The following is a 56,658-nucleotide window of genomic DNA, read 5'->3' as shown; positions in this document are numbered from 1 at the left end:
TAAAGACCGGACAGGGATTTCCCATTCCCGATAGGGATTGAGCATGCGAACGCGGATCGAGGCTGCGCTGCTCCGATTTCCGGGGAGCGTCATGCCTAAAGGCAGCCCGCGGACCAGCCGCTTGATAAGAATCTGATGCTCGCCGGGTGGCGCGACCGAACCTGTCTGGGCTGCCCTGCGTGCTGCCTACAAGATTCCCGAGGACCTCGCGGGCCTTTTGTCTGAACACCGCTGGTGGATGGAACTCATGCGGGACCGGCTGATTGTTGATCCGTCCTACGACCCGTCGCCAGACGTAATGGTCCGTCTTGTCGCGCTGCGGCACTTGCTCAACACGAGGCAGGAGCCGACGGCGGCGGGCCTTCGGGTTCGTTTGGCCTGGCTTAAGTCCGCCATCGCAGAGGTTCCGGCGGAGCAAGCGAGCGACCTGAAGGTCCTTGTGGCAACGCTCACACGAGACTTCGAAGAGCTCGCCGCCGACATATCTCACCTGCGCGCTGGACGACCCTCAAAGCAAAGGGGTTCTGCCCATGCCGCTGCCCCGATTCACCGGACGACTGCGGACAAGCAGAGGGACGTTCTGTCCATTCTGGACGCGACGCCGGACCTGTCGGATCGCGAAATCGCCAAGCGGGTCGGGGTCAGTCCCAGCACGGTAGGCAAATGGCGGCGGTTCAAAGGATCCGCGCGCTAAAACGAACAGTTCCGCCGGGCTTGGGTACGGCGGTCGAGACGGACGGGAATAGGCTGGCCAGCCGAAAAGCCGGGGCGCACCACCTGGTTTTCCCGTCCGCATCATGGTGCGTCGCGGGGTGCGACGTTGGTTGTCAGGTTGGGATTGCCCGAAGGAAGGGTTGTTCGACTCCAGGAGGCTCTTACGTGGGCCTTCACGGGGTGGAGTTGGTCAAATGCGACTGCGACCTTGAAGGAAGTCAGCGATGTCTCGCAGCGGGAACGGTATAGGGAAATACCCGTCATCAAGCGTCACCCGTCACCCTTTATGGCGAGAATGCGGCGCTCGCTAGCGCCAAGGGCATGGCGGAGACGAAGCAACCTTACCGATATGCGGAATTAGCAGGAGGTGAGTGTGGTCGAATCCAACGTTCTCCAATTCCCGCGCAGTCGTATCATCCGGATTGCCCCTGCGTGTCACATCGAGGTTGTCAGCCGTCACGACGTCATCGCGGAGATCGAGGACGTGCGCGCGATGCTGGGACTGATGTGGGACGCCGATGTCCTGTCCTCGATCGATCGCGTTGAGTGCAACAGCAAGACTGCGCCGGCTTTCAGTGCCCGCATGTGCCCCACGGCGCCGAGCGAACTGACGTCAGTGGCATGGAGCGTTGCCAAGGCCGCGCGCCTGGTCTTTGGCGGGCACAACGGAATTACGGTCGCGACGGCCGAGGGCACATCCCTCTTTATCGAGCCAGAGTGGCCGCAGCCGGCAGCGTGAGGGATCCAGCATGACGATCGAACCGGACTATAAGAACCCGAACCGTGAGCCTGTAATCTCCCTCATGGCTTTGGCTCGACTGGATGACGAGGAGATGCAGGAAGGCTATCGCGACGGCTTCGATGGTCAGCCCTGCGGCGATAACCGGTCGCGCTCGTACTGGCATGGTTGGCGGAGCGGTACGCTCGACGCGAAGCGCCGAATGGGGGACATCTGGGACAGCATGCTCGCCAAGCTCGCGCTCTCATTTGGCAACCTCGCCGAGTTCCGACGTCGTGTCGACGAGTGTCGGAGTATGCTGCGCGCCAGTGCGCTATTGCCGTGAGCGCTTGTCGATTTCCCGAGCGAGGGCCTCGGTTTTTTCACGAGCTACGCGTGAGGCCTTTAGTGCGCTTGCTGCCACGTTGAGTGAAGCCTCTTTTGTCTTATGAGCAAAGCCTCGGACCGTTCCTCTCCGTGCGAATATGAACAAAGTCGCAGCGGCAGCGCCCACTCCGCAGGTGAGCAACCATGCCCATAGCGGTGGTGAAAAACCTCTGCTTAGGTCGTCATGAATTGCGTACACGAGGAACAGGGCAAAAGCCCCGGCCGCACCCGCTAATCCATACAGTGCCAACTTCACTCCAGCCCCTCATTCTTTGCTTCAAGAGGCACTCTATCCGAGCTGGGCCTCCAAAGCAGGAGGGGAGCCTTGGCTGGAAGGAGATGTCCGCGACCTCCAGCAAACAGGCAGCTGCGGTCTTTGACTGCTTTGATTTCCGCTGATTGTTTTTCAAAAATTGACGGCGGCTAGCGAACCAGGTTGATCACCAGGAGAGCGACGATCAACCAGGCCGCTATGCGCAACTGATTCAGGGCGCCCGCGAGATTGCTCTGAGCCGGTGCAAGCGAGGGAGTTGGCGCCGGAGCTGCGACCGGCCGATAATTCGGCTCGTCGGCAAGCTCATCGTTTCGACCCTCATCCTCGCTGTCCTCCTTTTTCAGCTGGTGGGCCGAACTCAGCACGAGGTGGAATTCTCTGGCCCGGCCGAGCCGGGGTGGATCGATTTCGCTGCCTGCGGGAATCTCGACTTTGTGGTCGCGCAGCGAAGAGAGGATTTTGACGCGATTGGTTACGACGGTCGGAGACCAGTCCGAATAGAACCCGGGCACGCCTCCCACACCGAAAGCTGCGCCCGTCACAGCCGAAAGGGATATCTGAGTGGCGAACCGCGCGAACGTCTCGGGCTTCACGTACAGGTGGAAACCCAGATAGTCCTCATGCGTCTCTTGCCGGAAATCTGGACCCTCAGCGGAATAGCTAGGTGAGCCCCATACCTCGCATCGCTCCTTGTCCTCGCCGATCGGCAACTCCTCGACCCTCAAGTCGATGTTGGAGAGATAGCGGTCGGTCCCGAAGAACGAGTATCGGCACACCTCCCATGCCGCGCGTCGCCCTCTGCTCGGCTGTAGCTTTGCGGTAATCGACCGTCGATGGCTGACTGAGCCAGAATCGTCTGACGGCTCCTCAAGAAAGCCAGTCCGCCTTTCGAGCGTGTCATAGAGCGTGATGTCGGAAGCGTTGAACCATAGCGTCCAAACCCATGGAACCTGCTTCCGAGCTCCGTACTGCCCGTCGGGCACGACCTCCGAAATTGACCACGGATAGAGCGACGTAAGCTCGCCCTCGGTGGACAGGATGACCCGTCGATCGATTTGATACTGCAAGCGCGCCTCCCCCCGGAGCACAGAACAAGCCACGTTTTGCATGCGAGAGAAAGTTGAAGCACGGAGCCTGCTTCAGAGCGGACTTCGTGCGCCGGTCTCCCCCGCACAAAGCTTACCGCCTTGGACGCAGAGGTCGTTTCCGATTGGTGTTGCTGAAGCTCTGTTCGCTAACCCGTCCGCTCGGGCGGTTTTAACGAGCCCCACGCCTTCGCGAGAAAATCCGTCTCGCGGGCGAGTGCCTTCTGCAAACAATCCGCCCGGCCTGTTTGGCCTCGGCCGCTTGGCGGTGGATGTTTTTTAGATCGACATCATAGCTGCTTGTGCCGGGTTGGAATTTTTTCGACTTCATCGGAGCCTCCATCCTAGTCCGGCAAAAGGCTGGCAGACTGGGCGCAGGGGCGCACCGCACAGGAGGGCATGGGCCTGCTGCCCTCGAACGTGGGCTATTTGGAGCCCGTTCCGAGATGTGGCATTCTCCGGCAATGCAGGCGCTCTACTCGGCAGCATTGGGACTTTTCTTCGTCCTCACCGTCGCCGGATTCGCGCTCTGGATCTCAGCCAGAGACGACCGGCGCTATCGCGTCACGAGCACTCGTGCAGCCTCAGGCGACTATTCCTCCGATTCTGGATCTTGGTCGACGAGCTCCGACCCCTCGAGTTGTTCGGACAGCAGTTCGTCATCCTGCCACTAAAGCTCGAAAGGGAATTCGAGGAGGCTATGGCGGAGGCACGAATCGATCTCGCTATCGAGGCCGGGGCAAAGGCTCTCCACGAAAGCGCTCGTGAGAGGCGTCAGTTCACCTGGGAGCAATCATCGGAGGAGTGGCGGCGCGATCTGCGCGCCTTCGTCCGTCCCATCGTCGAGGCTGCGCTAGAATCCTCGGACGAGTTTCTGGCGGCTGCCACCCGAGAGAAGCCTACGCAGGAAGGCAGATAGCCCCGCCGTGACTCAGGCGTGGCCGCTGGCTAGCTTCGTGGTGGCGCCTGCTACCCACCCCAGTCAGGAGCATAGGTTACTGCTGCACGACTCTCTAATGGCTCCGGCGCCTCGCCAGTCTCGTGGAAGCCAATAGAACTATGCACCGAGATCAGGCTGCGGCGCGCAATGCCGGGCGCACCCGCGCGAATATGAAAGCGCGCGGTCGGTCGCGTCTACCCGATCTCGTAGCCGCGCAAAGCGTTGCCGAAATTCCTCATTCTTATCTCTCATCGCAGCACCGCGATGCACCGTGCGGGCATGGGGAAGCGGGGCGGTGCTTCCCCACTTGTCGCCTGGCCGGGCTATCCCCATGCGTCTCAATGGCTATTCAGCTTTCGCGCGAATAGGCGTCACGTTGTCGCCTTTGTCTTGGGTGAGCCAGCAAAACGGCTCCAGGCCTCCATCAGCTTTCGTCGCTTCTCCAACGCATCGCCGCGGCGATATGCGCGTTCGGTCTCGTCGCCAACGACGTGGGCAAGAGCGGCTTCCGCAACCTCGCGAGGGAACGACGTACATTCCCCTGCCCAATCTCGGAATGAGCTGCGAAAGCCGTGGACCGTCAGCCCCTCATGTTTCATGCGCTTCTTCAGGAGGTTGGCCATAGCCATATTGGACAGAGGCTTCCCCTTGCGAGCGCCAGGGAAGACATACTCGTTCTGTTTTACCTTTTCGGCGGCGTCTAGAATCGCCAAGGCACGGTCGGTCAGCGGCACACGGTGTTCTAGGCCGGCCTTCATGCGTTTGCCGGGGATCGTCCAAACCTTCGCCTTGCGATCGAACTCGCCCCAGGTCGCGCCGAGCACTTCACCTGATCGGCTGGCACAAAGGATTGTAAGTTCGAGAGCGAGCGCGGCGGTGGCATCTCGTTTCCGGAGGTCCGTCACAAAATCAGGAACATCGGCATAGGGCATTGCGGGATGGTGGCCTCGCTGCAGCTTCTGGCGCCTGGGCAAAAGGTGGTCGAGATGCCCGCGCCATCGCGCCGGATTATCGCCTGTTCGAAGCCCCTTCGCTTTCGCGGCATCCAGCACTCGCTCGATGCGACCGCGGAGGCGTGAGGCCGTTTCCTGTTTGGTGGACCAGAGAGGCTTGAGCACGTCCAGGACATGCTCTGTCGCGACGGCGTCGATCGGAACGGGGCGCAGCGAGCTCGCATAGGTCTTGAGCGTATGCGACCACTGCCACTTGTGCTTCTCGTTCCGGAAGCCGTGTTTGATGTCCTCTACTAGATCGTCGGCAAACTGGCCGAACGTCTTACCGGCCTCCGCGGCCGCTTCTGCTTCGCGTTTCGCCTCGATCGGGTTGATCCCGGCCTTCACCTTCTTGCGGGCATCGGCTGCTTTGTCTCGGGCGTCGGCGAGCGAAACCGTGGACACGCCTCCGAGGCCCATCTCTTTAAGTTTGCCCTGCCAGCGGAACAGGAACAGCCACCGCCGCGCGCCGCTCGGATCAACAACCAGATACAGCCCATCGCCGTCGCCGTGACGTCCCGGTTTCGTCAGCGTCGAGACCGTCCTGGCCGATAGCTTCTTGACTGCACGGGCCATTCCACACCCCAACTTTTACCCCAACAGTTGGCGCGGATCGTATCAAGCTGGAATGGACTGGAACAGTCAGGATGCCCCGCATACCTTTGGAAAAACTGCATTCGAGCGAGCTGAGTCGGACTAGATCGGACTTCGGTTGTGCGGAGCCTGGCTCCACCAAATCACTATTCATCAGCATTGGTAGATGACCGAAGCCAGCCCTTATCCGGCTGGCTTTTGCGTTCTTGAGGCCGCGGCCATGTCGCAGTCCTGTCCGAAGCCGACCTTATCCAGAGAGCGGCAAACGTGGCACGACGGTCACACCAGCCGTGATCCGGTCGTCGCTCCTCGAAAGCCGTCTCGTGATCGCCGCGATGCTCGCCGCGTCCGCCTTCGCTCAGGCAGGTGCCGCCCGACGCAGGAAACGCGATCCAATCTGATGCAGCCGGGCAGCCGGACCGATTCGCCGATCCCTTGATCGCCCTTCTCGCCATGTCGGTCTTCGCGATGGCGATGACCGTACTCTTCGCCCTCCTGCCGAGATTGGAACCGCGTGCCAGCAATCTCGCTCGCTCCGCCTCGGCCCATGCGGCGACATGGCGGGCGGCAGAATCCGGTGCACTGAAGCGGGCTTCGGGTTGGTTAGGCAACCCTATCGAAGCACCACCACTTTCGTGCCGAGCCGGACGCGGTCGTAGAGGTCCATGACGTCGCGGTTGGTCATGCGGATGCAGCCGGAGGAGACCGCCGCGCCGATCGTGTCGGGCTCGTTGGAGCCGTGGATGCGGTAGAGGCTCGATCCGAGATAGATCGCGCGCGCGCCAAGCGGATTATCCATGCCGCCGGCCATATGGCGCGGCAGATCCGGGCGGCGCTTGAGCATCTGCGCCGGCGGCTGCCAATCCGGCCATTCGCGCTTCATCGAGACCGTCTTGGTGCCGGCCCAGCTGAAACCCTGCCGCCCGACGCCGACGCCGTAGCGCAGCGCCTGGCCTCTGCCGAGGACGTAGTAGAGACGCCGCTGGCTCGTCGAGATCACTACCGTACCGGGAGGCTGCTGGCCGCTCCACGGCACGACCTGGCGCGGAATCGGCTGTTCGCTGAAGATGTTGAGGAAATCCGCGAGGCCGCGGCTGAGTGCATTGCTATAGGCATGAGCCGGCCCTGAAAGAGCGAGAAGCCCGGCAGCGAGAATGATGGCGCGTAGCATGGTGATCCCTGCGGCGCCCCCCGCTTCGGATTTAAAGAGAAGACGGAAAACGAGGTCAAGGCTGACCGGCGGCCGGTCGGCCAGGATCACGTGTCGCGGTCTTCCCGTGCTGCGGCTGCCGCTGTTTCAGTGGATCAGCTCGATCATGCCGACGACGACGGGCCCCATCAGCGGCAGCAGCACGTTCGAGATCGCATAGGTCACGGTGTAGCCGATCACAGGCGTCGAATTGCCTGCAAGAGAGACCAGCGCGCTGATCGAAGGCGTGCTGCAATGCTGGCCGGCGATCGCCCCGAGCAGGATCGGTGCCTCGATCTTCAGGAGATGGTGGCCGATATAGAGAGAGATCAGGCCCGGTACGGCCGAAACCAGGATCGACAGCACCGGCAGCATCAGCCCGTATTGCTTGAGCAGCGCGAGGGCGTCCGGGCCGACGGAGAGGCCGATGGCCGCGATGAAGGTCGCCAGGCCGAAATCCTTCATGAACTCGGCCGCTGCGGGCGGAATGGCGCCGAGGAGTGGGCGGTGCATGTGCACCCAGCCGAAGACGAGCCCCGAGATCAGGGCGCCACCGCCTGTGCCGAGCGTCAGATTGAGCGGACCGACCTGAATCGCGAGTTCGCCCAGCAGGAGGCCGGCGACGACGCCGAGACCGAGCATGACGAAATCCGTCGCCGACGTTGTCGGCAGCATATGACCCAGTTCGGTCGCCGCGCGCGTGATCGCATCCTCGGATCCATAGAGCGTCAGGATATCGCCCTGCTCCAGCACGGTGCCGGGCAGGGCCGGGATGCTCTGGCCGAGGCGCCGCACGCGGGAAATGAAGACCCCCCGCCGCTGCTCGTCGCTGGCGAGCCGGCGCAGGTCGCGGATGCGCAGGCCGGTCACCTCGCGGCGCACAAGCACGACCTGACGCTCGACCAGGGGGACATTGTCGCCGGCCGGCATCGGCACCTCGGCGCCGAAGCGCTCGCTGACCGCGATGACCGAGCGACGACGGCCGATGATCAGAACGACGTCATCGGGCTCGATCTGGGTTTCCGGCGTCGCCTTGATGAACCCCGAGCTGCGCCCGACCTGTTCGATCGTGACGACGCCATTGACGCTGCTTTCGAAGGCGCCGACCGTGCTGCCGCTGACGGGGCCGGCACGGAAGGCACGCGAGACGATCTCGGGGACGCCGTTCTCCGTGCCGTTGTCGCCCTCCGCCCCAAGCTGCTGCGCCAGCGCCGTGGCCTCCTTGCGCAGATCGATCCCGAGCAGAAGCGGGGCGATCTGCGTCGTAAAGACCACGATGGCGACGAGCCCGAACAGATAGGTGACGCTGTAGGCGGTGGCCATATTGGCCTGCAGCCGGGAAATCTCGGCCGCTGGCAGGGCCAGGCGCGAGATTGCGTCGGAAGCCGTGCCGAGCACTGCCGATTCCGTCGCCGCGCCCGCGAACAGGCCCGAAGCCGTGCCCGCATCCAGATTGAACAGCAGCACGGCGACCGCGACCAGGGCCAGCACCGTCGCGACCTCGACGAAGGAGAGGACGCCGTAGCGCAGTCCGCCGCGGATATTGTTGAAGAACTGCGGCCCGGCGGTGAAGCCGAGCGCATAGATGAAGAGCGCGAAGGCGACGTTCTTCAGATCCGGGCTGATCGTCACCCCGAATTGCCCGAGGGCGAGGGCAACGAACAAGGTCCCGCAGACGCCGCCGACCTGGACGGGCCCCACCCTGATCTTGCCGATGAGATAGCCGAGAGCCAGCGAAATGAAGAGGGCGACGACGGGCTGTGTAACAAATGACACGGCGACACCCGGCTCGGAGGACGGAGGTTCCCAGATTATTAGCGTCGTTTGAATTCGCAAGCGGTCGCGTTGGAATGCGCGCGCCCCACTGGCGTCCGGCATCAGAGTGTGAATCATTTGGGCGCGGCGGCGCAAAATTTCTGCCGGGCACACCCTTGCAGATATTTTAAGCTTGAAACATTATGCTCCGGCGCGAGCCATAGAAGTCCAAGGGAACCCGGCCGCGCCCCCTTTTCGCTCGTTCGTCCCGGGAGGGTATCGATGACGACACTCAAATTCGCACTCGCGCTGGGTTGCGGGGCGCTGGCATTCTCTATTGCATCCGCACACGCGCAGGAGCCGATGAAGATCGGTGTGGTCAGCGTGTTGACCGGCCCCGGGGCGGCGCTCGGCCAGCAGGTCCGCGACGGCTTCCAGCTCGCGGTCGACAAGAACGGCGGCAAGCTCGGCGGCGTGCCGGTCAAGATCACGGTGATCGATGACGAGCTGAAGCCCGACGTCGCGGTCGACCGGGTGCGCAGCTATGTCGAAAGCGAGAAGCCGGCCTTCGTCGTCGGCCCGGTCTTCTCGAACATCCTTGGCGCCATCGCCAAGCCCGTGCTCGATTCCGGTGCCTTCCTGATCAGCCCGAATGCCGGCCCCTCCACCATGGCCGGCAAGGCCTGCAACAAGAATTTCTTCGTCACCTCCTACCAGAACGATCAGGTGCACGAGGTCCTCGGCAAATACGCGCAGGACCAGAAATACAAGACCGCCTACATCATCGCGCCGAACTACCAGGCCGGTAAAGACTCGCTCGCCGGCTTCAAACGCTATTTCAAGGGCGAGATCGTCGACGAGGTCTATGCGCCGCTGAACGCGCTGGATTTCTCGGCTGACCTCGCCAAGATCGCCTCGACGAAGCCCGACGTCGTCTTCGCCTTCCTCCCCGGCGGCCTCGGCGTCAACTTCGTCAAGCAGTGGTCGCAGGCCGGGCTGCAGGGCAAGATCCCCTTCCTCTCCGCCTTCACGGTCGATGAATCGACCCTGCCGGCGCAGCAGGATGCGGCGGTCGGGCTCTATGGCGGCATGACCTGGGCGCCCAATATGGACAACCCGCAGACCAAGGCGTTCGTCCAGGCCTATGAAGCCGCCTATAAGATCGTGCCGGGTTCCTACGCCCAGCAGGCCTATGATGCGGCGATGCTGATCGATTCGGCCGTGAAGGCGGCCGGCGGCACCGGAAATCCCGACAAGCTGCGCGACGCCATCAAGAAGGCTGACTTCACCTCGCTGCGCGGCAAGTTCAAGTTCAACACCAACGGCTATCCGATCCAGGACTTCTACCTCGTCAAGGTCGCCAAGCGCGCCGACGGTAAGTTCCAGACCGAGATCGCGGAAAAGGTGTTTGCCGACTATGCCGATCCGCACGCCAAGGATTGCGCGCTGAAGTGACGCGAAGCGTCATCCTCGGGCGAAGCGAAGCTTCGACCCGGGGATCTCTTCGTCACGAGATGCTCGGGTCAGGCCCGAGCATGACGTCTCATGACCGGCCCTGACGTAGGACCGCGCGATGACCACGAGCCTCCTGATCGTCCAGCTCCTGAACGGCCTCCAGTTCGGCATCCTGTTGTTCCTGGTCGCCGCCGGCCTGACGCTGGTCTTCGGCGTGATGGACTTCATCAACCTCGCCCATGGCGTCCAGTATATGCTGGGCGCCTATCTCGCCGTCACCTTCGTCGGTCTGACCGGCTCCTTCATGCTCGGGCTCGTGCTGGCGCTCGCGGCGGCGCTGCTACTAGCGTTGGCCTTCGAGTTCCTGGTCTTCCGCCACCTCTATGAACGGGACCATCTCGATCAGGTGCTGGCGACCTTCGGGCTGATCCTGCTGCTGAACCAGGCGGTGAAGATGATCTGGGGCGCGGCGCCGCTCTCGGTGCCGGTGCCGGAATTCCTCTCAGGCAACGTCCGGCTGCTCGGCGACGTCCTCTATCCCGTCTACCGCTTCGCCCTGATCGCGGCTGGCTTGGGCGTCGGCGCATTGCTCTGGTTCGTCGTCGAGAAGACCCGGACCGGCATGCTGCTGAGGGCAGGGGCCTCGAACGCGCCGATGGTCTCCGCGCTCGGCGTCGACATCCGCAAGCTGTTCATGATCGTCTTCGCCTTCGGCACAATGCTCGCCGGTTTTGCCGGGGTGATGGCGGCGCCGATCCTCTCCGTCGAGCCCGGCATGGGCGACACCGTGCTGATCCTTGCCTTCGTAGTCATCGTCGTCGGCGGCATCGGCTCGATCCGCGGTGCGTTCGTCGGGGCGCTGATCGTGGGCCTCGTCGACACGCTCGGCCGCTCCTTCATGAACGATTTGCTGCGGTTGTTCATGGCGCCGGCCTCGGCGCGGGCGACCGGGGCGGCCCTCTCCTCGATGCTGATCTATCTGGTGATGGCGGCCGTGCTGTTCGTGCGGCCGGAGGGGCTGCTGCCGGCCAAGGGGCGCTCATGAGCGCGGTTACGACGCCTTCGGCCATCGGGCGCCCGGCGCTTCCCACCGCCCGCCGGCTGGCGCCGCTCGTCATCCTCGGCCTACTGGCGCTATTGCCGATCGCGACCGCGCTCGGCCTGCCCTCGCATTGGCTGACGCTGGTGACGCGGGCGATGATCTTCGCGATCGCGGCGCTTTCGCTTGATCTCATTCTCGGCGTCGGCGGTCTCGTCTCCTTCGGCCACGCGGCCTTCATTGGCATCGGGGCCTATGGCGCGGGCATCCTAATCACCGAAGGCCAGACCGAACTGCTGGTCGCGTTGCCGCTGATCCTCATCGTCTGCGGCATCTTCGCGGCCGTCACCGGCTATGTCTCGCTGCGCACGCGCGGCGTCGCCTTCATCATGATCACGCTCGCCTTCGGTCAGATGGCCTTCTATTTCGCCCAGGCGCTTTCGGCCTATGGCGGCGATGACGGGCTGACGCTCTACGAGAAGAGCACGTTCCTGGGGCGGGAGATCTTCGCCAACCGCACCGACTTCTACTACATCGCGCTCGGCACGCTGGCGGTCTGCTACTGGCTGGCGCGCCGGCTGGTCGCCTCGCGCTTCGGCCGCGTGCTCAGGGCGTCTCGAGAGAACGCCGTGCGCGTCACGGTGACCGGCTATGATGTCGGTCATGTCCGGCTCGCCGCCTATGTGATCAGCGGCATGATGGCGGGGGTCTCCGGCTTCCTGCTCGCCAACCAGACCGATTTCGTCAGCCCGGCCTTCATGTCCTGGCAGCGCTCGGGCGAATTGATCTTCATGGTCGTGCTCGGCGGCGTCGGCTCGCTCTATGGCGCGATCGTCGGCGCCATCGCCCTTCTGGCCGTGGAGGATGTGCTGTCATCGCTGACCCAGAACTGGAAGGCGATCTACGGCCCGCTGATCGTGCTTTTCGTGCTGTTCACCCGTGGGGGCATCGCCGGCCTCATCGCCAAGCGCAAAGGGCCCGGCAATGGCTGAACCGGCGCTCGCACTGAAGGGGCTCGCCAAATCCTTCGGCGCGCTCAAGGTCACCAACGGGGTCGACCTCACCATCGCGCCGGGCGAGCTCCATGCGTTGATCGGCCCCAACGGCGCCGGCAAGACGACGCTCGTCCATCAGATCTCCGGCACGCTGCGGCCGGACAGCGGCGCTATCCTGTTCGGCGGCACGGACATCACCCGCCTGCCGCCGCAAAAGCGGGCGCAAGCGGGGCTCGCCCGCACTTTCCAGATCACCTCGACCATCGCCTCGCTCTCGGCGCTGGAGAATGTCGCGCTCGGCGTGCAAGCGCGCAGCGCTCATCCGCTCTCGCTGTTCCGCGACGCGGCGCGTGACGAGGCGCTCAACGCACCCGCCTGGGAGGCTCTGGAGGCGGTCGGTCTCGCGGGTCGCGCCCATGCGCCCGCCGGCAGCCTGTCCCATGGCGAGAAGCGCGCGCTGGAGATCGCGATGGCGCTGACGCTGGAACCGAAGCTCATCCTGCTCGACGAACCCCTGGCCGGCGTCGGCCATGAGGAGGGCGAGCGGCTGATCGCTCTTTTGAAGAGCCTCAAGGGTCGCTTCGCCATGCTGCTGGTCGAGCACGACATGAGCGCCGTCTTCGCGCTCGCCGACCGCGTCACCGTGCTGGTCTATGGCGGCGTGATCGCCTCGGGCGAGCCGGCGGCGGTCAGGGCCGACCCTGCCGTGCGGCAGGCCTATCTCGGCGAGGAGGGCTAGCGATGCTCAGCGTCGAAGGGCTCGATGCCGGCTATGGCGAAGCGCAGATCCTGTTCGGCGTCTATCTCGCTGTCGGCGAAGGCGAGGTGGTGACGCTGCTCGGCCGCAACGGCATGGGCAAGACCACGACGGTGCGCGCCATCATGGGGCTGTTGCCGGCGCGGGCCGGGCGCATCGCCTTCGGCGGCCGCGATCTGACTGGCGCCGCGCCCTTCCGCATTGCGCAGGCCGGCATCGGGCTCGTGCCAGAGGGGCGCCAGATCTTCCCGACGCTCTCGGTCGAAGAGAATTTGATTGCCACTGCGGCCGATCGCTCAGGCAAGAAGCGCTGGGATCTGGAGCGGATCTACGCCTTCTTCCCGCGCCTCAGGGAAAGGCGGGAGAACCGCGGCAATCAGCTCTCCGGCGGCGAGCAGCAAATGCTGGCGATCGGCCGCGCCCTGATGACCAACCCGAAGCTGACCATCCTCGATGAGGCGACGGAGGGGCTCGCACCCCTGATCCGCGAGGAGATCTGGAACTGCCTGACGGCGCTGAAGGCTGAAGGAGAATCGATCCTCGTCATCGACAAGAACGTCGATGCTCTCGTCCGGATCGCCGACCGCCATGTCGTCTTGGAGAAGGGGCGCGTCGTCTGGCGCGGCACCAGCGCGGAGCTACGCAGCGACAGTGCCGTGAAGGATCGCTTCCTGCATTTCTGAGGGCAGAGGACAATCGAGTTTTCGCGTCTCCGGACATCTCACTCACCCGCGCCGTCATCCCGGCCAAGCGGCGTAAGCCGCGCCGAGCCGGGATCCATCGAAGGACGCCGGCGCTCGACGATGGATCCCGGATCTCCGCTTCGCTGCGTCCGGGATGACCATGTGTTCTACGATCAACCGATCTTCAACAGAGAGGAAACACCCATGAAACCGCTGACCGCCGGCGTGACGCGCGCCAATGAGGGCCTCGACGGAATCTCCTGGAACATCCTCGGCCAGACCTATGTGCCGAAAACGCTGTCGGAGGACAGCTTCTCCTGGCACGCCACCTTCCCGCCCGGCACCTTCGTGCCGCCGCATATCCACACGACGCAGGACGAGTTCGTCTACATGCTGGAGGGCCGGCTCGATCTCGTGCTCGATGGGCAGGAGAGCTTCGCCACTGCCGGCGACCTGATCCGCCTGCCGCGCAATGTGCCGCACGGCCTGTTCAACAAGAGCGATGCGACGGTGAAGTGCCTGTTCTGGGTTTCGCCGACCGGTCGGCTCTACGATCTGTTCTGGGGCATCCATTCCATGGCCGAGCAGAAGCCGGCCGATGTCGTCGCGCTTTCGGCGAGGCACGAGGTCGACTTCCTGCCGCCCCCACCCGACGGGGCATGAGCGGGCGGCCGCGCGCGGGCGGCATCCATTCGCCACCGGCCGCTTCAGCCCCGACCGGCGCTGCCGTTAAGGATAATCCATCGTTGAGCGTGTAAAGGCGCGCAGCCTCTGCTTAATGTTTTGCAATCTAAGGTTGTGAAGCCGGGGAGGGGCAGTCACCATGGATGCCGAACGTCGCCGAGCACCGCGCCAGCGCACCCTGCTGAGCGGAGTGGCCGCCTTCAACGGCGGGCGCTCCACCCTGGATTGCACGATCCGCAATCTGTCGGAGGCCGGCGCCCTGATGGTTCTGTCGGATGCGGTCGCCTTGCCGCAGGCCTTCGAGATCGAAATCCCGTCGCGGCAGCGTCAATATTCGGCCCGCGCGGTCTGGCGTAGCGGCGAACGGATCGGCATTGTCTTCACCGAGCCGGCCGCGGCGGTGCCGCTCGACCTGATGCGCCGTCTCAAGGCTTGCGAGACGGCCAATGTCGGCCTGAAGGCTCGCATCCGCCAGTTGACCGAAGCCGGCTGATCAGCCCTTGCGGACTGCGAGTTGCTCGGCCGAAAACCCTGCTTTGCCGGCATAGGACTTCACGATCTGCTCGCGCTTGGCATAGCCCAGCACGCGCTCGACATCGTCGAAGCCGTTCGGCGCCAGCGCTTCCACCGCGTCGATGACCCGCTCCGGCCCGCCGACCCGGTTCATCGCCACCACCTCGGCCGTTGCCGGCAGGCGCTGTGCCTCATAAGCCGCGAGCGCCTGGCGCGGATGCTCGGCCTTCACCAGCCAGTCGGCGAGGCAGCGCGCATCGAGGATCGCCTGCGAGGCGCCGTTCGAGCCGACCGGATACATCGGGTGGGCGGCGTCGCCAAGCAATGTGACGCGGCCATGGGTCCAGCGGGGCAGGGGGTCGCGGTCGCACATCGGATATTCCCAGAAGGTCGAGGTCGCGCGGATCAGCCCGAGAATATCCATGTCCGGCACGCTGAAGCGGCGCGCGAAAGGCAGCACGTCCTCGAGCCGGCCGGGCTTGGACCAGGCCTCCTTCGGTGGCGGGCGTTCGGGGTCGCCGTTGCGGATATTGACGACCCAGTTGGTGAGCCGCGTGGTCGTGCTCGCTCCCTTGCCGATCGGATAGAGCACCAGCTTGCCGGCCATGCCGCCAGCGATGATCATGCTCTCGCCGTCGAGGAAGACCGGCCAATCGCAGGCGCCGCGCCACATCTGGACGCCCTGCCAGCACGGCGGTCCCTGGTTCGGGAAGTAGCAGGCCCGTACGGCAGAGTGGATGCCGTCGGCGCCGATCAGGACGTCGCCGCGGGCGGTCTCGCCGGCCTCGCCGAAGCGCGCGTCGCTGAAATGGGCGGTGACGCCGCCCTCGTCCTGGATAAAGCCGAGCAGGCGACGGCCGGTGAGGATCGCGTCGCCACCCAGACGCTCGGCGACGGCGTCGCGGATGACGCGCTGCAGCCTGCCGCGATGGATCGAGAACTGCGGCACTGGCGCCCCCGCATGCAGGCCCCGCGGCTCGCGCCAGACCGCCTGCCCGAAGCGATTCATGTAGACGAGCTCGCGCGTGCGGATGCCGGCCTCGTCGAGCGCCGGCAGCAGGCCGAGATCGGCGAGCTCCCGGATCGCATGCGGCAGGGTGTTGATGCCGACGCCGACCTCACGGATCTCGCTGGCCTGCTCGTAGACCGTCGCTGCGACCCCGCGCGCGTGAAGCATCAGCGCCAGCGTCAATCCGCCGATGCCGCCACCTACGATGATCACCCGCATATGCCCGTTCCCCTGGGTCTAATATTTTAAGTTTGAAATATAGGCGTTTGCGTTGTCAATCGCCGATGCTGGCGCCGTCTCGCCAGCCCGGCGCCAGCGCCACGCGCGATCGAAAGGTCGGGTCTTCGATCTCGAAGACGGGCCGGCCCCGGCGAGGTCTAACGCCGTGCGATCTGCCGGAAGGATTGCCGGAAAACCGCGGCTCCCCAGCGCATATGCTTACCCAAAGGGAACTTGTGCAGCGTGGTCCGCGTTATTCCGTTGCGCGGCGTATAAGCCTAGCACCGCGCCACCTGAAGGGAGCCGGCCTTAATGTTCCGGCCCCCTTCTTTTGTTTTGATTTCCCGCAAGCAATGGGTCGCCGCCAGAATATCGGCAGCGAGTACCGCTTGAAAAGCGCTGGGCGAGATCACGCCTTAAGCCAACGAGCCGGTCCCGCCGAAGCGAGGCCTGCCATTTCGCTGCCGGGAGATCGCTCGATCACTTGAACGATCTTGCGCGCCTGCCACCGAAGCACGCGGATGACGGTCTAGCCGTTGCGGCCAGCGGGTTGGCAGTCTCGGCTATCATTCCTGCCCGGCAATATCGGAGACGCCCTCTTCTGGTTGTTCGGAGGCTTTCCGCCCAACGCCGCGCATCATCGCGATCGAATCTTCATAGACCTTGATCGCATGGGAGAGCGCTTCAAACTCTTGCTCTTGTTCGCTTCCCGCTGTGGCGCCGCTCAAAGCCTGGGCGCGTTTTACCGCGGCAACGCATTCCTCCGGGTTGCGGATGATCAGCTTCGTCATGGCGATTCACCTTTCGGAGTTGGGTTCGTTCCCCTTTTCGCCGCACCGACGCGCTCATCGTGCTGAGCACATCGCCCGGCGCTGTCAGGTTCATGGAACCGCGGAGAGCACCGATATCCAAAGCAATATCGGCAGTGGCCAGATCTTCCGCCAGACCCTCCGCAGGAATGACGGCGTGGCGAACGCAGTTGTTGCACCGGGTCCCCGCTCGCCGGAATCCCATGCTCGTGCCGGGCCGACCGTCGCGGCCGGACCATCGGCCCATCCGGATCATCGGGCGCGATCGCGCTCCAATGAGAACGATACGCCCAGATTCCGCGGCGCGTAGGCCGGCCGCAAGCCCTGCCTCATCGCGTCCCAGTTCCGTCGCGGTCGGGCATTCCACGGGCGACCGGTGGTATCGGGCGCAAGCACGACGAAAACGTGCCGATCATTGCATCCGATTCCAATTCGCGGGTGCTCGTGATTACGGGAATTGGCCGAGTTGAGCGCGCAGCGCGACCGCATTCACGCCAAAGGCTGCCTCGAACTGAGCATTGAAGCGGGTGAAATTGGAGAAGCGCCAGCGGCGGGCAATTTCTCCGACGGATTCACCGGAATTGCCTTCGATCTCGCGTCGGACGCCCTCCAGCCGCACCGACCGTTCGTACTCCGAGATCGATACCCTCAGAAACTTCTGAAAGCCGTACTGCAGAGCCCGCAAGCTGACGCCTGCGACCGCAGCGAGTTCCTCGGGRGKGATCGGCCKGCGGGCATTCTCCCGGATGAATTCGATSGTCCGCTTGACGTGCTTTGGCGCGATGACATGGGAACTCCGTTCCAGCGCCTTGGTATGGTTATGGGGCAGCACCTCGAGAATGAGATCCGCCAGCAGAGCGCTCAAACGTCTCGCGCCATGCCGGGAATCCTGCAGCAATTCCACCAGCATCGACAGATCGAGCCCCATCAGGAAGCATCGCAGGGCGCCGACCGAAGGCTGCTCGAGGTCGAGCTCGGCCTCGAATCTGAGCTTGTGCATGACCGGCGCCCCTGTCAGTTCGAACAGGCGGTTGGTCAGCAGGTTTCTGTCGAGGAGGACGGAATAGTTTTCGGAGTGAGCCGAGCGATGCAGCGCCTTGGTCTCGCCGACGTCGAAAATCGCCGCCTGCAGCCTTTCGCAGCGAATGACGCGATCCTCAAGTTCGATGTTTGTCGCCCCCTTGAGCGCCAGCAGAAGCTCGTATCCACATGGGCTCTGCCGCGGCTGGATCTCGACCGGATCCTCGAAGCTCGTCCGGGTGAAGACAATGCCATCCGACGCATGATTGAGCGTGCTGATCTCAATGCGTCCCGAGGGCCTGTTCGGCTGCGAGATCGCGATGCTCGCTCCGAATGCTGCAAAGTGCTCCATCGCTTCGTTGGGGTCGTGGGTGACGAAGTGATGCAGTGCCTGCCGCCGCGCCGGTGCGCGGTGATAGTGTCGTGTCATCACGCCACTCTCGATCTCGGCGCGCGGCCCGGACAATTAACGGCGGCAAGCTTGCTGCCGCGCGCTTGGCCGCATGGCGGCGCCGGATATCCCAGGTGTCGACCCATCCAGAAATTCCTAGGCCAGGCGGATCGCCTGAATCCGCCGTCGTTTTTTTTGCGGTAGGCGTAGCAAGGAGACAGATTGCGCAACTTGGATTCGCCGGGCGCAACCGCCTGACAAACAGCGCAACATCTGATTCGCGATTAATATATTGATCAGAATTGAACGTAAAGCTGGGCTTGTTCAAACGTTTCAGGTCTAAACTATCTCAATTGTTCGCGTGTAATTCTGCCAACTAATGGCTGAATTCCACATTAGATCGCAGATGAGATCTCGGTGACCGGAAGGAACGTGCGCCCAAGCATAAAAGGTTCGATTCGTGCTGACGTTAATGCTTCCGCGGGATTGCTCGCTCCGAACGGTGCGCCACCTGTTCGATGAGATCAGCTCTGCTGTCCAGGCGGAGGCGGAGGTCGAAATCGATTGTTCGGCCCTCAGCATGATCGACCTCGCCGGGCTTCAGCTCCTGGTTTCGGCCGGCCGCACCGCACGTGCCGCGGGCAAGCGCATCAGTCTGCGGGGGCCGTCCGAAATCTTGAACGCCGCGCTGGCGCGCGCAGGGATCTCGCCCGCGCAGCTCGGTGACTGCAATCTCACCAACAAGGCTTGAGTGGCATGGCGTCAATTCTGACTGTCGACGATTCCCCGAGCGTGCGGCAGATGATCAAGCTCGTGCTGGCGCCCTCCGGCCATAGGGTGGTGGAGGCGGGCGATGGTTCCGAAGGCTTGGCCAAGGCGAAGGCGGAGCGCTTCGAACTCGTCATCACCGATCTGAACATGCCTGTGATGAACGGCCTCGAGATGATCCGCAGCTTGCGTGCGCTCCCGTCCTTCACGGGAGTGCCGATCGTCTTCCTCACAACCGAGTCCGATGACGGGATCAAGCAGCAGGCAAAGGCCGCGGGTGCGACCGGGTGGATCACCAAGCCTTTCAAGCCGGAGCAACTGCTTGCGGTCGTCGCCAAGCTGGTGCGGACATGATGGAGCTGGACCCGGCTGAAACATTCCGGCAGGAGGCCAGCGACCTGCTGGACAGTTTGGAAGCGGCGCTGCTCGATCTCGGTCAGACGCCGCAGGACAGCGATCTGATCGATGCGGCTTTCAGGGCGCTGCACACGATCAAGGGGTCGGGGGCGATGTTCGGCTTCGACCGGGTCGCCGCCTTCACCCATGATTTCGAAACCGCCTTCGATATGATCCGCAAGGGCAAGATCTCGGCGGAGCGTGACATCATCACCGTCTCTTTGGCCGCTAAGGACTATATTCGCGCGCTGATCGACGATCCCGACTCGACCGATCCGATCATTGGCGAGGCGATCGTCGAAGAACTCCAGGCCCTGATCGCCTCGGGCACGGCAGGAGCCGTAGCATCCCCCGCCAGCGTTGCTGCCGACGAGACTCCTGCCGCGCCTGCCGCATCTGGCACGGGCTGGCTGATCGAGATCGCTTTCGAGCCGGATATCCTGCGCAACGGCACCAATCCGCTGGTGCTGCTGGACGATCTCCGTGCGCTCGGCTCATGCACGGTTGCCGCGCATCTCGACGCCCTGCCGGACCTCGGCACGCTCGATCCGGAGACGTGCATGATCGCATGGTCGGTCGAGCTCGAAAGCGGCTGCTCGCGTGAGGACATCGAGGATGTCTTCATGTTCGTCCGCGACGAGATGAAGCTTGGCATCGCGCCGCGCGGCCCGGCCGCGAGCGCGGATGCGCAGCAGCTCACGAGGATAGAGGACGAGGAGGTGGTTGCCGCCGCGGCCCCCGCTGTCGCCATTGCGAAAGAGTCGCAACCCGCGCCGGTGGAGCGTGCAACGGGTGAGCGGAGCGACGCCGTCCGCCGTGGCGAGGACAAGACCTCGACCGTCCGCGTCCAGGCCGAGCGTCTCGATGAGTTGATGGACCGCGTTGGCGAACTCGTCATTGCGCAGGCGCGGCTCAGCCAGCTCGCTCATTCCGGAACCGACCTCGCGATCAAATCGATCGCCGAGGAAATCGAGCGCTTGGCGTCGGGACTGCGCGATTCGACGATGGGGGTGCGCATGGTGCCGATGGGCTCGCTCTTCGGCCGCTTCCGCCGTCTCGTCCACGACCTCTCGCGCGATCTCGGTAAGCCCGTCGATTTCATCACCGTCGGCGAGGATACCGAACTCGACAAGACCATGATCGAGCGTCTTGCCGACCCGTTGGTCCATCTCATCCGAAACGCGATCGACCACGGCATCGAAGCGCCCGAGACACGCGCCGGCTCCACCAAATCGGCGACGGGGCGCATCGAACTCGCCGCGCGCTATGTCGGCGCTCAAGTGCTTGTCACCGTGCAGGATGACGGCGCCGGGCTCGACACAGCCCGCATCCGCGCCAAAGCCGAGGAGCAGGGGCTGATCGCGGCTGGAGCGCCCTTGAGCGAGCACGAGATCCATCAGTTCCTGTTCCATCCCGGCTTCTCCACCGCTCGGACGATCTCCGCGCTGTCAGGCCGCGGTGTCGGCATGGACGTGGTGAAGCGCACGATCGAAGCCATGCGCGGCACGATCGATCTCGCGACCGTGCCTGGCTATGGAAGCACGGTGACGCTGCGGCTGCCGCTGACGCTTGCCATCATCGAGGGGTTGCTGATCCGCGTCGGCGAGGGGCGCTACATCATTCCGCTCTCGGCGATCGAGGAATGCGTCGAACTGACCGCGGCCGACGACGCCCGGGCGCGCGGGCGCAACTTCCTGAACGTCCGCGGCGACCTCGTGCCCTTCCTGAGGCTGCGCGATCTCTTCGAGGCTGATGGCGAGGCCGACCCGCACCAGAAGGTCATCATCACCACGACGGGGGACACGCGCGCCGGCCTCGTCGTCGACCAGATCATCGGCAGCCATCAGACCGTGATCAAGTCGCTCTCCAAGCTCCATTCCGATGTCACGATGTTCTCGGGCGCGACGATCCTCGGCGACGGTTCCGCTGCGCTCATTCTTGACGTCGCTCAACTCATTTCGCTCGGCCAGAGCCGCGCCGAAACCGAAAAGACTCCTGAGGCGGCATGATGCGGATTCAGATACAGGGCAGCGCCAGCCATGGCGCGCAGCCTGCCGGGGAGATGCAGCTTCAGGTCCTGATGATTGGCCTCGGTGGCGAGATCTTCGCGATCGAAGCCGAGGCGGTGCGCGAGATCATCGACCCGGTCCCTGCGACGCGGGTTGCAGGGGCGCGCGCCTTTCTGCCGGCGCTGATCAATGTGCGCGGCAATGTCATCCCCTTGGCGGATCTGCGYCTGCGCTTCGGCATGGGACGGCAAGCCGACACGGCGGACACGCGCATCGTTGTCGTCGAGATCGAGATCGACGGTGATCCCGTCGCGCTCGGGATCATGGCGGACAAGGTCTACGAGGTGACCGAAATCTCGACGGCCCAGATTCAGCAGACGCCGCGCCTGGGAATGCACTGGCGGCCTGAATTCATCCGTTTCATCACCAAGTGGAACGACGAATTCGTGATCGTTCCCGATCTCGAGAAGATTCTGAGCTGAAGCGCTGCCAATCCAGCGCATGAAATCCTTACGTTGCTTATCGGGGACTGAGTATGAGATTGACGATCAAGACCAAACTGGCCGGTGCCTTCGGCATCGTCATCGCCTTGTCCATGGTGGCAGGCGGGCTTTCCTATCAAAAGCTGTCCGACATGTCCGAGACGCAGGGCGTGCTGATCAACTGGACCAACCGGCTGGATCAGATCAGCGACGTGCGCAGCATGATGAACAGATCGGTGCGTTCTGAAAAGAATGCCGTCATGGCGGCAACCGACAAGGAGATACTCGCTCAAGCCGCGAGTGCGGTTCAGAATCGCCTCGACGCCATGAAGCTCAAGGAGCAAATCCAGGCCCAGGCCGGCGAGGCCGGCAAACGCCGCTGGGAGGCTCTGACGCCCAAGATCAACCGCTTCTTCGCAGCGCAGGACGAGGTTATCCGCAACGCCAAGCTGAATTCGAACAACCGTGCCGCGGAACTCTGGGGCAGCGAGATGACGCCGCTCATCCAAGGCGTCACGGTCGCCTCCACGGCGGTCCTGAACGAGCTCACCAAGCCTTCCGCTTCGCCGGAGGCGCTGCGGTTGGCTCTCGATTTCCAGTCGGTGCGGCTGGAATGGCTGCGCTTGACGCGGTCGATCGGGCAGTTGTTCGGCGCGACGAGCGTGGCCGAGGTCGAGAAGCTGCAGAAATCGGCCGAGGCGCAGGCCCGCGACGTCCGCGCCGCGCTCGCCAAGGCGGCCGCCCCCTTTGCGGAGCAGGGGGTGTCGCCGGCAAACATGCTCGCTGCCTTCGACAAGGGGATCGATGCTGCCCTCCGGATCGCAGCCGTTGCGGGCGAGGCGGGGAACATCAAGGCCAGCACGGTTTCGATGGGCGAGGGCGGCGAGGCCGTCACCGACATGATGGCAGGCCTTGATGAGTATACCGACTTCATCAAGCAGTCGGCTGCCGCCGCCGCCAAGGAAGCAAGCGAACAGGCGGCCTTCGCGAAGACGCTCCTCATCGGCATCGTCCTGGGCTCGCTGTTGATCGCCATCATCGCGGCCACCTGGATTGCTCTTTCGATCAGCCGCGGCCTGTCGAGCGCGGTCGGACTGGCCAACGCGGTTGCGATCGGCGACCTCGGACAGTCGATCTCCGTGAAGAGCAAGGACGAGATCGGCGATCTGGTCACCGCGCTGAACGCGATGACGGCGAATCTCAGCGATACCGCCGCTGTCGCCAATGCGATCTCCAATGGCGACCTGACCGTCGAGGCGAAGAGGATGTCGGAGAAGGACACCCTCGGCATCGCTCTCGAGAACATGGTCGAGAAGCTGCGCGATGTCGTCGGCCAGGTGACCAGCGCCGCCGAGAACATGTCGGCGGGCAGCCAGGAGCTGTCGGCCAGCGCCGAACAGCTCTCGCAAGGCTCCACCGAGCAGGCCTCTTCGACGGAGGAAGCCTCCTCGTCGATGGAGGAGATGGCGGCCAATGTGAAGCAGAACGCCGAGAACGCCAGCCAGACGGAGAAGATGGCCACGCAGTCCGCGAAGGATGCCGAGGCGAGCGGTGTTGCGGTGGGCAAGGCGGTCGATGCGATGCAGACGATCGCCGCCAAGATCAACATCGTCCAGGAGATCGCCCGCCAGACCGATCTGCTGGCGCTGAACGCGGCGGTCGAGGCGGCCCGTGCCGGCGAGCATGGCAAGGGCTTCGCGGTGGTCGCCTCGGAAGTGCGCAAGCTCGCCGAGCGCAGCCAGGCGGCTGCAGCCGAGATCGGGACCTTGTCGTCCGATACCGTCAAGGTCGCGCAGGAGGCCGGCTCGATGCTGGCCAGGCTGGTGCCCGACATCAAGAAGACCGCCGAGCTTGTCGAGGAGATCACCTCCGCCAGCCGCGAACAGGATGTCGGCGCCGCCCAGATCAATCAGGCGATCCAGCAGCTCGACAAGGTGACGCAGCAGAACGCGGCAGCCTCCGAACAGGTCTCCGCAACCTCCGAGGAACTCTCGGCTCAGGCCGAGACGCTACAGGCCACGATTGCCTTCTTCCGGCTCGGCGAAGGCGGCGCGCGCAAGGACGGGCCGCGCCCGGCTGGGGTCGACAGGGCCGTCACCATGCTGCGCGGCAAGGCCACGGCCATGGCGAGCGCGCTGCAGCCGAAGCGGGCGCCTGCCTCCAGCACACGTCCGGCCAAGAAGGTCGTCAATGGCGGCTTCGCCTTTGACATGGATGACGGCGAGGACCAGCACGACGCCGCTTTCCACCGCGCCTGAGCGCATGCCGGCCCCGCCCAGGCGGCGGGGCCGGCCTCTCCGCGCCTCAATCCGCCTGGCTCCCCAGCCGCATCGCGAGTCTCCCATGGCCGACACCGCACAATACCTGACCCTTGGCATCGATCATGAGCTCTTCGGCATCGATATCCGCAATGTCCGCGAGATCCTCGACATGCGTCCGATCTCGAAGCTGCCGCATGCGCCGGCCTTCCTGCTCGGCATGATCGATGTTCGCGGTGCCGGCTATCCGATCGTGGATCTGCGCACGAAGCTCGGCCTGCCGCGCGCCGAGCCAACCGAGGCGACGCGCATCATCATCCTGGACGTGCCGGTCAAGGGCCGCACCCGGGGCGTCGGCTTCGTCGCCGATCGCGTCTTCGAGGTCACCGGCCTCGATGCCGACCAGACCGAGGCCGCCCCCGATGTCGGCGGCCGCTGGCAATCGAACTACATCGCCGGGATCGGCCGCAAGGGCGAAGCCTTCATCGTCATCTTCGATCTCGAGCGCCTGATGGAAGCCGATGGTCTTCCTCTGGCCGATCTCGCTGCCGGCAAGGCAGCTTGACGCCGATGAGGCCAACCATGTCGGACACCTCGGATTATCTGGCTGATAAGCATTTTTCGGCCATCGCTGCGATCATCGAGAGTCGGGTTGGCATCAAGCTGCCACCCACCAAACGCACCATGGTCGAGGGGCGGCTGCGAAAGCGCGCCCGTGCGCTTGGCCTGGCAGGGGTGTCCGGCTATGGCGCCCATCTGTTCGAACGCGGCGGGCTCGACGACGAGCTTGTACACCTGATCGATTGCGTGACCACCAACAAGACCGATTTCTTTCGCGAGCCGAGCCATTTCGAGTTTCTGCGCAATGTCGCCGTGCCGCAGTTGCTGCAGCGGCATGACTCGCTCCCGGCCGGCCTGAAGGTCTGGAGCGCCGCCTGCTCGACGGGGGCGGAAGCCTACACGGTCGCCATGGTGCTGCAGGATTTGGTGAATGCCGCCAAGCCGATCCGCTTCTCGATCCTGGGCACGGATATCTCGACGGAGGTCCTGCGCGAGGCGAGAGCGGCCATCTATCCGCGCGCCTTCGTTGCGCCGGTGCCGTCGGCCATGCAGCAGCGCTACCTCATGCGATCGAAGGATCCGCGGCAAGAAGTCGTCAGGGTCGCGCCGGAACTGCGCAGAAAAGTCCATTTCGAGCGGCTGAACCTGATGGACGAAAGCTATCCATTCGACCGGGACGTGGACGTCATCTTCTGCCGCAACGTGCTGATCTATTTCGACGGGCCGACTCAGARGGCYGTCATCGAACGCCTGGTGTCGCATCTTCGACCCGGCGGATACCTGATGCTCGGCCATTCGGAATCGATGGCGGGCAGCGGCATCGCCGGAGTGCAGCAGATCGTCCCGACCGTCTATCAGGCCGCTCCCGCCGCGCTCAGGAGGGCAGCAGAATGACCCGTCAACCGATCCGCGTGCTCATCGTCGACGACTCAGCCTCGGTGCGCCAGGTGCTCAGCTCGATCCTGAGTGCCGATCCGGGCATCGAGGTCATGGGAACGGCAGCCGATGCCTTTGCCGCGGTGCGCCGTCTGCAGAGCGAATTGCCGGACGTCATGATCCTCGACATCGAGATGCCGGGGATGGACGGGCTCACCTTCCTGCGCAAGATCATGGCGCAGCGGCCCATTCCGGTGATCATCTGCTCGACCTTGACCGAGGCGGGGTCGCGGGCGCTGTTCGATGCGCTGGAAGCCGGGGCGGTCGACGTGCTGCCGAAGCCGCGCATCGACACGCGCAACGCGCTGATCGAGACGGCGGATCGGCTGAGGCACTCCGTCAGGGCGGCCGCTCAGGCGCGGCTGCGCCCTAGGGCGGCGCGTTCGCCGGTCGAAAAGAAGCTGACCGCGGATGTCATCATGCCGCCACCGGTTCCCGTCCGCGTCCGCAGCGAGACGGATCGTATCGTCTGCATCGGCATTTCGACCGGTGGGACCGAGACCCTTCGGGAGGTCCTGACGGCTCTGCCGGTCACATGTCCCGGCATTGCGGTGGTGCAGCACATGCCTGAGAAGTTCACGGCCGCCTTTGCCCGCCGGCTGAACGGCATTTGCGCGGTCGAGATCAAGGAAGCGGAGGACGGCGACGAGCTTCGGGCCGGCCGCGTCCTGATTGCGCCGGGAAATCGTCACATGCTTCTGCAGCGCGCCGGGACGCAGTATCGCGTTGCGATCAAGGACGGCCCGCATGTCTCGCGCCACCGTCCGTCCGTGGACGTGCTGTTCCGCTCGGCTGCCCAATATGCCGGCGCCAACGCACTCGGCCTGATCATGACTGGCATGGGCGATGACGGCGCTCGCGGGCTGCTCGAAATGCGCAAGGCAGGCGCGCACACGCTGGCGCAGGACGAGGAGAGTTGCGTCGTCTTCGGCATGCCTAAGGAGGCGATCGAGCTTGGTGCCGCCCAGCGCGTGATCGGCCTCGCGCGCGTGCCCCAAGAGATCATGGCCTGGCCGCATCACGGGCGCGGCGGGGCAGGCGAGATCGCACAAACCGCCTGAGGATGAGTAGCATTGCGTCGGGGGCAGAATGTTTCGGGATAACGAAGGACTATCGAGGCTGATCCTGTCGCTGGATGCGAATGCGCGCGCGATTGATGTGACCTTCGCCACCGCCGGGCAGCAGCTCGGCGACGGTCTGGAACTGTTTCAGGCGCTGAATGAGCGGCTTGGAGCCTTGTCGCGCGAACTGGCAGGCACCGAGATCGAACAGGCCCGCACGGCGCTGCATCGTCTCGCCGGCGAATTGCGTGTGCTGAACCACGCCCTTGCCTCCGAAACCTGCGCGCTTCAGGACCTGTCGATCCACAGCCACATCGCCTCTCAGGCTCTCGAACGGCTGCTCGAGCAGATGCGCCTCATCACCATCCTCGCACGCGGCGCACGGATCGAGGCCATATCCATTCCGATGGTGGGGAGTGATTTCGGCGACTTTGCCGGCGAGATCGGCACGCTGACCGCAGAAGCCCAGCGCACGATCACACGCTGCGCGCGCGATCAGGCGCGGCTCTGTAGCCTCCTCGATTCCGCGCTGAAGGCACAGCGAGAATTCGAAGGGCGGTACGGAAAGTCGCTGGCGGCGCTGGCAGGCAAGCTCGACCAGACGCTGGCGGAGGTCGCCGAGCGTCAGCGCCGCAGCGTCGCGCTGACCGCCGAGGCGGCCGCGATCTCGGGCCGAATCACATTGGCCACCGGTGGCGCCATTATCGCTCTCCAGGCCGGCGACAGCATACGCCAGAGGCTTGAACACGCCATTTCCGGGCTGCGTCTGGGCGAGGTGCCGGGGGGCGCGGCCGATCTGGACGGCGCGGTGCGCCTCGCCTGCGGCGATATGCTGTTGCGGCTGCAATCGGCGCAGCTCGAAGGCGCAGCCGGCGCTCTCGGTCCCGATGTCGAAGAGATCAACAGCGCGCTCGTCCTGCTTGACCGCGAGACCACGCAACTGATCGATCTCGTCAGGTCGCTCTATCGCGGTGGCGGCACCGCATCGTTCCTGGTAGAGCTGGAGGCCGATCTGGCAGAGGCTTCTGAGCTCCTCGGCCGTTGCGACATCGCCCGCGCCGGCGTCGACCGCGTCACCAAAGCTGTCGCGAGCGTTCTCGATGATTGCCAGGGCACGGTCGAGGCGCTTGCTGCGACCGCCACGAACATCGTCCTGATCGGGATGAATGCGGGACTGCGCGCGGCGCGGATCGGCACCGGCGGGCGCAGTCTCGTGGTGATCGCCCAGGAGCTGAAATTCGCGGCCGACCAGGTGGCCACCGATTCGCGGAAGCTGACTCCAGCGTTCACGCAGATGCAGGCCGCCTCGTCGGTGCTGAAGCGCGAAGGGAAGCTGGACGCTACCTATTTCGCCGCGTGCGACGAGATGATGCGCAACTCGCTCGCCATCATGCGCCACAGCGGCGATCGGCTCGGTGCGAGCCTGGACGAGTTGCTGCGGCAGGGCGAGAGGTTCGGCGCCGTGATCGAGCAGGCCGGGCTATCCTTCTCGAGCACCGGAGCTATGCGCGATCTCATCATGGGGGCGGCCCGTGAGCTGTTGCTCGCGGCCGGAGCGCAACTCCCGGAGACGCATCTGCTCGCGCAGGCGGGGGATTTCATCGCGCGAGTGATCTGGCCGAGCTACACCATGGCGGCAGAACGCCAGATCCACAATGCTGTGCTCGAACGATGCGGATTGGCGCAGGAGGCGCGTACGCCGGTTACCGTCGCGGCGGAAGCCGAGGTCGACGAGTTTCTGTTCTAGTTGGACGAAATCGCCCGGGGGACCGTCGCGACCTGCCTGATCGCGTTGATTGGGGCCATCGGGGTTCCGTGCTTGGCCACCGTCCTCGACACGCATGGCGATGCCCAGAAGCCCATTCTCGCCGATAGGATTCGCGCCATCGAGAGGAAGCGAGGAAGAATGTGCGCGCTCGAGGCGGTCGGCCAGATGCTGTTCGGCCCGGCGCCGCTCGGAGCCTGCAAAGATCAGCTGTTGCTGGGTCGGCTAAGATCCATTCGGCACCCGGCTCGCACTTCATGGTCGGGCGCAGGCACTGCCGCATCTTAGCCTGAGATTGATGCCGTTCGCCGAACCCTTCCCGCAAGGTCGCGGAGGATAGGCACCATGAATTATTCGCTGCGCCTGCGGACATGTGGCTCTCGCGATCGGCCGAGTTGGGCAGGCGTGCTCAGCTGCGGGACCGAGGTAGCGCAGGACGCCATAAGCGGAACTTGGCGCCTTGCCGGCAAGTGGACGCTGAGACCTTCGGGGAGTTGCTTCGACCCTTTGGCTACGGCAGCCGAATGGAAGCGTCTTAGGAGAGATCTTCCTGGTCGAAAAACGGTCGGCGCCGCGACTGATCCGCTTTGGGCAAAACCAGCGCCGGTGCTGCTTCGCATCAGCCCCGGCAGCTCTGCCGCCAGCGCGTCGATCGCGACACGACCTTCGGCGGCAAATGCGGCGTCTGCAACTAGAGTGCGTGCACGTCGTAGGGCAGCCGCCCCTACTGAGGCGCTGCGCAAGGCCGGCGCCGCGCGTGTCGTTGCTTCCGCCGAGGCGGATATTGAAGCCTGGCTGAAGGAGATCACCGGCGAGGTTGGCATTCGGGCCGTCTTCGACGCAGTCGGCGTCCCCGCCTTCATGCCGCTCACCGCCGCGATGATCCGAGGCGGCATCCTCATCAACTATGGCGGCAAGAGCTCCGAGGCGACGCCCTTCCCCCTCTTCAATGTGCTGAGCAAAGGTCTGCCGTTGCGCGGCTATCTGGTCCACGAAATCACAGGAGATCCGGTGCGCCCAAGGCGTTCGTCCTGGAGGGGCTGAGCGATGGCTCACTGAAGCCGATCATCGCGCGGACTTTTCCAACGCGAGTGCAGAGACCGCGAGCCAGAACGTCGCTGGTCTTGCAATTCTTGTCGGCAAGCGGTTTCAAGCTCGACTGCCGCCTTGGGTGCTCACCGATTCCAGCGCGGATCCACGAATCCGAGCGAGAGTAGCGGTCGTACAGATCCTTGTTCAATTTTCCATCAGGCTAGCGAAGGCGATCTCACCATCGGTGATGTAGTGGTTAACCTTTCCGGTCTGCAACCGTGATCCGGATTGGTGCAATGCGACCTCCCCGATCACCCGCTTTGCCTTTAACTGGGTGACGACGTAGTTGCGTTCCGCATTCGTGTCTGAATCGGTCGCATGGGTGACTTGGAGCGTTAGTCGGGCCAGCGATAGGCCGGTGTCTCTGGTGCCCGCCCCAACCCACAGCACGCGCTGATCGGTCGACGGTTTATCCGTGTTCAACCAGAAGCTCGCCGCTGCCATATCGTCCTCCGAGTGGGCGAGACTCAACGCCCAGAAACGGACGTGATGGCGCTTGCGCGGGCTGTTGTTGATCGGCTCCTGGAAACCAATGTCCTGCCTCCGTCCAAAGAGATAGAGGGAGCTGAAAGGAGCTGTGGGATACGGAGAGTTGAGTAAAAACGCGCGTATCATTCGCCACGAGCTCGCGACCCCCAAACGATCGGCTGTTGACCAACCCGCCGTTGCAAACGCATCGCAGAGCTGTTGAAGGGGGCCGATGAGGACGAGGTTTACCGGATCGCCAGCCAAGCCATCTCCGGTGATCGTGTATTTAGGGATAAGTCTCCGGTGGAGAACCTTCAGCCCCATTCGGACCACATTTGGCAAAATGACATAGGCTGCCAGCCCGTAAGTGAGGCTTACTGCCAGGATCCACGGAAGTCGGTGGTCCGCCGTGTCGAATACGACGAAGACTATCAGCCAGACGCTGAAGGCGCCGAGGCAGAAAATGAGCAACCTCTTGAATAGGCGCGCAAGGAATCGCAAAATCTTTGTCCTGTCTGGCAGGAGATGAGCTCGTCGCAGCTCTGTCTGTTCGTATGCAGGTTTCACCGTCCAGCCCGGCATTAGGCCTCGGATCCGACGCCCGTTCAACGGGTAAAGGCGACCGAGGCCACGCATAACCGTGCGTGTCGGCTCGTGACACCTTGAGACCGCAAAATCGGTAGAGTGCGGGCCTAACATTTGGCGAGATCGTCGCGCCATGAAGGAAGGAACGATGCGGCATTCAGCAGCAAAGACCACCAAACGCTTGTTAAGAATCTGAATTGGAAGGGGGTTATTGCCAAGAAATTAGGTGGCGTGCTGCCCGCCTTTCCCGTGATGCGGCGTTCCGGACATCGCAAAAGCGCCACTTGCGCCAGAACCGAACCCTAGCTCCTCGTCCGAAACCGGACCTTCCCGGTGCGGGACGCGATGCGCATTGCACCCAGTTGCGGAGGCCGAATTCGCGCCCACAAACACGACGGCGGCAGCCAAAATACCAGCGGCCATCGGGCGTAGTGCCGGGCCGGCTAAATTACCCGCAACCCAGCTCGCTCAGGCGCTGCCTCTCTGTACAAGAGCATAATCTACATTCTTGATCGCCGCATCGATCGGCGAGCCCTCGATGCGGCAGATCAGCATGTCAGCGGCCGCCCAACCCATCTGATAGCCTTGGGTCCTGATGGTCGTCAGACCGGGAGGGATCTCGGCCGCGATCTCGAAGTCGCCAAATCCTGCAACGGCGAGATCCTCCGGGATCCGCATGCCGCGGCGTTGCGCCTCGAAGATGACACCGACGGCCAGGAGATCCGATGCGCAGAGCACGGCCCGCACACCGCCAGCATCGAGCAACTGCTGCAGCCCGCTCGCTCCTCCACGAAAGCTAGATGCATCCTCCGTCCCGTCCGAAGACACGGGTGAAACCACGATATCGGCCGGCAGGCCCGCCTGACGCAGCGCTTCCAGCGCTCCGTCTCGGCGGGCCTCGTAGCGCCGCAGGCCGGATACGGGGTAGTCGACATATCCGATCCGATCGTAGCCCCTGGCGATCAGGTAGTTCGCAATCTCGGTTCCCGCCTCGCGGTTTCGGAACCCTGTCGCCATGTCGATGATCGGCCCTTCAGTCTCCCAGACCTCGACCACGGGTAGGCCGGAGCCGCGCAGCAGCGCGTAGGTCTCATCGCTGTGGCGGGTGCCCGTCAGCACGAGGCCGTCCGGGCGCCGGCGGATGAACGCCTCTACCGCCGAGGCCTCCGCATCCGGCGAATAGCCGGTGTTTGTGATCATGAACTGATAGGAGGCCTGCCTGAGGCGATCAGCCATGCCCTGAATGCTGTTGGCGTTATTGGAGTTGCGCAGGGATGGCACGACGATCCCGATCATGGCGCTGCGGCCCGAGGCGAGATTGCCGGCGAGCATGTTCGGAACGAAGCCCAGGCGCTCGCCTTCGTTCAACACGCGCGCGCGCGTCCCGGCGCTCACGGCGGACGGGTTCTTGTAGACGCGCGAGACCGTCATAAGCGAGACGCCGGCGGCATGCGCGACATCGGACATGGTGGCCCAGCCCGGTAGTCGCTTCACGGGATCATGGTTCATTGATCGGCTCTGCTGCACGCCTTTTGCGCATCGTTGAGGCTGTTTGAGTCGTACCCTACTTGACAGCGGGCAAAACATAAACCTGGATGTTAGCGATAACGTTAGCGCTAACAAGCGGATTTATCGTGACCGAAGCAGATAGTTTGAAGCAGCGCGTGCTCGGTTGGATCGAGCGTGATCGCGAAGAGATCATCGCCTTCCTCTCGGCGTTCCTGCAGGCCAAGTCGCCGAACCCTCCCGGCGATACGCGGCTCGCTAGCGCCCATGTGGAGCGCTTCCTCACCGAACGCGGATTGCCGTTTCGCGTGTTGAGCGCCCAGGAGCATCTGCCCAACATCGTCGGCTCGGTCTCGGCGGCGCAACCGGGGCGACACCTCGTCCTGAACGGGCATATGGACGTCTTCCCAGCGATCGAGGAATTGCCGGGACAGCGCAGCCAATGGAGCGGCGAAGTCACCGACGGCCGCATATACGGGCGCGGCGCCGCGGATATGAAATGCGGTACGACGGCCTCGATCTACACCTACCGCTACCTTGCCGAGCTGATGCCGGTGCTGCGTGGACGCCTGACGCTGACGGTGGTGTCCGACGAGGAGACCGGCGGCCGCTACGGCACGCGCCACCTCATGGAGTCAATCCCCGAAGAGGTGATCGGCGATTGCTGCCTCAACGGCGAGCCGAGCGGGCTCGCCACGCTGCGCTTCGGGGAAAAGGGCGCACTGCGGATGGCGCTGACGGTTCGCACCCGCGGAGCCCATGGCGCCTACCCGCATCTCAGCGAGAGCGCGATCAAGATTGCCTGTCGTTTGGCGACGGATCTGGAGGCGCTAGCGGAGCTCCTGCCCGAACTGCCGGAAACGGTCAGTGCCGTGATCGGCTCCGCGCCGGCACGTGAGGCGATGAACATCAGCCTCGGCGACGGCGCGGCCGACATCGCCGACCGCACGACGGTGAATATCGGGGTGATCCGCGGCGGGCTCAAGGTCAACATGCTGCCGGACGAGTGCCTGCTCGAAGTCGAGGTCCGGATGCCGCCCGGCCTGAGCATCGAGCGGGTCGAGAGCGAACTCGCCGGCATTATCGCCCGCTATCCGATGGTGACGCGGGAGACGCGGCCGGACCACAGCTATCCCTCGAGCTGGTGCGACCCCGAGGGCGACATGGCCGGCATCTTGCGCGCCAACACACGGCAGGTGACCGGGCGGGAGGCGGTGCCGATCGTCAGCCTCGGCGGTTCGGACGCTCGCTATTGGCGCTGGCGCGGGGTTCCGGCCTATCTCTACGGCCCCTCTCCCAAGACGATGGGCCACCGCGAAGAGCACGTCACGCTCGACGAGCTTTTCGCCGTTCTGCGCGTCCATGCGCTGTCGGCAATCGACTATCTCGCAACCAATAATGGAGGAGAATAATGGCTATGGCTCGGGCTTGTCTTATCGCAGCGGCGCTTCTTCTCGGCGCCCTGCCGGCACCGGCAGCCAATCCGCCGGCGAAGGAGCGGACGGCGACCATCCTGGTCAGGAACGATTCCGTCGGCTTCGACCCGCACAAGTCGACCGGCCGCGGCGCAGCCGAGATCCTGTTCATGATGGCGGACACGCTGGTCTCGGTCGAGGACGACCAAAAGACGCTCCATCCCCTGCTGGCGAAGTCGTGGACCCTGTCCGGTGACGGCCTGACCTATACATTCAATCTGCGCGACGACGTGAAGTTCTGCGATGGCAAGCCGCTCACGGCCGCCGATGTCGTCTATTCGCTGAAGCGTCTGATCGCGCCCGAGACACGGTCCCCGGCCGCCTGGCGCCTCGGCAAGGTCGCCGACATCACGGCCAAGGACGACACGACGGTCATCTACACGCTGAAGGAGCCGCACAACGAGCTCCTGCTTCACCTCGCGCAGAGCTTCGGCTCGATCATCGACCGCGCCAATGTCGAGAAGCTGGGCGCCGATTTCGGCGTCAAGGGCCTGAACGGCACCGGCCCATTCTGCTGGGGCGAGTGGCGTCCGCGCGACCAGTTCGTGCTGACCCGCCACGACGCCTACAAATGGGGGCCGGCGATCTACGACAACAAGGGCCCGGCCAAGGTCGAGGCCATTGTCTGGCGCGTCATTCCCGAGGAGAGCGCGATCCTGGCCGCGATGCAGACGGGCGCGGGCGACATCTCCTATGTCCTGCCGGAATGGTCGATCGATCAGCTCAGCAAGCTCCCGATGCTAACCAAGGCCGAGCCGCGCATCTCGAACTATTCCGCCTATCTGGGCCTGCGTCCGAACCGCAAGATGACGAGCGACCTGCGCGTCCGTCAGGCGATGATCCTGGCGGTCGACCGTGAGGCTCTCGCCAAGAGCATGTGGTTCGGCCAGGCCCGGCCTGCAAAGACGCTCGTCAGCCCCGGCACCATCGACTATTCGGGCGCGACCGAGGCGGGCTACAATCCGACGAAGGCCAAGGCGCTGCTGGACGAAGCCGGCTGGAAACTCGGCAATGACGGCTTCCGCTACAAGGACGGCGAGCGTCTCGCGCCTTCGATCCTGGCCGCTGGCACGGCCGGGTGGCGGTCCCGCCTGGAGGCCATCCAGGGCTACATGAAGCAGGTCGGAATCGACCTGAAGCTCGTCCTGGTCGAGCCCGCGGCCGCGATGGCACAGATCAACACCTCGCCGGACTTCGACGGCTACGCCCTGTTCTCCCCCTACGCCACGGCGGGCGAGGTGCTGATGATGTTCCATTCCGCCAACGTGCCGGCGCCAAACCGATTTAACTGGAAGGACAAGACCACGGACGATCTACTCGCGGCCGGCCAGACCAGCCTCGATGCGACGAAGAAGGCAGAAGCCTATGCCGCCGTCCAGAAGATCGTGGCCGACCAGGCCCTCCTGATCCCCCTGGTGCACGAGCGCCTGTTCCTGTTCTCGACCAGGCGGGTCAAGGGCGTCGATGTACATGGCATCTACAACAGCGCCGTCTACAAGGGCCTCGACATCGAGATCGCGAAGTGAGCGGAACCCTGCTGGCGGAAGGCTTCAAGGCCGAGCCTTATTGGTGGGAGGCCGTGCCCCAGGGCACGGCCGCTCGCCAGCCGGCCCCTGCCGAGGCCGATGTCGTCATCGTCGGCTCCGGCTATGCAGGCCTCTCGGCGGCGATCGCGCTCGCCCGCGCCGGCCGCGAGGTCGTCGTCATTGAGTCTCGCAGCGCAGGCCACGGGGCCAGTACGCGCAGCGTCGGCATGATCGGCGGTCGCCTGCGGCAGGGCTACGCCGCGCTGGCCAGGGATTTCGGGGCGGAGAAGGCGCATGCGCTGCTCAGCGAGACCTGGGGCGCCTATGGCTGGTTCCGCGGCTTCATCCGCGACGAGAACATCGATTGTGACCTCTCGTTGTCGGGCCGGCTGATCTGCGCCTGGACCGCGAGGGACATGGAGTTGCTCAGCCGCCAGGCGGCTTTCCTGACCACGACCTTCGGTATTCCGGCCCAGACCATCGACAAGGGCGGATTGGCCGCGCATGTGGTGACCGATCTCTATCACGGCGCGATGGCGCTGCCCGAGGATGGAGGCATCGACCCCGCAAAGTACCATCTCGGCCTGCTGCGCCTCGCGCGCGCGCAGGGCGTCCAGGTCATCGAACAGACCCCGGTGACGGGGTTGGCCGAGAGCGGCAGGACCACCTCGGTCATGACGGCGGCCGGCGATATCCGCGCTCGGGACGTCATTCTCGCGACCAACGCCTATACCGGACGCGAGCTGCCCTGGTATCGCCGGCGCGTCATCGCCGTCGGGAGCCATATGATCGCAACCGAACCGCTGGCGGCGGGCGTCGTCGAGCGCCTTCTGCCAGGAGGGCAACTGGTCAACGATACGCGCAAGCTCGCATTCGCGTTTCGCGTCAGCCCCGATCGGCGGCGCCTGCTCGTCGGCGGGAGGGCGCTGCAGGTGGACCGCGTCGACCCCGTCGCGATCGCGCGGCGCCTCAAGCAGGTGATGGTGCAGTCCTTTCCCTCGCTCGCCGAGGCTCGCGTCAGCCATGCCTGGGAAGGCCGCGTCGGCTTCACTTTCGACCGCATCCCGCACATCGGCAGACGGGGCAACATTCATCATGTGCTCGGGTGCAACGGCTCGGGGATCGTGATGGGCAGCTATCTCGGCCGCTGCACAGCCGAGTTGGTCCTGTCCGGCCATTCGACGAGCCATTTCGCCCGGCAGGAGCTGCCGAGCCGTCCCTACTACAACGGCATCCCCTGGTTCATGGCGCCGATGACCATGGCCCTGTCACTGCAGGACAGGGCGCGGTCCTGGCTCCGCTGATCCCGACCCATTGTTCAATTCAGGAGAACGAGATGACATTTTCTTTGATCGCCCGCGATGAAAAGACGGGGATGTTCGGCATCGGCATCGCCACGTCGAGCATTGCCGTCGGAAACCGCTGCCCCTGGGCCCGCGCCAAGGTCGGTGCCGTGACCTCGCAGCACCGCAGCGACATCCGCCTCGGCCCGAAGGGGCTCGACTTCCTGTCGGCCGGGCTCAGCGCCGAGGAGACCGTGCGTCGCCTCATCGACGAGAGCGAATTTCCTGATCAGCGCCAGGTCGCAGCGATCGACCGGAACGGCGGAACGGCATTTTATACCGGGCCAAAGATCCCTTCGATCAATTCGGGCTATCAGGGTTTCAACTGCGTCTCGACCGGCAACGTGATCGCGAACCGCGACGTGCCCAAGGCGATGGTCGAATATTTCGAGGGCGCCGCTGGCGTGCCGTTCGTCGAGAAACTGCTGGGCGCGATCGACGCCGGCCTGGCCGCGGGGGGCGAGACGCAGCCGATCATGTCGGCCGCTCTCCTCGTCGTCGACGAGCAGGACTGGCCGCTGGTCGATCTGCGCGTCGACCTCGAGCCCGAGCCGCAGGCGAAGCTGCGTCAGCTCTGGCAGGCCTATGAGCCGCAGCTCGAACACTTCCTCGTGCAGGTCCTGCGCCCGAACGACGTCAAGCCTCGCCAGGCCCCCGAGCCGGTTCAGGCCTGATCGCAAGCGAGCCCGAAAGGCAGTCCCATGCTGAGATACACGGCGCAGCGCCTGCTGCTTGCGGTCCCGGTGGTTTTTGGCGTCCTGCTGATCGGGTTCACCCTGCTCAACCTCGTCCCGTCGGATCCGGCAACCGTGCGCGCCGGGCCGACGGCCAGCGCCGCGGTCATCGCCCAGATTCGCAGCGAAATGGGGCTGGACCGCCCGCTCTGGGAGCAATTCCTGCGCTATGTCAGCAGCATCCTGCAAGGCGATCTCGGCACATCGCTGGTCAACAACATGTCAGTGGCGGAAGAACTGTCCCGTTCTTTCCTGGCGACGCTGGAGCTAATGGCCCTCTGCCTGGTCTGGGCCGTGCCGCTGGCGATCCTCCTCGGTGTCGCCGCCGCGGTAGCGAGAGGCGGCTTCCTCGACCGGCTGATCATCGGCGGGGCCGTCGCCGGCATTTCCCTGCCCGTCTTCCTGATCGGCATGGTCCTGCTGTGGATCTTCGGCTTCCAGATGCAATGGCTGCCCTTTACCGGGCGCGGCGGCCCGCTCTGGACCCTCGACGGCTTTCGCCATGCGGTGCTGCCCTCGCTATGCCTGGGCCTGATCTTCGTCGGCCCGGTCGCGCGGATCACGCGCACCTCCATGCTCGAGGTCTTGGGGGCAGACCACATCCGGACGGCGCGGGCCAAGGGGTTGGAGGAGCGCCTGATCGTCGGACGCCATGCGTTGCGCAATGCCATGATCCCGGTGACGACGTTGATCGGGCTCCAGATCGGCTATCTGATGGGCGGCGCCATCGTCACGGAGACGATCTTCTCATGGCCGGGCGTCGGCCGCCTCGCCGTGGGCGCGATCGTCGCCAACGACCTTCCTGTGGCCCAGGGCGCGATCATCGCCCTGGCTCTCGGTTTCATCGCGATCAACATCATTGTCGATCTGCTCTATGCCGTGCTCGATCCGAGGATCCAGGCCCGATGACACTGGTACCGGGCTCCGCCCTTCCGCAGAGAAATCATGCGCGGCTGCTGCGACGCCTCGCGGCCGATCCGCTTGCCGCCGCCGCCCTCGGCATGCTCGTCGTGTTGGCAGCCGGGGCGCTGTTCGCACCGGTCCTGGCGCCATACGACCCGCTTCGGATCGAGATGACGCAGGTGATGCAGCCCCCGAGCGCGGCCCATTGGTTCGGCACCGACGGCCAGGGGCGAGACATCTTCAGCCGCGTTCTGTTCGGCCTTCGGCTCACCGGTCTGATGGGCTTCTGCGCGATCGCCATCGGCGGCGCACTGGGCACCGCGGCGGGAATGCTGGCAGCGTTCTATCCGCGGCTGGACGGGCTGATCATGCGCCTGATGGACGTGCTGCTCTCGTTCCCGGCCATTCTGTTCGGGCTCGCGATCGCCGCGATCATCGGCGCGGGCACGCAGTCGGTGATCATCGCACTGGCGATCTCCACCATCCCGCTCATGGCGCGGATCGCTCGCGGCGCGGCGCTGACGGTCATCGCACAAGACTATATCGCCGCCGGACGGGTCATCGGCCTGACGGATAGAGGACTGCTGGTTCGCTACATCCTGCCGAATTGCCTCTCGACCATCGTCGTCTTCCTGACGCTTCGGCTCGGTCAGGCCATCCTCCTCGCAGCCTCGCTCGGCTTTCTCGGCCTCGGCACGCAGCCGCCGGCGCCTGAGCTTGGAACAATGGCGGCTCAAGGCATCAATTTCTTCTTCTTCGCGCCGCATGTTGCGATCATCCCGAGCCTTGTGATCTTCGCTCTCGTCCTGGCGACCAATGTGCTGGGTGACTTCCTGCGCGACATCCTTGATCCAAGACTTCGCGGGTAAAGACGCTTCGAGCCGAGCGGACAGACGGCAGGCTGGCGCCATTTGCGGACATTAGGGCTCTGCCCGAAAGCGGACGGTTACCTCCGGCGTTCTGAAGACCGCCTCCACAGTTTCAAACATTGCTCCTTGCAGTGCCGCCTGGCTCGGCGTCATCCTGCAAGATGTTCGACACATGCTCGATACCGCCGGCGGGCGCAGCCGATTGGCAGCGGAAAATGTCTCTGCGCCATGCAGTTCACCTTGCCTCGCCGGACATCGAGAAGATTTTCAGCGCCGGCTGGTGGCAGCTCAACCAGATGCTTTCGCCCGGCCTGGCGTCCTGGCCGCCGCGCTGCTCGATGGTGACGAGGTCTCCGTTGGCGAGTTTGCAATGAACATATCGCGTGCTGCCGAGATATTCGGCGAACTCGACCCGTGCCGGCAGCGCATTGTCCTGGCTGTCCGTGATCGCCCAGTGTTCAGGGCGGATGCCGAGCTTGATCGCCTCCTGCGGCGCGGCGGGCATGGGGCGGTCGAGCGCGATCTCCGTTCCTGCGATGCTGACCCGGTTCGCGGTCAGGCAGGTTGCGTCGATGATGGTCATGCGCGGCGAGCCGATGAAGCCCGCGACGAAGAGATTGGCGGGATGCTCATAGACCTCCCTGGGCGAGCCGACCTGCTCGATCCTGCCGTCACGCAGCACCACGATGCGGTCGGCCAGCGTCATCGCTTCGGTCTGGTCGTGCGTGACGTAGATCATCGTGTTGCCGAGTTCGCGATGCAGACGCGCGATCTCGACGCGCATGCTGACGCGCAACTCGGCATCGAGATTGCTGAGCGGCTCGTCGAAGAGGAAGACCAGCGGTTTGCGCACGATCGCGCGTCCAATCGCGACGCGCTGCCTCTGCCCGCCCGAAAGTTGGCCGGGCCGGCGCTCCAGCAAGGGGCCGATCTTGAGGATCTCGGCCGCCGCCTCGACCTGCCGCCGGATCTCGGCCGCAGGCGTTTTTGCGATCTCCAGGCCGAAGGCCAGATTCTCGCGTACGCTCATATGCGGGTAGAGCGCATAGGACTGGAAGACCATGGCGATCCCGCGCTTGGCCGGGTCGAGATCCGTCACGTCCCGGCCTGCGATCAGGATGTCGCCGTCGGTGACCTCTTCCAGCCCAGCGATCATGCGCAGCAAGGTCGACTTGCCGCAGCCGGACGGTCCGACGAAGACGACGAATTCGCCGCCCTCGACCTTGAGGTCGAGGTCATGGATGACGTCGACCGAGCCGAAGCTCTTGCGCACGCCCTTCAGTTCGATGGTGGCCTTGTCCTGCGCCGGATCGTGCTGCGCGTTCATCGGCCGCCCCTGATCCAGACCAGCATCTCGCCGGGTTCGCGATTGTCCCAGAGGTGATAGGGCACGAGGCGCGCCGTCGTCGCGGCATGATCCGGCGGATGCGTATCGTAGAGGCGCCCCTCCCGTCGCGGCCATTGCTCGCGCCGCACCGGGAGATCGATCGCCACTGCCCCGCCGAGATCGGGCATCTGAACCGTCTTGGCGCCAGAGAGGTCCGCCGGCGCGATCAGGGCGTTGAGGTCGGCGGCATTGTCGACCTCCTCGGCGCAATAGATCAGCGGCCCGCGCGCGATCGCGACCCGGCCGAGATCGGCCTTGACCGCCGGATGGGCATGGAGCGCGCGCACCGGCATCGGCAGGTCGAGCGCGAGCCGGTCGCCATCCTTCCATTCACGGGCGAGATGCACATAGCCATCGCGGCCCTCCGTCATCGGCACAGTCTCGCCATTCAGCGTGACGGAGGCTTGACCGCACCAGCCAGGCATCCGCAGGGACAAGGTGAACTGCACCGGCCGATCCAGCCCGATGGTGACGGCCACCTTTCCGTCAGCCGGATAGTTCGTATCCTGCGTGAGCGTCACCACCTCCGCGCCGACACTGAGCCGCGCCGTGCTGGCGCCGTAGAGATGCACGGCGATTCCGTCCGCCGAGACGCCGTACATATAACTGCCGATCGCCGTCACCGTGCGGGCGATGTTGGGCGGGCAGCAGGGGCAGCGATGCCATGTCCAGCGATGATGGCCTCCGCGGCTCTCCAGCGGGTTGTCGTAGAAGAAGCGCGATCCGTCGATCGAAAGCCCCGACAGCGCGCCGTTGTAGAGCGCCTGCTCCATGATGTCGGCGTAGCGCCGATCCGGCCCGCGCCCGAGCATGCGGCTCGCCCACATCGCCAGCGCCACCGCCGCGCAGGTCTCGGCATAGGCGCTTTCGTTGGGCAGGTCGTAATAGTCGGTGAAGCCTTCGTTGCTGGCCGCCGGGCCGATGCCACCGGTGACATACATCTGCTTGGAGGTCAGGTCCTCCCAGAGCCCGCCCAGCGCCGCCGTCAGGCTGTCGTCGCCGAACTCGGTCGCGACATCGGCCATGCCGGAATAGAGATACATGGCCCGAACCGCATGGCCGACGACCTTGCCCTGGTCGCGCACCGGCAGATGCGACTGGTTGTAGAGATAGGTCTTGTGGCGCCATTGGGCGGGATCGACGCCGCGCGCCGCCGCCTCGACATCAAAGTAATGCGGCTGCTGGCCACGCTGCTCGACGAAATAGCGCGCGAGGTCGAGATAGCGCTGCTCGCCGGTGGCGCGACCGAGCCGGATCAGCGCGAGCTCGATCTCCTCATGCCCGCAATAGCCGGGCTTCTGGCCGGGCTTCGGCCCGAAGGTTGCGTCGATATGGTCGGCATAGCGGCACATCACGTCGAGCAGCCTGCGCCTGCCGGTGGCGTGGAAATAGGCCACCGCCGCTTCCATCAGATGGCCGGCGCAATAGAGCTCGTGGCAGTCGCGCAGATTGGTCCAGCGCCGGCCCGGCTGCATCCTGACGAACCAAGAGTTCATGTAGCCGTCCGGCTGCTGGAGGCCTGCGAACATCTCGATAATCGCGTCCATCTTCGCTTCGAGATCGGCATTGGGCTTGCGGTAGAGCGCATAAGCCGCAGTCTCGATCACCTTGGCGACGTCCGAATCCCAGAACATCTGGACGTTGACGGTGTCGGGTGCGCCATCCGCGCGCATGTGCCAGGGCATCTTCACCGGCGGCACCGGCCGGGCCGGATCGATCTGGTCGAACATGCCGGCCGCGACGCAGCGGTCATAGAGGATCATCGCCGTCCTGTCGGCGACGGCGTCGATGCGCTCGCCCCAGAAGCCGCGAACATCGACGTCGGGCACGGCTGGCGGCCTGTAGCCGCTGGCCCGGGGCTGGTCGTGAGAGGTCATGATGTCACCGCTTGGTTGTCGAGAAGGTTCACTTGACGGCGCCCGCGGTGAGCCCGCGGATGTAGTAGCGCTGCAGCAGAAGGAAAAGTGCGAGGCACGGCGCCATCATCAGCATCACGCCGGACTGGACCGCGCCCCAGTCGATGGTGCCGAACTGCCCGGAACGGACGGCCGCCATCATCACCGGCAGGGTGTATTTCTTCTGATCGGTCAGCAGGATCAGCGCTGCCAGGAACTCGTTCCAGGAGGCCAGGAAGGCGAAGATCGCGACCGTCGCCACGCCCGGCAGCACGAGCGGCAGCATCACCTTGCGCAGCATCAGCAGGACCGAGGCGCCATCGACGCGGGCGGCGTCCTCGATCTCCTTCGGCACGGCGTCGAAGGCGTTGCGCATCATGAAAATCGAGAACGGCAGATGCAGCGTCACATAGATCAGGACGATGCCGGGGAGCGTGTTTTGCAGGCCGAGCTTGGTCAGGATCAGGAAGAGCGGCGTCAGGATCGACTGGAACGGGATCATCACCGTCGAGATGATCAGCACGAACAGGACGTTCTTCAGCGGGAACTTGAAGCGCGAGAAGCCATAGCCCGCCAGCAGGCTGATAATGACCGTGACGACCACGGTCGCCGCGGCAACGATCAGGCTGTTGCCGGCATAGGTCCAGATGCCGACGCCGTATTTCGCCAGATTCTCGTAGCTTTGCGTGCTGAAGCCCTCGACTGGCCAGGGCGGCAGCGGCGGGCGCGCGGCTTCCGCCGAGGATTTGAACGAGACCAGTGCGCTCCAGGCGATAGGCGCGATGAAGAGGAGCGATATGAACAGGCCGATCGCATGATAGCGCGTCGCGGCGAAAAGGCGGCGTCGAGCAGTGGCCACCTTACGGACCTGGCGCGCGGACATCATGCGCCCTCCGGCGTACGCAGCAGGCGCAGTTGCACGACGCTGATGGTGACGAGGATGAGCAGCAGCACCATCGACATCGCCGCGCCGTAGCCGAGGCGGAAGGAGACGAAGGATTGGCTGAAGATCCAGTAGACGGCGGTGACCGTGCTGTTCTGCGGCCCGCCATCGGCGATGATGTAGAACTGGTCGAACGCAAGCATCGAACCGGCTACCGAGAGGATCAGCGCCAAGGCGATCGTCCGCCGCATGAGCGGCAGGGTGATGCGGCGGAAGCGCTGCCAGGACGAGGCGCCATCCATGCGCGCCGCCTCCTGGACCTCCGAGGAGATGCCCTGCAGACCGGTGAGCAGAATGATCATGTTGAAGCCGGCCGTCTTCCACACGACCATGGCGGTGATCGACCAGAAAGTCGTGTCAAAGGAAGCGAGGAGATTGACCGGCCTTTCCGTCAGCCCAAGCCGGTAGGCCAGCGGCGAGAACAGGCCGACATCGACATTCATCAACCAGGCCCAGAGCAGGCTCGCCGAGCCGAAGCCGATCACGACGGGCAGGAAGATCGCCGTGCGGTAGAGCTTGATCAGCGGCCGCGCCTTTTCGGCGAAGAGCGCGAGAGGGAAGGCGACGGCGAAGATCGCGATGGTGACGATCACCGTGTAATAGCCGGTGAAACGCATCGCGTTCCAGAAGCGCTGGTCGCCCATGAGGTTGAGGTAGTTGGCGAGGCCGATGAAGCGCGGCCGGCCGAGCAGCGGCCAGTTGTGCAGCGACATCCAGAACGCCATCCCGAGCGGGACGAGGAAAAAGACAGTCACGAGCAGCACCGCGGGCGCCACGAACAGCAGCCCGGCCATTTGCTGGCGGCGCAGGCGCGAGCCGCGCCGCGTGGCGGATCGTTGCAGGGCGGGAACGGGCTGGGTCATCTCGAATGATCCGGCAAGGTTTGGAGGGCGGGCTCCGGCAGGCGCTGCGTCATTCCGGGACGGCTCGCAGGGCCGGGCCTGGAACCCAGAGCCGATGTCATCGGAATTGAAGTCGAGCGTCATCCGCAGCCTCCCCATCGGACGCATCGGTTCTGGGTTCCGGGCTCGCTGCTGCGCAGCGCCCCGGAACGACGAGGGCGGCGAGCTATCGCCCGCTTACTTCCCCGACTGGTCGATGATCGACTGCATCGTCTTCTCGGCCTTGACGAGCGAGCCCTGCACATCGTTGCCGAAGAACACCTCGTTGAGCATCTGCTTCCACGGGCCAGTACTGCTGTTGATGATGTCGTTGTAGACCGGCGACGAAGGCGTCCGGCCAATCTTCATCGCTTCGGTCGCGATCAGATAGCGCTGGTCGAGGTCCTTCACCGCCTCGGGCGCGACGTCGGCCCGCGTCGGCAGGCTACCGAGCTTGGCCAGCAGGGTCTGGCCTTCGAGGGAATAGACGAAGGTCAGGAATTCCTTCACGGCGGGGAGGTTTTTGCGACCCGCGGTGACCACGAAATTATCGCCGCCGGCGAACGAGGCTTTGCCGCCGGTTTTGCCCGGCAGGAAGGTCACGCCGAACTCCACCTTGGGGTAGTTCTTGACGAGATTGCCGATCGCGAACGCCCCGATCGGCGACATACCGATCCGGTCAGTGGCGAAGCCGCCGAAGAAATTCGAGCCGGGATCGGTCTTGGCGCTCTCGGGCACATAGCCCTTGGCGACGAGGCCGCGATAGAGCGCCACCGCATCGTGCATCTGCGGCGTGTTTAACGTCGCCTTCTTGCCGCCATCGGACAGGATCTGGCCGCCTGATGCCCAGACCAGCGGCATGAAGGTGAAGGCGTTACAGCCACCGCAGGCACCGGAGAAATAGAAGCCGCGTATGTCGCTGCCGATCGCGTTGACCTTGCCGGCATAGTCCTCGATCTCGGCCCAGTTGGTGGGACCCTTCTCGGGGTCGAGGCCGGCCTGCTTGAACAGCTTCTTGTTCCAGAGCATCACCGAAGCGTCGGCCGACATCGGCACGCCGTAGATCCGGCCTTCATAGGTTCCGGCTCCGAGATGAGCCTTGGAGAGCTGGTCGAAGAAGGGGAAGCCCTTTACCAGGTCGGTCAGGTCCTCGAGTTGCCCGGACGCGGCGAAGGCCGGCGTATAGACGAGATCGAGCGAGAGCAGGTCCGGCGCCGAGCCACCGGCAGCCGAGATCGCGTATTTCTGCACCATCTCGGTATTCGGGACGATCTGCAGCTCGATCTGCGTCTTGTGTGCGGCGTTGAACGCCTTCACCAGCGAAGGCATGAAGGCCTCGCTGCTTGAGCGCGACCACATCGTCAGTTTCTGCTGTGCCAGGGCTGTGCCGGCCGATGCCTGCACGGCAACGAGGGCGAGCAAGGCTGCCTTGAATCCCTTCATCTGTGTCTCCTCCGATTGCGGCCCTGGTTTTTGTGGCCGTTTTTGTTCGCGTATGGGGCTCGCTAGGACGAGCGTATGATCAGGCTGCAGGGTAGCTTCCAGACTCCTGTTTCGATCGCCTCGCCATTGACCAGCCGCACCAACGCCAGCCCGGCCTGCCGGCCCAGTTCCTTCAGGTTCATATCGACCGTCGTCAGCGGCGGGCGCGTCTCCTTGGCGACGATCTCCCAATTGTCGAAGCCGACCACCGAGACGTCGCGGGGCACGTTCACCCCGCGCTCGCGCAGCGCGTCCACCACGCCCCGTGCGATCTGGTCATTGCCGCAGAAGATGCCGTCCGGTTTCTCGTTGCCAGACCATAGGGCCTCGACCGCCTGATGGCCCCAATGCTCGGACCAAGAGCCGAACAGGACCTTGTCCTCGGCCGAGACCCCGGCCTCTGCGAGCGCCTGCGTGCAGGCGAGCGCCCGTTCATGCACCACCTCGAATTCGGACGGGCCGGTGATATGGGCGATACGACGGCGCCCTTGAGCCAGCAGATGATTCGCCGCCGCCGTCGCACCCTGGTGGTCATCCGGGACCAGTGTGACACCATCGCTCGGGCCGGCGGTCAGCGCATAGACGACGGGCACGGAAAGATGGGCGAGATCCACCGGCAGCGGCTTGTCGATGCGCTTGCCGGTCGCGATGATACCGTCGACCTGCTTGTCGAGCATGGCATCGACATGAATCCTGGCGAGGTCGGGATTGTCACCGATCGCGCAGAGGAAGACCGATACGCCGTGGTCGATCAGCCCTTCTGAGATCCCGGCCATCAGCGGCAGGGTGAAACGGCCATAGGTATCGTTCGTCAGCAAGCCGACGCTGAAGCTGCGCTTGCGTGTCAGACTTCGCGCCAGAGCGTTGGGCCGGAAGCCGAGCTCCCGAGCGACTCGCTTGATGCGGTCGCGCGTTTCGAGGGAGACGCGCCCGGTGTCGTTGAGCGCCTTCGAGGCCGTGGCGGTGCTGACGCGCGCAGCTTGCGCCACGTCGTAAATCGTCACCCGCTCGCTCGACACTGTGCTTGACATTCGCCGCATTGACCTGAGAAACCGGTTTCTCAAGTGGCTTACCAAAGATATGCGCAATGAGAAACCGCTTTCTCAATCTCGATTGCAGTTCTTCTGATTCCTGCGGGTGCCCTGGGCTCTTGTGCCTGCCGTCCGGCGCCGCGAATTCCTCCCGAACTTGACCAAGCGCATGAAACCGATCCGTCTCGCCCTGGTCGGGCTCGGCAAGATCGCGCGCGACCAGCACCTGCCGGCGATCGCGGCCACGCCCGGAATCGAGCTCGTCGCGGTGGCGAGCCGCAATGCGCGTCTGGATGGCGTCGATGGTTTCGCGACGGTCGAGGAGCTTCTGGCCGACGTCGCCGATGTCGATGCGGTCGCGCTATGCACGCCGCCCATGCCGCGGCGCGATCAAGCGCTGGCGGCGCTCGCTGCCGGAAAGCATGTCCTGCTGGAGAAACCGCCCGGCGCTGCCGTGAGCGAGCTCGCTCCCTTGAGGATGCTGGCGGAGCAGCGGGGTCGGACGCTCTTCGCCGCCTGGCATTCGCGCTTCGCTCCCGCGGTCGAGCCGGCGCGCGCCGTTCTGGCGCGGCATCGGGCCTGCCGCGTCACGATTCTCTGGAAGGAGGATGTTCGCGTCTGGCACCCGGGGCAGGACTGGATCTTCGAGCCCGGCGGCCTTGGCGTGTTCGACCCCGGCATCAATACGCTCTCGATCCTGACGGCGATCCTGCCTGAGCCGGTCTTCATGGCCGGCGCCAAACTGGATTTCCCGGCCAACCGGGAAGCGCCCATCGCGGCGGAACTCGAACTCGCGACCGCGTCGGGCTTGCCGATCCACGCAGTATTCGATTTTCGCCAGAGCGGCGAGCAGATCTGGTCCATCGAGGTCGAGACCGATGTGGGTCGCCTCGTGCTGAGCGCGGGCGGAGTCCAGCTGAGCCATAATGGCGAGGCTCTCGTCGACGAGCCGGAGCAGGAGTATCGCGGCGTCTATCACCGCTTCGTCGAGCTGGTCCGCTCCGGCGCCAGCGATGTCGATACTGTGCCGCTGGCGCTGCTGGCCGACGCGTTCATGCTCGGCCGGCGATCCATCGTCGAAGATTTCGCGTGGTGAGAACGAGGTTGCCCGAGATGTCGGAGCCTATTTCGCGCGATGTTTTTGGGGACCTGCCCGACGGGCGCCCGGTCGAGCGCATCACGCTTCGCGGCGAGGCCGGCTTCGCCACCTCGATCATCACCTGGGGCGCGGCCGTGCAGGCTCTCTGGGCGCCGCATCGCGACGGGCGGTGCGACGACGTGGTACTCGGCCACGACACGCTGGAGCCCTATCTGACGCGGCGGGATTTCTTCGGGGCGACGGTCGGGCGCTATGCCAACCGCATCGCCGGCGCGACCTTCACGCTCGACGGCGTCCGGCACGAACTCGACGCCAATGACGGCAGGAACACTCTGCATGGTGGCGCGGATGGCTTTGACCGGATGCTCTGGACCGTCGAGAGCATCGGTTGCGACCCGATGCCGTCGCTGACGCTCAGCCATACGAGCCCGGATGGGGCGGGCGGCTTTCCGGGCGCCCTGGCGGCGCGGGTCCATTTCCGGCTCACCGGCCCGCAGGAACTGACGATCGCATTCGAGGCGACGGCCGATCGCCCGACGATCCTCAGCCTGACGCATCACGGCTACTTCAACCTCGGCGGGGCGGTCGGCGGCGGCGACATCCTGGATCACGAACTGACGCTGTTCGCCAATCGCTATCTGCCGGTCGATGCCGGCCTGATCCCGCTCGGCGCACCAGCGAATGTCGCCGGTACACCATTCGACTTCCGCTCGCCACGGACGATCGGCGCCGCCATCCGCGCCGACCACGAACAATTGCGGCGCGCTCGCGGATACGACCACTGCTTCGTCCTGGCCGACGAGGTCTCGGCCGCGCCGCGGCTCGCGGCCCGCGTCGTCGACCCGGTCTCCGGCCGTGCCCTCGACCTGATCACCGACCAGCCTGGCCTACAGTTCTACTCGGGCAACTTTCTCGATGGCGGTTCGGGAGGGAAAGGCGGGCGCCTCCATCGCCAGTCCGAGGCCTTCTGTCTTGAACCACAAGCTTGGCCAAACGCACCCAACCGGCCGGACTATCCGTCCACGAGACTGGATGCAGGCGAAGCCTACCGCCGCAGCACGACCTTTCGTTTTCATACGGTCTAGGTTCGCCAAAAGCTGTGTCGTTGCCGTCGAGCGCCAAGAGCTGACTTCAACTCAGCGCCAGGAAGCGGAGTATGCACGTGCTAGCAGCGCAGCGGAAAGTTCCCCCGCTCGCCGCGACCGAAGAAAGTAGGTGGGACCTGTCCGCGCTCATCTGAAATTGCATCATTCAGCCTTTTCCGGCTCTCGCGACCACTCTGCCCACCCGTTCGGCGAAACCGCACGCATCGGCGGGGGGCTCGTCATCGAGCACGCGGGCGGTGTCGAGGAGAAGATGAGCGATGTCAGCGCGCAGGGCACCAAAACAATCGGCCGGAAGCGGCCATCGAGGAACGGTTTAACGAGACCGGGCCCCTGCAGCCAAGCCCGCTCAGCCCTTACCCTGAGTGAGTCGGGCGGTTCAGTAGTTCTTGCGAGATCAGCTTCGCAACCCCGGTGACGGCGGTGCGCAGCGTCTCGATGCGCGAGCGATCTTGGATGCGCAGAAAAGGGATGCTGACCGCTGCCACAACCTTGTTCTGCCGATCATGAACCGGAGCTGCGACCGCCATCACGCCAACTGAGAATTCACCATCGTCGAGGGCCGAGCCTGACCGCCTGATCTGGGCGAGACTCCTGCCGATCTCCTCGGGTTCGCACATCGTCCTGTCTGTATAGCGCGGCAGTGGACTGTTCAGGATCCGAGCAATGTCGCCGCCGTCCATATGAGCAAGCAAGATCCGGCTGGCTGCGCCGGCATGCAGCGGCAGGCGCCGACCAGGTTTGACGGTCAGCCCATAGGCGCCGGAACTATGCGCAACCGCGATGACCAGGACGCCGTCGCCATCCAGCACCGAGAGCTTGCTCGCCTCGCCTGTGGCTTGAGAAAGGCGCTCGAGATGAGTGTTGGCGAGTTTGACCAGCTCGGAATCATGCCCGGTCACGACATTGGCGGCCAGGGACAGAAGACGCGGCCCGAGCAGGTAGGAGCCCGAAACGCTCCTCCTGACGACGTCTCGCGCCTCAAGGGTATTCAGGATGCGGTAGACGGTCGAGCGCGGCATATCGAGAAACTCGCTCAACTCGCGGATCGAGGTGCCGGCCGGGCGCCGCTCTATGATCTCCAGCAGGTCGAGCATGCGCTCGATCACCGGAACCTGGTTTCCCTCGCGCCGCTTCGTGCCCGCCGCGTCGGTCGCTTCGCTCATCGTGATCAACCTTGTCTCCCTTGCGGCCGGCGCCGCTGCAGGACGTCGGCGGCGGTGTCAAACTTTAGCCGGCCGAGGCAACCGACGCCCAGCATCGATTTACAATTGACAGCCCGAACAATCGGCAGATGATTACACAGGAACTGATAAAGTTCAAATGGGAACTGATAACCGCTGGTGCTCCTCGCGTCGTCCGATGCGACGGGGGACGGACCGGCCGCGAGGAACGACATGACGGGCACTACAACGAACGGCTTCAGGATCATGCACACGATGATCCGGGTCGGAGACCTGGATCGCTCGGTTGCATTCTACTCGCGGCATTTTGGCATGACCGTCGTCAAGAAAGTCGATGTGCCCGAGGCGAAATACACCAACGTCTTCATCGGCTACGGCCGCGAGTCGAATGATCCGATGATTGAGCTGACATATAATTACGGCATATCAACCTACGAACCGGGCAACGGCTTCGGCCATCTCGCGATCGGTGTCCGCGACCTCCACGGTGTGTGCCAGGCATTGCGGGAGGCCGGCGTTCGGATCGTGCGCGAACCCGGACCGCTCAAGTTCGGCACCGTGCACATCGCCTTCATCGACGATCCGGACGGCTACCGCATCGAGCTGATCGATCTCGGCACCGGCGATTACGCGGGGCCCGCCGCCTGAACCGAGGCGGCCTTCAGGGTGACACTTCAACCACAGTTCCAACAGATCGGCACCCGAGCCGGCTCCCGTGAGGACACGACCATGACGGCTTGCAGCCCCGAAACGATCCAGTTGCTGAAGCGTGTGCCGACGGCGGCGATCACCGGCATCCTGCTGAAGAAATACGGGCTGCGCATGCGCGCCATTCCGGGCATCGGTCCGATCGATCCGGCCCATTGCCGCTTCGTCGGCCCGGCCTTCACCCTGCGCTATGTCCCGATGCGCGAGGATATCGCCTTGACGGTCGACATCGGCAATCCCGCCAATGCGATGCTGCAGGCGACGCAGCAGATCCCGGCCGGCAGCGTGTTCGTCATGGACATGTGCGGCGTCGGCGCTGTCGGTGGGCTAGGCGACGTGCTGACCACCCGCATGAAGGTGCGCGGCGTGGTCGGCGTCGTCGCCGATGGCGGCATGCGCGATGTCAGCGAGATCCGAGCCTTGGGGATGCCGACCTTCTGCAAGGGGCCGGCCGCCCCGGCGAGCCCCTCGGCGCTCATCCCGATGGCGATCCAGCAGCCGATCGGCTGCGGCGGCGTGCTCGTCTTCCCCGGCGACATCATCGTGGGCGACGAGGATGGGGTGGCCGTCATTCCGGTTCATCTGGCCGCCGAGGTGGCCCAAATGGGCGTCGACAAGGAGGCGCTGGATGGATGGGTCCGCGACCGCGTCGCTGAGGGCGGCGACATTCTCGGTCTGTATCCGCCGAACGAGGCGAACCTGGCCAAGTTCGAGGCCTGGAAGGCAATGCAGGGTTGATCTTCCGGCAGCCTTCAGAAGCAGAACATGCGCGTCCACATCCAGAACCATCCCGATGACGGCAATCCGCGTGCGACGCTGGCTCAGTGGCAGGACGCGGTGGCGAGGGCCGGGCAAAAGGCTCATGGCCTGGAGATCAGCTTCGGCGAAACCGCAGCCGATTTCGCAGCCGTCATCGGCGAAGTCGACGCACTGATCACCACCTCCCGGGTGGTGCAGAATTACCTGCCCTCCGCCGAGCCGACGCAACTCAAGCTGATCTTCCTCACCCATGCCGGGGTCGATTCACTGGCGAAGGGCCGCTTTATTCCGGCGGGCGTTACGCTGCTGAACAACAGCGGCGCCCATGGCGTCAAGGCGGCCGAATACGCTCTGATGGCCGTGCTGATGCTGGCCAACCACATGCCGCTTTTTGCGGGGCAGCAGCGCGAGGGCCGCTGGCACCGGAAGCTGGCCTCCTCGGTGGCTGGCCGCCGGGCGACGATCGTCGGCCTGGGCGCCATCGGCGGCGTGATCGCGCAGCGCCTGAAGGAGCTCGGCCTGCATGTCACCGGGGTCAGGACGAAGGCCGAGCCGCACCCGCATTGCGACGACGTCATCGCGACGGATGATCTTGACCGCATCCTGCCCGGCACCGAATTCCTTGTCCTGATCGCGCCGTTGACGCCCCAGACGACGCATCTGCTGGACCGAAGGCGGATCGCGCTGCTGCCTCCGCAGGCCGGCGTGGTCAATATCGGCCGAGGCGAACTCGTGGAGCAGGATGCCCTGCTCGATGCACTGGATGCCGGCGCGCTGGCAGGCGCGGTTCTAGACGTGGCGACGCCGGAGCCGGTCCCGGCCGGGCACAGGCTCTGGACAACGCCCAATCTCGTCCTGACGCCGCATATGTCGTCCGGCGACCCACTGACCTACATCCCGCGCAGCCTCGATATCTTCCTAGACAATATCGAGGCCTTCCGTGCGGGCCGCCCCCTTCCCAACGCCGTCGATCTTGCACGCGGCTACTGAACCGGACGGGTCTTCTCATGCGCTTCAAGCCTTTCGGCAAGACCGGCCTTTCCCTTTCGCAGATCGCGCTCGGCGGCCATGAATTTCTGAAGAGCGGGCTGTCGCGCGGTTTCAACGAGAACTTCGCCCAGGCCGTCACACGCGGATATGTCGCGCCGGGTTTCGGCGGGCCCAAGCGGCTCGAGATCCTGAAGGCGGCCTATGATCTCGGCATCAACCTCTTCGACGTCACGATTGACTCGGAGAAGGAGGCGCTGGGTCGCAACCTGTCCGAACTGCCGCCGCCCTATCCGGTCTATGTCCAGACCCGCCCCGAAGGCATGTGCTACGGCTACGATCCCGGCAACCGGCAGATGCTCGACTACTCATTGTTGCGAGCCGAGACCGAACGCGTTCTGAAGCTGATCCGCCGCCAGATCGTCGACTTCTTCAATATCGGCCTGATCAATGGATCGATCGACGAGACGCCGGACTATATGGCGCGCCTCGCCGACAATCTCGCCCGCCTCAAGCAGGACGGCCTGATCCGTTTTGCAGTGGCCGACTCCCATGCCGGTGAAAGGCTTTACCTCGCCGAGCTGGGCTCCGGCGGCTTCGATGCGGTCAATCTCGATCTCAGCCTCGGCGAGTTCGACGGTTTGCACGCAGTGGTTCCACGCGCGCGGGAACTCGGCCTCGGCGTCATCGCGCGGGAGGTCTTCTTCAAGGGGGAACTGTTTCCGATCGCCGAAGAGGTGGGATTGACCGACCGTGCGGCCGTGGCGCGAACCGCGCTGGCCTGGGTCGGCCGCCAGGACACGGACGTGATCATACTTGGCGTCGACAATGCAGAGCAATTGCGGGCCAACGCCGCGACCCTCGACGCTGGACCAGCGGCTCTCGACGAGAACCTGCAGTCCAGGCTCCAGGCGGGCGCCGGCTTCAAAGCCTATCGCGACAGACGAACGGAGCTGTTTTTCGAGCGCCGATAAACGGCCGCCATCGCAGACGCATCGGGCCCGCCCCGATGCAAGCAAATTCTTGACAGGCCGCGCCCGACCGCCCACGATCATAACAGAACACGATCTATTCAAATAGGAACAGATACACCCAACCTGGTCGCCGCCAGAGCGACCGGAATCAGAACGATACCGTCCGGGCAAAAGACCCGGCGGCAACAAAAATAAAAACGATCTCAGGGAGGACCGACAGTGAGATACAGGACGTTCAAGCTCCGCCTGGCGATGGCCGCGGCTGCTATCATCTCGGTGACGCCAGCGCTGGCGGGCGAAATCAACTGGTGGGTGTCGGAGCCCGGCCGGGTCAAGGCCCAGCAGCTTGCGACCGAGTTCGAGAAGGAGAACCCCGGCATCACCGTGAAGCTGCAGGCCAACCCCTATGGTGGCCTCGAAGGCAAGGTGATGATCGCGGTGAGGTCCGGGCTGCCGCCCGATATCATCGAAGTTCAGAACTCATGGATCCCGTCCTATCAGGCCACGGGCGCCCTCGAGGAGGTCGGTGCCGCGATCGGGCAGAGCGTGCCCTTGGGCGATTTCGTGCCCGCGACGCTGGCAGCGACTTCAGTCGACAACAAAGTCTATGGCCTACCTTTCCAGGCCGAGGCCTTGGCGATGCTCTACCGCAAGGATCTGTTCCGCGAGGCCGGCCTCGATGACGGAAAGCCGCCCCAGACTTGGGACGAGATGATCGAAGTCTCGAAGAAGCCGACCTATACCAGCAAGACGGGCCAGCGCCGCTATGGCTACGGGATCGCCGGCGGCGGAGCCGAAGGCCAGGGCAACACGCTGTATCGCTCGCTGCCCTATATCTGGATGAATGGCGGCGACATCCTCTCCCCCGACATGAAGAAGGCGACGCTCAGTTCGCCCGAGGCGGTGGCGGGCGTGAAGTTCTATACGGACATGCTGACCACGCTGAAGGTCGCGCCTCCCTCGACGCTGGAGAATGGCGGCCTCGAACTGCGTCGCCTGTTCATGGCCGGCACCATCGCGATGTATCAGGGCACGCCGACGGAACTGGAACGCTTCGCGCAGGACGCGCCCAATTTGGATTACGGCGTCGCGATCATGCCGTATCCCAAGGGCAAGCAGACCTCCGCATTGCTGGGGGGCTGGGGCTTCATCGTGCCCAAAGCCGGAAAGAACAAGGCCGAGGCGCTGAAGCTGCTCCAGTTCCTCGCCAAGCCCGAGCGGCTCGCGCTCTACACGCGCACCTTCCCGACCACCACGACAGCGATGAACCTGCCGCGCTTCGCCGATCCGAGGCTCGACGCGTTCAAGGTGATGCTGACCCATGCCCGGCCGCAACCGGCCATCGGCACCTGGCTCGAGATTTCCAGCGTCTACTACAAGAGCGTCCAGGAGATCCTGATCGGCGGGGCTACGCCGCAGGCCGCGATGGCCGCCGCCGACAAGGCGATCGACGCGATCCTGAAGAAATAGCCGCCAAGGCGCCACGTCAGGCGCTCGCATGCGCCGACGTGGTGGCCCCGGCATGCCCCTCCGCGCCGCAGCGTGACGATGATGTCCAACACAGCACAGAGCTTGGCCCCGATCCCAGTCCATTCGCCGCCGCGCCCGCCGGAGCGTCATGCCGACGCCCCACGCGGGCGGATCGGGCGCTATATCGCCGCCCATAAGGACGGGCCGATCTTCTTCATCCTGCCAGCGATCGCACTCCTGGCGACCTTCATCATCTACCCTATCATCTCCACGCTGATCTTGAGCGTTACTGACGGCAGCGGCGCCTTCGTGGGCGCGGCCAACTACGTCAATATCATCGAATCCGACCGCACGGCGCGTGCCACCGTCAACACGATCTATTTCGTGGCTTCGTCGATCATCCTGCAACTCGTGCTCGGCACGGCGGCCGGGATCGTGCTGAACGAGCGGTTCCGGGGGCAGGCCCTGGTCCGCGCGCTGACGCTGATCCCCTGGGTGATTCCCGGGGTCGTCGGCGCCATGACCTGGGCCTGGATGTTCCATACCGACTATGGCGTGATCAACTATGTGCTGATGTCGAATGGGCTCGTCGACGAGCCGGTCCGTTGGCTGACCAATCCCAGCATCGTGCTGCCGGCGCTGACGGCCGTGAACGTCTGGAAGATGTTTCCCTTCGTGGCGATCATGGTTTTGGCCGGGCTGCAGTCGATCCCTGTCTCGCTCTACGAGGCGGCGAAGGTCGATGGCGCGACCTTTCGCGACGAGGTCCTCTACATCACCTTGCCGCAGCTGCGCCCGATCCTGGCTTCGATCACCCTGCTGCTGATCATTGCCGGCGTGAACTCCATCACGATCATCTATGCGATGACCAAGGGCGGTCCGGCCGACCGGTCGCTGATCACCTCGATCCAGATTTTCGTCGAGGCGTTCCAGTACTTCAACTTCAACCAGGCCAGCGCGCTCTCGGTGATGTTCTTCATCGTCTCCACCGTGTTCATCGTCGCGCATATCTGGTTCGACGGCCGCCGGAAGGACCGCTGAGATGAAGGCGCGCAGTGCCTGGGTCTATCTGCCGGTCCTGATCCTCGTGGCGATCACGGTCGTGCCGTTCTTCTGGATGATCGTCTCGTCGTTCAAAAGCCTGGCCGAGCTCTACCATATCCCGATCACATGGCTGCCGAAGCAGACGACGTTCGCGAACTACCAGAAGGTGCTCTTCGACTCGAACGTGCCGCGGTATTTCTGGAACAGCACGGTCGTCTCGCTGGGTTCCACCATCATCGCGCTGATCTTCGCGACCCCGGCAGCCTATGGCTTCTCGCGCTTCGAGTTCAGGGGGCGCTCGCTCTGGCAAATGCTCATCCTGATGTCGCATCTGCTCCCGTCGGCCGCCCTGATCGTGCCGCTCTACATATTCCTGGGCTACCTCAACCTGCTGAATTCGCTGATCGGGCTGATCCTGGTCTATCTGGTTCTCACCCTGCCGCTCGCGATCTGGATGCTGACGGGTTACTTCAAGAACATCCCGGTCGAACTGGAGGAAGCAGCGATCATCGACGGCGCCTCGCGCTTTACGATCCTGCTGCGGATCATGCTGCCGCTGTCGCTGCCCGGTATCGTCGTGATCTTTCTCTATTCCTTCGTCGCGACTGATCCACCCCCGTTGAATTGGTCCACCCTGAAGTATGTCTTTTGGCAGACAGGAGGACCGATATGCCGAAGAAGCGCCACAAGCCCGAAGAGATCGTCGCAAAGCTGCGTCAGGTCGATGTGCTGGTCTCGCAAGGGCAATCCGT

General features: G+C 64.4%; 52 protein-coding genes and 2 pseudogenes (1 of these 54 only partly in view). 36 read left to right on the top strand and 18 right to left on the bottom strand.

The features are described 5' to 3' along the window. A protein-coding gene (locus AC1DEZ_RS22825; RefSeq protein WP_476780791.1) for a hypothetical protein crosses the window boundary here: on the bottom strand, positions 1-45 show its 5' end (the start). It extends 111 nt beyond the left edge of the window; the window shows 45 of its 156 coding nt (coding positions 1-45); it begins with the start codon at positions 43-45; its stop codon lies off the left edge, out of view. Between the two features lie 505 nt (positions 46-550). On the opposite strand from AC1DEZ_RS22825, the pseudogene AC1DEZ_RS22820 reads away from it, so the two are divergent. The 3 genes and pseudogenes from AC1DEZ_RS22820 to AC1DEZ_RS22810 all read left to right on the top strand — a co-directional run. Continuing rightward, a pseudogene (locus tag AC1DEZ_RS22820) lies at positions 551-694 on the top strand (winged helix-turn-helix domain-containing protein); the annotation flags it as partial. Positions 695-1,087: 393 nt separating this feature from the next. Next, complete coding sequence (locus tag AC1DEZ_RS22815) at positions 1,088-1,453, top strand: hypothetical protein (protein WP_476780790.1); 366 nt, start codon at positions 1,088-1,090, stop codon at positions 1,451-1,453. Positions 1,454-1,463: 10 nt separating this feature from the next. After that, positions 1,464-1,778 carry a hypothetical protein gene (locus AC1DEZ_RS22810; protein ID WP_476780789.1) on the top strand — a complete coding sequence of 105 codons (315 nt, stop codon included), beginning with the start codon at positions 1,464-1,466 and terminating at the stop codon, positions 1,776-1,778. 464 nt (positions 1,779-2,242) lie between these two features. Here the strand turns inward: AC1DEZ_RS22810 and AC1DEZ_RS22805 are convergent, their stop codons facing one another. Next, the gene (locus AC1DEZ_RS22805) at positions 2,243-3,160 is read right to left on the bottom strand and encodes a hypothetical protein (RefSeq protein WP_476780788.1); all 918 of its coding nucleotides are present in this window, start codon (positions 3,158-3,160) and stop codon (positions 2,243-2,245) included. Between the two features lie 631 nt (positions 3,161-3,791). Here AC1DEZ_RS22805 and AC1DEZ_RS22800 point away from each other — a divergent pair. Beyond that, positions 3,792-4,097, top strand: a complete 306-nt coding sequence (locus AC1DEZ_RS22800) for a hypothetical protein (protein ID WP_476780787.1) — start codon at positions 3,792-3,794, stop codon at positions 4,095-4,097. Between the two features lie 392 nt (positions 4,098-4,489). Here AC1DEZ_RS22800 and AC1DEZ_RS22795 read toward each other — a convergent pair whose 3' ends face one another. From AC1DEZ_RS22795 to aspT, 3 genes are all read right to left on the bottom strand, one after another. Beyond that, complete coding sequence (locus tag AC1DEZ_RS22795) at positions 4,490-5,686, bottom strand: tyrosine-type recombinase/integrase (RefSeq protein WP_476780786.1); 1,197 nt, start codon at positions 5,684-5,686, stop codon at positions 4,490-4,492. 631 nt (positions 5,687-6,317) lie between these two features. After that, entirely contained in the window at positions 6,318-6,875 is a 558-nt protein-coding gene (locus AC1DEZ_RS22790; protein WP_476780785.1) for a L,D-transpeptidase, read from the bottom strand. A 126-nt stretch (positions 6,876-7,001) separates the two neighbouring features. Continuing rightward, entirely contained in the window at positions 7,002-8,669 is a 1,668-nt protein-coding gene (aspT, locus tag AC1DEZ_RS22785; protein ID WP_476780784.1) for an aspartate-alanine antiporter, read from the bottom strand. A gap of 261 nt (positions 8,670-8,930) precedes the next feature. On the opposite strand from aspT, the gene AC1DEZ_RS22780 reads away from it, so the two are divergent. The 7 genes from AC1DEZ_RS22780 (at position 8,931) to AC1DEZ_RS22750 (ending at position 14,754) form a co-directional block, all read left to right on the top strand. Continuing rightward, positions 8,931-10,103 (top strand): ABC transporter substrate-binding protein, encoded by a 1,173-nt coding sequence (locus AC1DEZ_RS22780; RefSeq protein WP_476780783.1) that lies wholly within the window; start codon positions 8,931-8,933, stop codon positions 10,101-10,103. A gap of 118 nt (positions 10,104-10,221) precedes the next feature. After that, positions 10,222-11,148, top strand: a complete 927-nt coding sequence (locus tag AC1DEZ_RS22775) for a branched-chain amino acid ABC transporter permease (RefSeq protein ID WP_476780782.1) — start codon at positions 10,222-10,224, stop codon at positions 11,146-11,148. Then, positions 11,145-12,134 (top strand): branched-chain amino acid ABC transporter permease, encoded by a 990-nt coding sequence (locus AC1DEZ_RS22770; protein WP_476780781.1) that lies wholly within the window; start codon positions 11,145-11,147, stop codon positions 12,132-12,134. The genes AC1DEZ_RS22775 and AC1DEZ_RS22770 overlap by 4 nt, the downstream gene beginning before the upstream one ends. After that, on the top strand, positions 12,127-12,876 hold the full coding sequence (locus AC1DEZ_RS22765; protein WP_476780780.1) for an ABC transporter ATP-binding protein: 750 nt from the start codon (positions 12,127-12,129) through the stop codon (positions 12,874-12,876). Before AC1DEZ_RS22770 ends, AC1DEZ_RS22765 begins: the two co-directional genes overlap by 8 nt. Before the next feature lie 2 nt (positions 12,877-12,878). Then, complete coding sequence (locus AC1DEZ_RS22760) at positions 12,879-13,577, top strand: ABC transporter ATP-binding protein (protein WP_476780779.1); 699 nt, start codon at positions 12,879-12,881, stop codon at positions 13,575-13,577. A gap of 204 nt (positions 13,578-13,781) precedes the next feature. Next, positions 13,782-14,240 (top strand): cupin domain-containing protein, encoded by a 459-nt coding sequence (locus AC1DEZ_RS22755; RefSeq protein WP_476780778.1) that lies wholly within the window; start codon positions 13,782-13,784, stop codon positions 14,238-14,240. 160 nt (positions 14,241-14,400) lie between these two features. Beyond that, positions 14,401-14,754 carry a PilZ domain-containing protein gene (locus AC1DEZ_RS22750; RefSeq protein WP_441509741.1) on the top strand — a complete coding sequence of 118 codons (354 nt, stop codon included), beginning with the start codon at positions 14,401-14,403 and terminating at the stop codon, positions 14,752-14,754. On the opposite strand, the gene AC1DEZ_RS22745 is transcribed toward AC1DEZ_RS22750, so the two are convergent. From AC1DEZ_RS22745 to AC1DEZ_RS22735, 3 genes are all read right to left on the bottom strand, one after another. Then, positions 14,755-16,002, bottom strand: a complete 1,248-nt coding sequence (locus tag AC1DEZ_RS22745; RefSeq protein WP_476780777.1) for a flavin-dependent oxidoreductase — start codon at positions 16,000-16,002, stop codon at positions 14,755-14,757. It abuts the gene before it with no gap. 566 nt (positions 16,003-16,568) lie between these two features. Beyond that, complete coding sequence (locus tag AC1DEZ_RS22740; RefSeq protein ID WP_441509739.1) at positions 16,569-16,793, bottom strand: hypothetical protein; 225 nt, start codon at positions 16,791-16,793, stop codon at positions 16,569-16,571. A gap of 466 nt (positions 16,794-17,259) precedes the next feature. Continuing rightward, positions 17,260-18,261: an AraC family transcriptional regulator gene (locus AC1DEZ_RS22735; protein WP_476780776.1), complete on the bottom strand. Its 1,002-nt coding sequence runs from the start codon at positions 18,259-18,261 to the stop codon at positions 17,260-17,262. A gap of 433 nt (positions 18,262-18,694) precedes the next feature. On the opposite strand from AC1DEZ_RS22735, the gene AC1DEZ_RS22730 reads away from it, so the two are divergent. The 10 genes from AC1DEZ_RS22730 (at position 18,695) to AC1DEZ_RS22685 (ending at position 29,502) form a co-directional block, all read left to right on the top strand. After that, a complete protein-coding gene (locus tag AC1DEZ_RS22730) occupies positions 18,695-18,973 on the top strand; it encodes an STAS domain-containing protein (RefSeq protein ID WP_441510112.1) in 279 nt (92 codons plus the stop codon). Positions 18,974-18,978: 5 nt separating this feature from the next. Further along, entirely contained in the window at positions 18,979-19,344 is a 366-nt protein-coding gene (locus AC1DEZ_RS22725; protein WP_441509736.1) for a response regulator, read from the top strand. Further along, positions 19,341-21,395: a chemotaxis protein CheA gene (locus tag AC1DEZ_RS22720; protein ID WP_476780775.1), complete on the top strand. Its 2,055-nt coding sequence runs from the start codon at positions 19,341-19,343 to the stop codon at positions 21,393-21,395. Before AC1DEZ_RS22725 ends, AC1DEZ_RS22720 begins: the two co-directional genes overlap by 4 nt. Beyond that, positions 21,395-21,877: a chemotaxis protein CheW gene (locus AC1DEZ_RS22715; RefSeq protein WP_476780878.1), complete on the top strand. Its 483-nt coding sequence runs from the start codon at positions 21,395-21,397 to the stop codon at positions 21,875-21,877. Before AC1DEZ_RS22720 ends, AC1DEZ_RS22715 begins: the two co-directional genes overlap by 1 nt. Before the next feature lie 53 nt (positions 21,878-21,930). Next, positions 21,931-24,135: a HAMP domain-containing methyl-accepting chemotaxis protein gene (locus AC1DEZ_RS22710; RefSeq protein ID WP_441509734.1), complete on the top strand. Its 2,205-nt coding sequence runs from the start codon at positions 21,931-21,933 to the stop codon at positions 24,133-24,135. Between the two features lie 85 nt (positions 24,136-24,220). Further along, a complete protein-coding gene (locus AC1DEZ_RS22705; protein WP_441509733.1) occupies positions 24,221-24,700 on the top strand; it encodes a chemotaxis protein CheW in 480 nt (159 codons plus the stop codon). Between the two features lie 5 nt (positions 24,701-24,705). Continuing rightward, positions 24,706-25,590 (top strand): CheR family methyltransferase, encoded by an 885-nt coding sequence (locus AC1DEZ_RS22700; RefSeq protein ID WP_476780774.1) that lies wholly within the window; start codon positions 24,706-24,708, stop codon positions 25,588-25,590. Continuing rightward, positions 25,587-26,693, top strand: a complete 1,107-nt coding sequence (locus AC1DEZ_RS22695) for a protein-glutamate methylesterase/protein-glutamine glutaminase (RefSeq protein ID WP_476780773.1) — start codon at positions 25,587-25,589, stop codon at positions 26,691-26,693. Before AC1DEZ_RS22700 ends, AC1DEZ_RS22695 begins: the two co-directional genes overlap by 4 nt. Before the next feature lie 28 nt (positions 26,694-26,721). Further along, entirely contained in the window at positions 26,722-28,440 is a 1,719-nt protein-coding gene (locus tag AC1DEZ_RS22690) for a coiled-coil domain-containing protein (protein WP_476780772.1), read from the top strand. A gap of 363 nt (positions 28,441-28,803) precedes the next feature. Continuing rightward, complete coding sequence (locus AC1DEZ_RS22685; protein WP_476780771.1) at positions 28,804-29,502, top strand: zinc-binding dehydrogenase; 699 nt, start codon at positions 28,804-28,806, stop codon at positions 29,500-29,502. Between the two features lie 192 nt (positions 29,503-29,694). On the opposite strand, the gene AC1DEZ_RS22680 is transcribed toward AC1DEZ_RS22685, so the two are convergent. Both AC1DEZ_RS22680 and AC1DEZ_RS22675 read right to left on the bottom strand, forming a co-directional pair. After that, positions 29,695-30,519 (bottom strand): LssY C-terminal domain-containing protein, encoded by an 825-nt coding sequence (locus AC1DEZ_RS22680; protein ID WP_476780877.1) that lies wholly within the window; start codon positions 30,517-30,519, stop codon positions 29,695-29,697. A gap of 552 nt (positions 30,520-31,071) precedes the next feature. Continuing rightward, positions 31,072-32,112, bottom strand: a complete 1,041-nt coding sequence (locus AC1DEZ_RS22675) for a LacI family DNA-binding transcriptional regulator (protein ID WP_476780770.1) — start codon at positions 32,110-32,112, stop codon at positions 31,072-31,074. Positions 32,113-32,237: 125 nt separating this feature from the next. Between AC1DEZ_RS22675 and AC1DEZ_RS22670 the strand changes: the two genes are divergently transcribed. Genes AC1DEZ_RS22670 through AC1DEZ_RS22645 form a run of 6 tightly spaced genes read left to right on the top strand, consistent with a single transcriptional unit; the run spans position 32,238 to position 38,959 of the window. Further along, positions 32,238-33,521 carry a M20/M25/M40 family metallo-hydrolase gene (locus tag AC1DEZ_RS22670; protein ID WP_476780769.1) on the top strand — a complete coding sequence of 428 codons (1,284 nt, stop codon included), beginning with the start codon at positions 32,238-32,240 and terminating at the stop codon, positions 33,519-33,521. Beyond that, positions 33,521-35,110 carry an ABC transporter substrate-binding protein gene (locus AC1DEZ_RS22665; RefSeq protein ID WP_476780768.1) on the top strand — a complete coding sequence of 530 codons (1,590 nt, stop codon included), beginning with the start codon at positions 33,521-33,523 and terminating at the stop codon, positions 35,108-35,110. The genes AC1DEZ_RS22670 and AC1DEZ_RS22665 overlap by 1 nt, the downstream gene beginning before the upstream one ends. Then, positions 35,107-36,414 carry an NAD(P)/FAD-dependent oxidoreductase gene (locus tag AC1DEZ_RS22660; protein ID WP_476780767.1) on the top strand — a complete coding sequence of 436 codons (1,308 nt, stop codon included), beginning with the start codon at positions 35,107-35,109 and terminating at the stop codon, positions 36,412-36,414. The genes AC1DEZ_RS22665 and AC1DEZ_RS22660 overlap by 4 nt, the downstream gene beginning before the upstream one ends. 32 nt (positions 36,415-36,446) lie before the next feature. Further along, complete coding sequence (locus AC1DEZ_RS22655) at positions 36,447-37,127, top strand: DUF1028 domain-containing protein (RefSeq protein ID WP_441509724.1); 681 nt, start codon at positions 36,447-36,449, stop codon at positions 37,125-37,127. A 27-nt stretch (positions 37,128-37,154) separates the two neighbouring features. Beyond that, on the top strand, positions 37,155-38,096 hold the full coding sequence (locus AC1DEZ_RS22650; RefSeq protein ID WP_476780766.1) for an ABC transporter permease: 942 nt from the start codon (positions 37,155-37,157) through the stop codon (positions 38,094-38,096). Then, on the top strand, positions 38,093-38,959 hold the full coding sequence (locus AC1DEZ_RS22645) for an ABC transporter permease (RefSeq protein WP_441509722.1): 867 nt from the start codon (positions 38,093-38,095) through the stop codon (positions 38,957-38,959). Before AC1DEZ_RS22650 ends, AC1DEZ_RS22645 begins: the two co-directional genes overlap by 4 nt. A 235-nt stretch (positions 38,960-39,194) precedes the next feature. On the opposite strand, the gene AC1DEZ_RS22640 is transcribed toward AC1DEZ_RS22645, so the two are convergent. The 6 genes from AC1DEZ_RS22640 to AC1DEZ_RS22615 form a co-directional block, all read right to left on the bottom strand. After that, positions 39,195-40,286 (bottom strand): ABC transporter ATP-binding protein, encoded by a 1,092-nt coding sequence (locus AC1DEZ_RS22640; RefSeq protein ID WP_441509721.1) that lies wholly within the window; start codon positions 40,284-40,286, stop codon positions 39,195-39,197. Then, complete coding sequence (locus tag AC1DEZ_RS22635) at positions 40,283-42,223, bottom strand: glycoside hydrolase family 127 protein (RefSeq protein WP_476780765.1); 1,941 nt, start codon at positions 42,221-42,223, stop codon at positions 40,283-40,285. The genes AC1DEZ_RS22640 and AC1DEZ_RS22635 overlap by 4 nt, the downstream gene beginning before the upstream one ends. 28 nt (positions 42,224-42,251) lie before the next feature. Next, on the bottom strand, positions 42,252-43,127 hold the full coding sequence (locus tag AC1DEZ_RS22630) for a carbohydrate ABC transporter permease (RefSeq protein ID WP_476780764.1): 876 nt from the start codon (positions 43,125-43,127) through the stop codon (positions 42,252-42,254). Then, positions 43,124-44,047, bottom strand: coding sequence for a carbohydrate ABC transporter permease (locus AC1DEZ_RS22625; RefSeq protein ID WP_476780763.1), 924 nt, complete (start codon positions 44,045-44,047; stop codon positions 43,124-43,126). Before AC1DEZ_RS22625 ends, AC1DEZ_RS22630 begins: the two co-directional genes overlap by 4 nt. A 216-nt stretch (positions 44,048-44,263) precedes the next feature. Further along, on the bottom strand, positions 44,264-45,508 hold the full coding sequence (locus AC1DEZ_RS22620) for an ABC transporter substrate-binding protein (RefSeq protein WP_476780762.1): 1,245 nt from the start codon (positions 45,506-45,508) through the stop codon (positions 44,264-44,266). Between the two features lie 62 nt (positions 45,509-45,570). Continuing rightward, entirely contained in the window at positions 45,571-46,587 is a 1,017-nt protein-coding gene (locus AC1DEZ_RS22615; protein ID WP_476780761.1) for a LacI family DNA-binding transcriptional regulator, read from the bottom strand. 160 nt (positions 46,588-46,747) lie between these two features. Here AC1DEZ_RS22615 and AC1DEZ_RS22610 point away from each other — a divergent pair, with 160 nt between their 5' ends. Both AC1DEZ_RS22610 and AC1DEZ_RS22605 read left to right on the top strand, forming a co-directional pair. Further along, positions 46,748-47,674: a Gfo/Idh/MocA family protein gene (locus AC1DEZ_RS22610; protein ID WP_476780760.1), complete on the top strand. Its 927-nt coding sequence runs from the start codon at positions 46,748-46,750 to the stop codon at positions 47,672-47,674. 17 nt (positions 47,675-47,691) lie between these two features. Next, the gene (locus AC1DEZ_RS22605; RefSeq protein WP_476780759.1) at positions 47,692-48,762 is read left to right on the top strand and encodes an aldose epimerase family protein; all 1,071 of its coding nucleotides are present in this window, start codon (positions 47,692-47,694) and stop codon (positions 48,760-48,762) included. Positions 48,763-49,136: 374 nt separating this feature from the next. Here AC1DEZ_RS22605 and AC1DEZ_RS22600 read toward each other — a convergent pair whose 3' ends face one another. Both AC1DEZ_RS22600 and AC1DEZ_RS22595 read right to left on the bottom strand, forming a co-directional pair. Beyond that, positions 49,137-49,946, bottom strand: coding sequence for an IclR family transcriptional regulator (locus AC1DEZ_RS22600; RefSeq protein WP_476780876.1), 810 nt, complete (start codon positions 49,944-49,946; stop codon positions 49,137-49,139). Positions 49,947-49,951: 5 nt separating this feature from the next. Further along, positions 49,952-50,212: a hypothetical protein gene (locus AC1DEZ_RS22595; RefSeq protein WP_476780758.1), complete on the bottom strand. Its 261-nt coding sequence runs from the start codon at positions 50,210-50,212 to the stop codon at positions 49,952-49,954. On the opposite strand from AC1DEZ_RS22595, the gene gloA reads away from it, so the two are divergent. From gloA to AC1DEZ_RS22560, 7 genes and pseudogenes are all read left to right on the top strand, one after another. Further along, entirely contained in the window at positions 50,211-50,612 is a 402-nt protein-coding gene (gene gloA / locus AC1DEZ_RS22590; RefSeq protein ID WP_476780757.1) for a lactoylglutathione lyase, read from the top strand. The two genes, AC1DEZ_RS22595 and gloA, sit on opposite strands and share 2 nt — an antisense overlap. Positions 50,613-50,693: 81 nt before the next feature. Beyond that, a complete protein-coding gene (locus AC1DEZ_RS22585) occupies positions 50,694-51,410 on the top strand; it encodes an RraA family protein (protein WP_476780756.1) in 717 nt (238 codons plus the stop codon). Positions 51,411-51,437: 27 nt separating this feature from the next. Next, complete coding sequence (locus AC1DEZ_RS22580) at positions 51,438-52,421, top strand: D-2-hydroxyacid dehydrogenase (RefSeq protein ID WP_476780755.1); 984 nt, start codon at positions 51,438-51,440, stop codon at positions 52,419-52,421. Positions 52,422-52,438: 17 nt separating this feature from the next. Next, the gene (locus tag AC1DEZ_RS22575; RefSeq protein ID WP_476780754.1) at positions 52,439-53,392 is read left to right on the top strand and encodes an aldo-keto reductase family protein; all 954 of its coding nucleotides are present in this window, start codon (positions 52,439-52,441) and stop codon (positions 53,390-53,392) included. Between the two features lie 219 nt (positions 53,393-53,611). Continuing rightward, the gene (locus AC1DEZ_RS22570) at positions 53,612-54,862 is read left to right on the top strand and encodes an ABC transporter substrate-binding protein (protein ID WP_476780753.1); all 1,251 of its coding nucleotides are present in this window, start codon (positions 53,612-53,614) and stop codon (positions 54,860-54,862) included. A gap of 78 nt (positions 54,863-54,940) precedes the next feature. Then, the gene (locus AC1DEZ_RS22565; RefSeq protein WP_476780752.1) at positions 54,941-55,903 is read left to right on the top strand and encodes a carbohydrate ABC transporter permease; all 963 of its coding nucleotides are present in this window, start codon (positions 54,941-54,943) and stop codon (positions 55,901-55,903) included. Between the two features lies 1 nt (position 55,904). Continuing rightward, positions 55,905-56,450: pseudogene (locus tag AC1DEZ_RS22560) on the top strand (carbohydrate ABC transporter permease); the annotation flags it as partial. Positions 56,451-56,658: the final 208 nt, after the last annotated feature.

Source organism: Allobosea sp. 10L422, from assembly GCF_056395345.1.
This window is presented reverse-complemented; position numbering and strand designations above follow the sequence as displayed.

Excerpts from the sequence above, each read along its gene's own strand:
- AC1DEZ_RS22710 (WP_441509734.1), top strand. The coding sequence starts at position 21,931 with ATGAGATTGACGATCAAGACCAAACTGGCCGGTGCCTTCGGCATCGTC.
- AC1DEZ_RS22610 (WP_476780760.1), top strand. The coding sequence starts at position 46,748 with ATGAAACCGATCCGTCTCGCCCTGGTCGGGCTCGGCAAGATCGCGCGC.
- AC1DEZ_RS22725 (WP_441509736.1), top strand. The coding sequence starts at position 18,979 with ATGGCGTCAATTCTGACTGTCGACGATTCCCCGAGCGTGCGGCAGATG.
- AC1DEZ_RS22595 (WP_476780758.1), bottom strand. The coding sequence starts at position 50,212 with ATGATCCTGAAGCCGTTCGTTGTAGTGCCCGTCATGTCGTTCCTCGCG.
- AC1DEZ_RS22755 (WP_476780778.1), top strand. The coding sequence starts at position 13,782 with ATGAAACCGCTGACCGCCGGCGTGACGCGCGCCAATGAGGGCCTCGAC.
- AC1DEZ_RS22695 (WP_476780773.1), top strand. The coding sequence starts at position 25,587 with ATGACCCGTCAACCGATCCGCGTGCTCATCGTCGACGACTCAGCCTCG.
- AC1DEZ_RS22630 (WP_476780764.1), bottom strand. The coding sequence starts at position 43,127 with ATGATGTCCGCGCGCCAGGTCCGTAAGGTGGCCACTGCTCGACGCCGC.
- AC1DEZ_RS22655 (WP_441509724.1), top strand. The coding sequence starts at position 36,447 with ATGACATTTTCTTTGATCGCCCGCGATGAAAAGACGGGGATGTTCGGC.
- AC1DEZ_RS22665 (WP_476780768.1), top strand. The coding sequence starts at position 33,521 with ATGGCTATGGCTCGGGCTTGTCTTATCGCAGCGGCGCTTCTTCTCGGC.
- AC1DEZ_RS22795 (WP_476780786.1), bottom strand. The coding sequence starts at position 5,686 with ATGGCCCGTGCAGTCAAGAAGCTATCGGCCAGGACGGTCTCGACGCTG.
- AC1DEZ_RS22675 (WP_476780770.1), bottom strand. The coding sequence starts at position 32,112 with ATGAACCATGATCCCGTGAAGCGACTACCGGGCTGGGCCACCATGTCC.
- AC1DEZ_RS22745 (WP_476780777.1), bottom strand. The coding sequence starts at position 16,002 with ATGCGGGTGATCATCGTAGGTGGCGGCATCGGCGGATTGACGCTGGCG.
- gloA (WP_476780757.1), top strand. The coding sequence starts at position 50,211 with ATGCACACGATGATCCGGGTCGGAGACCTGGATCGCTCGGTTGCATTC.
- AC1DEZ_RS22620 (WP_476780762.1), bottom strand. The coding sequence starts at position 45,508 with ATGAAGGGATTCAAGGCAGCCTTGCTCGCCCTCGTTGCCGTGCAGGCA.
- AC1DEZ_RS22740 (WP_441509739.1), bottom strand. The coding sequence starts at position 16,793 with ATGACGAAGCTGATCATCCGCAACCCGGAGGAATGCGTTGCCGCGGTA.
- AC1DEZ_RS22575 (WP_476780754.1), top strand. The coding sequence starts at position 52,439 with ATGCGCTTCAAGCCTTTCGGCAAGACCGGCCTTTCCCTTTCGCAGATC.
- AC1DEZ_RS22790 (WP_476780785.1), bottom strand. The coding sequence starts at position 6,875 with ATGCTACGCGCCATCATTCTCGCTGCCGGGCTTCTCGCTCTTTCAGGG.
- AC1DEZ_RS22600 (WP_476780876.1), bottom strand. The coding sequence starts at position 49,946 with ATGAGCGAAGCGACCGACGCGGCGGGCACGAAGCGGCGCGAGGGAAAC.
- AC1DEZ_RS22810 (WP_476780789.1), top strand. The coding sequence starts at position 1,464 with ATGACGATCGAACCGGACTATAAGAACCCGAACCGTGAGCCTGTAATC.
- AC1DEZ_RS22635 (WP_476780765.1), bottom strand. The coding sequence starts at position 42,223 with ATGACCTCTCACGACCAGCCCCGGGCCAGCGGCTACAGGCCGCCAGCC.
- AC1DEZ_RS22645 (WP_441509722.1), top strand. The coding sequence starts at position 38,093 with ATGACACTGGTACCGGGCTCCGCCCTTCCGCAGAGAAATCATGCGCGG.
- AC1DEZ_RS22780 (WP_476780783.1), top strand. The coding sequence starts at position 8,931 with ATGACGACACTCAAATTCGCACTCGCGCTGGGTTGCGGGGCGCTGGCA.
- AC1DEZ_RS22580 (WP_476780755.1), top strand. The coding sequence starts at position 51,438 with ATGCGCGTCCACATCCAGAACCATCCCGATGACGGCAATCCGCGTGCG.
- AC1DEZ_RS22760 (WP_476780779.1), top strand. The coding sequence starts at position 12,879 with ATGCTCAGCGTCGAAGGGCTCGATGCCGGCTATGGCGAAGCGCAGATC.
- AC1DEZ_RS22685 (WP_476780771.1), top strand. The coding sequence starts at position 28,804 with ATGAATTATTCGCTGCGCCTGCGGACATGTGGCTCTCGCGATCGGCCG.
- AC1DEZ_RS22765 (WP_476780780.1), top strand. The coding sequence starts at position 12,127 with ATGGCTGAACCGGCGCTCGCACTGAAGGGGCTCGCCAAATCCTTCGGC.
- AC1DEZ_RS22565 (WP_476780752.1), top strand. The coding sequence starts at position 54,941 with ATGATGTCCAACACAGCACAGAGCTTGGCCCCGATCCCAGTCCATTCG.
- AC1DEZ_RS22625 (WP_476780763.1), bottom strand. The coding sequence starts at position 44,047 with ATGACCCAGCCCGTTCCCGCCCTGCAACGATCCGCCACGCGGCGCGGC.
- AC1DEZ_RS22770 (WP_476780781.1), top strand. The coding sequence starts at position 11,145 with ATGAGCGCGGTTACGACGCCTTCGGCCATCGGGCGCCCGGCGCTTCCC.
- AC1DEZ_RS22615 (WP_476780761.1), bottom strand. The coding sequence starts at position 46,587 with ATGCGGCGAATGTCAAGCACAGTGTCGAGCGAGCGGGTGACGATTTAC.
- AC1DEZ_RS22690 (WP_476780772.1), top strand. The coding sequence starts at position 26,722 with ATGTTTCGGGATAACGAAGGACTATCGAGGCTGATCCTGTCGCTGGAT.
- AC1DEZ_RS22730 (WP_441510112.1), top strand. The coding sequence starts at position 18,695 with ATGCTTCCGCGGGATTGCTCGCTCCGAACGGTGCGCCACCTGTTCGAT.
- AC1DEZ_RS22605 (WP_476780759.1), top strand. The coding sequence starts at position 47,692 with ATGTCGGAGCCTATTTCGCGCGATGTTTTTGGGGACCTGCCCGACGGG.
- AC1DEZ_RS22775 (WP_476780782.1), top strand. The coding sequence starts at position 10,222 with ATGACCACGAGCCTCCTGATCGTCCAGCTCCTGAACGGCCTCCAGTTC.
- AC1DEZ_RS22705 (WP_441509733.1), top strand. The coding sequence starts at position 24,221 with ATGGCCGACACCGCACAATACCTGACCCTTGGCATCGATCATGAGCTC.
- AC1DEZ_RS22720 (WP_476780775.1), top strand. The coding sequence starts at position 19,341 with ATGATGGAGCTGGACCCGGCTGAAACATTCCGGCAGGAGGCCAGCGAC.
- AC1DEZ_RS22750 (WP_441509741.1), top strand. The coding sequence starts at position 14,401 with ATGGATGCCGAACGTCGCCGAGCACCGCGCCAGCGCACCCTGCTGAGC.
- AC1DEZ_RS22585 (WP_476780756.1), top strand. The coding sequence starts at position 50,694 with ATGACGGCTTGCAGCCCCGAAACGATCCAGTTGCTGAAGCGTGTGCCG.
- AC1DEZ_RS22650 (WP_476780766.1), top strand. The coding sequence starts at position 37,155 with ATGCTGAGATACACGGCGCAGCGCCTGCTGCTTGCGGTCCCGGTGGTT.
- AC1DEZ_RS22640 (WP_441509721.1), bottom strand. The coding sequence starts at position 40,286 with ATGAACGCGCAGCACGATCCGGCGCAGGACAAGGCCACCATCGAACTG.